Here is a 56280-nt window from a genome sequence, read left to right as displayed (position 1 = left end):
CCACCATCACCCAGCAACTCGCCAAGAACCTGCTGCTCTCCGGCGAGCGCCAGCTGCTGCGCAAGGGCCAGGAGCTGGTGCTCACGCTGATGCTCGAGGCCCTGCTCGACAAGCGCCGCATTCTGGAGATCTACCTCAATAGCGTGGAATGGGGCGAAGGCGTCTTCGGCGCCGAGGCCGCGTCTCAGCGCTACTTCAACAAGCCGGCCAGCAAACTCAGCCCGCACGAGGCGGCGCGCCTGGCGGTGATGCTGCCATCGCCCAAGTTCTTCGAGACGCGGCAGGGTTCTGCCTACCTTGCGCGCCGCACCGGCACCATCGTGGCCCGCATGGGCGCCGTGGGCATCCCATGAACGCCCGCCCCGCGGCTCTTCCAGGCATGCCGCCTCGCGCGCAGTCCCCCCGATGAAACTCTCCGCCAGCCTCATGAGCCTGTTCCTGCTCGGCCTGGTGCGCCTGCTGACCGGCGCGCAGGCGCGCTGGCATGGTTGCCCGCCCAAGGCCGAGCAGCGCATTTATTTCGCCAACCACCAGAGCCATGCCGACCTCGTGCTGATCTGGGCCGCCCTGCCAAAGGAGCTGCGCAGCATCACGCGTCCCATCGCGGCCAAGGACTACTGGACCGCATCGAACTTCAAGCGCTGGATCACCACCGAGGTGTTCAACGCCGTCTACGTCGAGCGCGAACGCAAGGGCGACGAAGACCCGCTCGCGCCGCTGATCCAGGCACTGGAGAGCGGCGACTCGCTGATCCTCTTTCCCGAGGGCACGCGCGGCCATGAAGAAGACCCGCAGCCCTTCAAGTCGGGCCTGTACAACCTGGCGCTGCGGTTTCCTGGCGTGGTGCTGGTGCCGGCCTGGATCCACAACGTGCAGCGCGTGATCCCCAAAGGCGAAGTGGTTCCGGTGCCGGTGTTGTGCTCGGTCACGTTTGGCGAGCCACTGGTGCTGGGCGCCGAGGAACCTCGCGCCGACTTCCTGAAACGGGCCCGCGAGGCCGTCATGGCCCTTCGGGACGTCTGATCGCATGACCTCCTTCCTCCGAAGCCTCACCGCAGACCAGCAGGTCAGCCTCGTGTTCGTGGTGCTGTTCGGCCTGCTGCTGATCGCCAGCGGCGTGGGCGTGCTGCTGTCGCTGCGCGAGCGCCGCTCGGGCGACGACGACGCCACCGGCGAACGCGCCCTGCGCCTGCAGGACAACCAGGCGCTGTTGCGCAGCTCCTGGATGATGATGCTGGTGTTCTGGGTCGGCTGGGTGATGGGCGAGGGCTTCGCCATCGTGCTGTTCGGCCTGGTCTCGTTCTTCATCCTGCGCGAGTTCATCAGCCTCTCGCCCACCCGCCGCGGCGACCACCGCAGCCTGGTGCTGGCCTTCTTCGTCGTGCTGCCACTGCAGTACGCGCTGGTGTGGACCGAGCGCTTCAACCTGTTCACCGTGTTCATCCCGGTCTATGTGTTCCTCGCCATCCCGGTGGCTAGCGCCCTGGGCAACGACCCGCAGCGTTTCCTGGAGCGCAACGCCAAGCTGCAGTGGGGCATCATGGTGTGCGTCTATGGCATGAGCCACGTGCCGGCCCTGCTGCTGCTCAACTTTCCCGGCTTCGCCGGCAAGACGGCGTTCCTGGTGTTCTTTCTGGTGCTGGTGGTGCAGACCTGCATGCTGGTGCAGCACCTGGCCGCCCGCGGCCTTCGCCGGCCGGTGGCGCCGGCCATCAGCGGCAGCTTCCACTGGCGCAGCTGGGCGCTCGGCCTGGCCGCAGGCGGTCTGCTGGGCGCGGCGCTCTCCGGCTTCACGCCGTTCAAACCGCTGCCGGCCCTGGCCATGGCCCTCGTGGCCTGCGTGGCCGGCAGCTTTGGCCACCTCGTGATGAAGGCCATCAAGCGCGACCGCGGCGTCACCCACTGGGGCCTCGCAGGCCGTTCGGTCACCGGGGCAAGCGGCCTGCTCGACCGCGTGGACGCTCTGTGTTTCGCCGCGCCTGTGTTCTTCCATTCCGTGCGCTGGACCTTCGATCTTTGAGACCTTCCCCCATGCGAATCCTCGGCATCGACCCCGGCCTGCAGTGCACCGGCTTCGGCGTGATCGACACCGAAGGCGCCGCCCTGCACTACGTGGCCAGCGGCACCATCCAGACCAGCCCGAAGGACGGCGCGCTGCTGCCCGAGCGGCTCAAGATCCTGTTCGACGGCATCACCGAGGTGGTGGCTCGCTACCAGCCCCAGGTGTCGGTCTGCGAAATCGTGTTCGTCAACGTCAACCCCCAGGCCACGCTCTTGCTGGGCCAGGCACGTGGCGCCTGCCTCACCGCCCTGGTGGCCAACAAGCTGGACGTGGCCGAATACACCGCGCTTCAGCTGAAAAAAGCCGTGGCCGGCAATGGCCGGGCTGGCAAACCCCAGATGCAGGAGATGGTCAAGCGCCTGCTGCGCCTGCCCGGCCTGCCCGGCAAAGACGCGGCCGATGCGCTCGGCCTGGCCATCACCCACGCCCAGGTCAGCCGCACCCTGGCGGCAATCAACAAAGTCTCGCCGCAACAGGCGCGCACCCACGCCACGTACAAAGCCGGGCGGGTGTATTGATGGGCATGGAAAGTTCGTCGCCTTTGCGCCGATTCAGCCTGGGCGCCTGGCTCGCCGTGGCCTTCACCGTGCTGTCGCTGTGGCTGACCCTAAGCCTGACGCTGTTCAGCGACCGCGTCGCGAGCCACCAGGTGCGCGAAGCCATCGGCGCCAACCTGACCGAGCTGGCGCAGCAGACCGCGAGCCGGCTGGACCGCTCCATGTTCGAACGCTACCGCGAGGTGCGCCTGATCGCCCAGCGCCTCGGTGGCGCCGCCGATGTCGGCACCATCCGCCAGGAGATCGAGGCGCTGCAGAAGAGCTACCCCTACTACGCGTGGATCGGCGTGACCGACGCCGCGGGGGTGGTGCGCACCGCCACGCGCAGCATGCTGGAAGGCACGGATGTGTCCGCACGGCCCTGGTTTCGCAACGCGATGGACGGCCACCCGATGGGCGACGTGCACGACGCCATGCTGCTCGCCCAGTTGCTGGCCACACCGGGCAGCGAGCCCCAGCGCTTCGTCGACATCGCCTTCCCGCTGACGGATGCCAGCGGACTGACCACCGGCGTGCTGGGGGTGCACCTGTCGTGGAACTGGGCCAGCGAAGTCCAGGACGCGATCTTCACCCCCGTGAACCGCCACCGCATCGTCGACCTGCTGATCGTCTCGGCCTCGGGCGTGGTGCTGCTTGGACCCAAGGACCTGCAGGGCGCCGCGCTGACGTTGCCGAGCGTGGCAGCGGCAGGGCGCGGCGAATCGGGTCATGCGACGGAAACCTGGCCCGATGGCCGCCGCTACCTCGTGGGCTACAGCCGCGACAACGGCTTCGACACCTACGGCGGCCTGGGCTGGCGCGTGCTGGTGCGGCAGACCCTGGACGACGCCTATGCCCCGGTCAACCAGTTGCACCGGCGCATGCTGCTTGGCGGCCTGGCGGCGGCGCTGGTGTTTTCCCTGCTGGGCTGGCTGGTGGCGCGCCTGATCACGCGCCCCCTGCTTGACCTGACCGACGTGGCGCGCGGCATCGAGGCGGGATACGCCGTGAAAGCCCCCACCACAGCGGCTTACCGGGAGGTCGCGACGCTGGGCAATGCCTTCAACTCCCTGGTGAAAGGCCTGCAGGCCAACGAGGCCGAGCTGCGCCAGAACCATGCCGCGCTGGAGCGGCGCGTGAGCGAGCGCACGGCCGAACTGCGCGAAACCGTCGACGACCTGCGCGCCAACGAAGAGCGGGTGCAGACCGTGATCGACAGCGCGCAGGAGGCCTTCATCGGCATCGATTTCGACGGCTGCATCACCGACTGGAACGCCGCGGCCGAAGAGCTGTTCGGCTGGAAGCGCGCCGAGGTGCGGGGTGAATCGCTGGCCGACACCATCCTTCCCGAGCGATACCACATCGCCTTCGTGAAAGCCCTGGCGCATTTCCACACCACCGGTCGAGCCCCCTTCACGGGCCGTTTGCTGCGGCGCACGGTGGTGGACCGGCAAGGTCGCGAGATGGAGGTGGAGATGAAGATCGGCCTGATCCACACCAGCGAGCTGCAGCTCTTCAGCGCCTTTGTGCGGCCCGTGTCGGAGCCGCCGTCGCGCTGAGCGAAGGTCTTGCCTAGAGCAGGCGTTCCAGCACAAGCACGCCAAAGAAACCCAGTGCCGCGATGACGGTCCACTTCAGGATCACGATGCCCCAGCTGCGATAGCGCGCCTGGCCCGTGCCGATGTAGAAAGCGAAACACACGCCGGCTGCCAGCAGCAGCAACATCACGGTCCAGCGGAACAGCAGCATGGGAGGCAGTGGCGGCGTGGCTTACCAGGCCGGGGCCAGCTGGGCGAAGCCGCGTGGGGCTTCGCGCTCGTGGTCGAAGCTCACGATCTCGTAGGCATCGGGCCGATCCAGCAGGGCACGCAGCAGCTGGTTGTTCATTGCATGGCCGCTGCGAAAGGCGCTGTAGGCGGCCAGCAGCGGCTTGCCCACGATGTACAGATCGCCCATGGCGTCGAGAATCTTGTGCTTGACGAACTCGTCCTGGTAGCGCAGGCCATCGGCGTTGAGCACCTTGACGTCGTCCATCACGATGGCGTTGTCCAGGCCACCGCCCATGGCCAGGCCGTTGGAGCGCATCATTTCCACGTCGCGCGTGAAGCCGAAGGTGCGCGCACGGGCGATCTCACGCGCGTACTGACCACTGCCAAAGTCGAACTCCACGCGCTGACCGGTGGAGTTCACGGCAGGGTGGTTGAACTCGATCTCGAAAGCGAGCTTGTAGCCGTGGAAGGGGTCGAGCCGCGCCCACTTGAGCGTGCGACCCTCGCCTTCGCGCACCTCCACCGGCTTGGTGACGCGGATGAAGCGCTTGGGCGCGTTCTGCATCACGATGCCGGCGCTTTGCAGCAGGTAGACGAAAGAGGCCGAAGAACCGTCCAGAATGGGCACTTCTTCGGCAGTGATGTCGACGAAGAGGTTGTCCAGGCCCAGGCCCGCACAGGCGCTCATGAGGTGCTCGATGGTGTGCACCTTGACGCCGCCGTTGGAGATGGTGGAGGCCAGGCGGGTGTCGGTCACCGACATGGCATTGACCGCAATGTCCACCGGCGCAGACAGGTCCACCCGACGGAACACGATGCCGGTGTCGGGCGCGGCCGGCCGCAGCGTCAGTTCCACCCGCTGACCGCTGTGCAGGCCGACACCGACGGCCTTGGTCAGGGATTTGAGCGTGCGTTGGGCGAGCATCTTCGAATTGTAGTTTTCCGGGCGCCAGAACATGGTTTAGAAAGCTGATGGCCTTGATAGGCCCGGTTTTCTCCGGCAGAGAAGGTCATCGGCGAGCGGGTCGGCCGGCTCCGGCCCATGTCGCCCGCAGCCGGGCGCCCGGGGTCCACCCGCCCGCGATGTGCAGGCCAGCGAACCCCGGCGGGAGACTCAGTCCGCCTGCTTGCGCAGGAAGGCAGGAATCTCGAAGTCGTCCATGCCACCGGAAGCCAGCGCGTCCACCTTGGCCGCGGCCTGCGTGCGGTTGGTGCGCCAGACACTGGGCACTGCCATGGAGTTGTAGTCCGGCTGCGCGGCGCCCGGGCCACCCACGGCGGCGTTCACGGTCGGCACATTGAACGGCACGTTGTCGGTGCCGGTGCGCAGCACCTGCAGCGGAGGCGCCGTGCGGCGCGCGCCCTGGCGCGACAGGCCCGTGGCCACCACCGTCACGCGCATCTCGTCGCCCAGGTTGTCGTCGTAAGCGGCGCCATAGATGACATGCGCTTCCGGCGAGGCGTAGGCGCGGATCGTGTTCATCGCCAGCTTGGACTCCGACAGCTTGAGCGAACCCTTGGCGGCCGTGACCAGCACCAGCACGCCCTTGGCGCCCGACAGGTCGATGCCTTCCAGCAGCGGGCAGGCCACGGCCTGCTCGGCGGCGATGCGCGCGCGGTCCGGGCCGGCGGCCACGGCCGTGCCCATCATGGCCTTGCCGGGCTCGCCCATCACGGTGCGCACGTCCTCGAAGTCCACGTTGACGTTGCCGTACTCGTTGATGATTTCGGCGATGCCGCCGACGGCGTTCTTGAGCACGTCGTTGGCGTGGGCAAAGGCCTCGTCCTGCGTGACGTCGTCGCCCAGCACTTCCAGCAGCTTTTCGTTCAGCACCACGATCAGCGAATCCACATTGGCCTCGAGCTCGGCCAGGCCGCTGTCGGCGTTGGTCATGCGACGGCCACCTTCCCAGTCGAAGGGCTTGGTCACGACGCCGACGGTGAGGATGCCCATTTCCTTGGCCACGCGGGCGATCACGGGGGCCGCGCCGGTGCCGGTGCCACCGCCCATGCCGGCGGTGATGAACAGCATGTGCGCCCCGGCGATCGCCTCGCGGATGTCGTCCACCGCGACTTCGGCCGCGTCACGACCCTTTTCGGGCTTGCTGCCTGCGCCCAGGCCGCTGGTGCCAAGCTGGATGGTCTTGTGCGCAGCGCTGCGCGAGAGGGACTGTGCATCGGTGTTGGCGCAGATGAACTCCACGCCCTGCACGCTGCGCGAGATCATGTGCTCGACCGCGTTGCCGCCGCCGCCGCCCACGCCGATGACCTTGATCTGGGTGCCCTGGTTGAATTCTTCAACTTCGATCATTTCGATGCTCATTGCGATGCTCCTTGTACTGTGTCTGTTGCCTTGGTGTCGGCGGTATGCGAGAAGTTCTTGGGGGTGAAGGATCGGGTCATCCGGGGGGTCCGGTGTGTTCGGCACACCGGCCTCTTCGTCGTCGACATCGGCCTGGGGGAACGCACTGGGCGTGGCGAGCGTGTCTCATCAGAACGTCCCCAGAAACCAGCTCTTGACCCGCTCGACCGCGCCCTGCATCGAGCCGGCCTTCTGCGCCACCTTGTGTCCGCGCACGCGCGCCAGGCGGGCTTCTTCGAGCAACCCCATCACGGTGGCCGCGCGCGTCTGCGCGACCATGTCGGACAGGGCGCTGGTGTAGTTCGGAATGCCCCGGCGCACGGGTTTGAGGAAGATGTCCTCGCCAAGTTCGACCATGCCCGGCATCACCGCGCTGCCACCGGTGAGCACGATGCCAGAGGACAGCATTTCCTCGTGGCCGGAATCGCGCAGCACCTGCTGCACCAGCGAGAAGATCTCCTCCACGCGCGGCTCGATCACGCCGGCGAGCGCCTGGCGGCTGAGCATGCGCGGGCCGCGATCACCCAGGCCGGGCACTTCCACCTGGGTGTCCGGATCGGCCAGCAGCTGCTTCGCGCAGCCGCTCTCGACCTTGATGTCCTCGGCGTCCTTGGTCGGCGTGCGCAGGGCCATGGCGATATCGCTGGTGATCAGGTCGCCCGCGATGGGAATCACCGCCGTGTGGCGGATCGCACCACCGGAGAAGATCGCCACGTCGGTCGTGCCCGCCCCGATGTCGACCAGCGCCACGCCAAGTTCCTTCTCGTCATCGGTCAGGATCGCCTGGCTGGACGCCAGCGGGTTGAGCATGAGCTGGTCCACTTCCAGTCCGCAGCGCCGCACGCATTTGATGATGTTTTCCGCCGCGCTCTGCGCTCCGGTGACGATGTGCACCTTGGCCTCCAGGCGGATGCCACTCATGCCGATCGGCTCCTTCACCTCCTGGCCGTCGATCACGAACTCCTGGGGCTCCACCAGCAACAGGCGCTGGTCGGTCGAGATGTTGATGGCCTTGGCGGTCTCGATCACGCGCGCCACGTCGGTGGCGCTGACCTCGCGGTCCTTGATGGCCACCATGCCGCTGGAGTTGATGCCGCGAATGTGGCTGCCGGTGATGCCGGTGTAGACGCGCGCGATGCGGCAGTCGGCCATCAGCTCGGCCTCCTTCAGCGCCTGCTGGATGCTCTGCACCGTGGCGTCGATGTTCACGACCACGCCGCGTTTCAAGCCGTGGCTGGCCGACACGCCCAGGCCCGCGAGCTTGAGTTCGCCGTTGGGCTGGACCTCGGCGACCACCACCATGATCTTGGCGGTGCCGATGTCGAGTCCGACCACCAAATCCTTGTATTCCTTGGCCATGATTGCTTCTTGATTACCTTCGGTTTTGAGATCCGCCAGCAGGCGTGTCGGTCACGGTGGTCACGCCGCGCAGGCGCAACGCGTAGCCGTTGGGGTAGCGCAGGTCCACGGACTGAACCGCGCCCGCATAGCGTTCGGTGAGTTGCGCCAGCGTGCCGGTGAAGCGGCGGGTGCGCGCCAGCAGTTCGTCGGGCGTGCCTCGGCCCAGCTCCACCTGGGCACCGCTGTCGAGCTTGGCGCGCCAGGTGCCCCGCTCGGTGAGCTCAAGCCGCTCCAGCCCCAGGTCGAGGCGGCCCAGCTCGGCCTGCAGCAGCTGATAGAGGGACCACACCTGACCCGACTTCTCGACCGGGCCGGCCAGCTCCGGCAGGCCATCGCCGTCGTCCGGGCTCGCATCGAACACCTCGCCCAGCCGGTTGACCAGCTGGCCCGAGCCCGCCTCACCCCACCAGGCCACGGCCTGGTGTTCTTCCAGCGTCACGCGCAAGCGGTTGGGGAACTCGCGCTGCACCACCGCCTTGCGCACCCAGGGCACCGACTCGAAGAGCTGGCGCACTTGCTGCAGGTCCACGGTGAGGAAGCTGGCGTTCAGGCGGGTCTTCATCTGCGACGAAAGCTGGGCGCGGAAGGTCACGGCGTTCTGGTGCGCCACGTCACCGTGCACGGCGATCGCCTTGACCGTCCAGATCGGGTGGCGCACCAGCCAGGTGGTGAACAGCCCCAGGCTCAGCACGGCGAACACCGCGATCAGGACGTGCGTGACCACGGTCATGAGCTTGACATCCAGGGGCAGTTCGGTGCTGGGCATGGCGGTGTTCAGCGGCTCAGGCCGCGTGATCCAGCGAGGCGGTGGCCAGCAGCCGCACGCACAGGTCTTCGTAGGACAGGCCGGCCGCCTTGGCCGACATCGGCACCAGGGAGTGGCCGGTCATGCCGGGCGAGGTGTTGATCTCCAGCAGCCAGGGCTTGCGCGTCTTGGCGTCGATCATCACGTCGGCGCGCGACCAGCCGCGGCAGTCCAGCGTGAGGTAGGCCTTGAGCACCAGCGCCTGGATGGCGGCCTCTTCGCCTTCGGGCAGGCCGCATGGCACGAGGTACTTCGTGTCGTCGGTGAAATACTTGTTCTGGTAGTCGTAGTTGCCTTCGGGCGCGACGATGCGGATCACCGGCAGGGCCCTCGCCTGGGCGCCGGTGCCCAGCACCGGACAGGTCACTTCGTCGCCCGCGATGAACTGCTCGCACATCACCTGCGGATCGAGCCGGGCGGCGAGTTCGTAGGCGGCGGCGCACTGCGCCTCGCTGGTCACCTTGGTCAGGCCGATGGTGGAGCCTTCGCGCACGGGTTTGACGATCATGGGCGAGCCCAGCGCCTTGAACGCGGCCAGGGTTTCCTCGGCGCTGCGCACCTGGCGCCAGGCCGGCGTGGCCAGGCCTTCGGCGATCCAGATGCGCTTGGTCATGAGCTTGTCCATGGCGACGCTGGAAGCCATCACGCCGGGGCCGGTGTAGGGGATGCCCAGCAGCTCCAGGGCGCCCTGCACCGTGCCGTCTTCACCGAAGCGACCGTGCAGCGCAATGAAGCAGCGCTGGAATCCCTCGCGCTTGAGCTCGCCCATCTCGCGCTCGGCCGGGTCGAAGGCATGGGCATCGACGCCTTTCGACTTCAGCGCGGCCAGCACGCCGTTGCCCGACATGAGCGACACCTCGCGTTCGGCCGAACGTCCGCCCATCAGCACGGCCACCTTGCCGAGTGACCTGGCATCCACCGTCATTGCATTCTCCTGTTTCATGCGCTTGCTTCCTGCGCCAGCTCGATCACGCGACCGGCCACCGCGCCCACGGTGCCCGCGCCCATGCAGAGCACCACATCGCCATCGCGCGCGTTGTCGAGCACGGCCTGGGGCATGGCGGCGATGTCGTCCACGAAAACGGGCTCGAGCTTGCCGGCCACGCGCAGGGCGCGCGCCAGCGAGCGGCCATCGGCCGCGACGATGGGGGCTTCGCCGGCTGCGTACACCTCGGCGAGCAGCACGGCATCGGCCTGGCCGATGACCTTCACGAAGTCCTCGAAGCAGTCGCGCGTGCGGGTGTAGCGGTGCGGCTGGAAGGCCAGCACCAGACGGCGGCCCGGGTAGGCACCGCGCGCCGCCGACAGCGTGGCGGCCATTTCCACCGGGTGATGCCCGTAGTCATCCACCACCGTGCAGGTGCCGCCCGAGGGCAGCGCGGCCTCGCCATAGCGCTGAAAACGCCGGCCCACGCCCTTGAACTCGGCCAGCGCCTGTTGCACGGCCTCGTCAGGCACGCCCAGCTCCACCGCGATGCCGATGGCGGCCAGGGCGTTGAGCACGTTGTGATGGCCGGGCAGGTTGAGCACCACCTCCAGATCGGGCAGCTCCACGCCGTTGCGGCGCTGCACGGTGAAGTGCATCTGCGTGTCCACCGCGCGCACGTTGACGGCGCGCACCTGCGCGTCTTCCGAGAAGCCATAGCTGGTGATGGGCCGCGCGATCTGCGGCAGGATCTCCCGGATCGCCGCGTCGTCCACACACACCACGGCCGCGCCATAGAACGGCATCTTGTGCAGGAAGTCCACGAAGGCGGACTTGAGCTTGCCGAAATCGTGGCCGTAGGTGTCCATGTGGTCGGCGTCGATGTTGGTCACGACCGAGAGCACCGGCAGCAGGTTGAGGAACGACGCATCGGACTCGTCGGCCTCGACCACGATGTACTCGCCCGACCCCAGCTGGGCGTTGGCCCCCGCACTGTTGAGGCGCCCTCCGATGACGAAGGTCGGGTCCAGCTGGGCGGCGGCCAGCACGCTGGCCACCAGGCTGGTGGTGGTGGTCTTGCCGTGCGTGCCGGCAATGGCCACGCCCTTCTTCATGCGCATGAGCTCGGCCAGCATCACCGCGCGCGGCACCACCGGCACGAGTTTCGCGTGCGCTGCCACCACTTCGGGGTTGTCTTCCTTCACCGCGGTCGAGGTGACGATGGCGTCGGCGCCTTCGATGTGTGCGGCGTCGTGGCCCACGAACACCTGGGCCCCCAGCGCCACCAGCCGGCGCGTGACGGTGCTCTCGCCCAGGTCGCTGCCGGAAATGCGGTAGCCCTGGTTGAGCAGCACCTCGGCGATGCCGCTCATGCCGGCGCCACCGATGCCGACGAAATGGATGTGACGGATGGCGTGCTTCATGGATTCGGAACTTTCGCGAGTTGCTCGCAGGCGGACACCACCGCCGCCACGGCTTCGGTCTTTTGCATTTGCTTGGCCTGGGTGGCCATGGCCAGCAGTTGCTCGCGCTGCACCGTCTGCAGGGTCTGCGCGAGCCGCTGGGGCGTGAGTTCGGCCTGGGGCACCAGCCAGGCGGCACCGGCATCCACCAGGAACCGCGCGTTGGTGGTCTGGTGGTCGTCCACCGCCGAGGGAAAAGGCACGAACAGCGCAGCCGCGCCAACGGCGGCGATCTCGGTCACGGTGCTGGCGCCGCTTCGGCAGACGATGAGGTCGGCGTCGGCGAAAGCTTGCGCGGTGTCGTCGATGAAAGGCGTGAGTTCGGCCTGGATGCCTGCGGCGATGTAGTTGGCCCGCAGCGCATCGATCTGTTTCTCGCCGCTCTGGTGCGTGACTTGCGGCTGCTGCACTTTGGGCAGCAGTGCCAGCGCCTGCGGCACCACGTCATTGAGCGCCTTCGCGCCCAGGCTGCCCCCCACCACCAGCAGGCGCAGCGGGCCGCTTCGGCCAGCGAATCGCTCGGCCGGGGCGGCCTGGCGCAGGAAAGGCACGCGCAGGGGGTTGCCCACCCATTCGGCTTTCTTGAACACGTTGGGGAAGGCGGTGAACACGCGGTCGGCCACACCAGCCAGCACGCGGTTGGCCATGCCAGCCACCGAGTTCTGCTCGTGCAGCACCAGCGGCTTGCCGGCGAGCACACCCATCATGCCGCCGGGGAAGCTGATGTAGCCGCCCAGGCCCACGACCACGTCGGGCTTGACGCGGCGCACCACTTGCAGCGATTGCCAGAAGGCGCGCAGCAGGCGCAGCGGCAGCAGCGCAACCGTGACCAGCCCTTTGCCGCGCACGCCGCCGAAGTCGATGGTCTCCAGCGCGAACCCGCGCGGCGGCACGAGCCGGCTCTCCATGCTGCCGGGCGCACCCAGCCAGTGCACGCGCCAGCCACGCTCGCGCAGGGCCTCGGCCACGGCCAGGCCGGGGAAGATGTGGCCGCCGGTGCCACCGGCCATGATGAGCGCGCAGGGAGCCGTCACGAACGACCTCCCTTCATCATCTGGCGGTTTTCGTAGTCCACCCGCAGCACGAGCGCGATGGCCACCAGGTTCAGCAGGATGGCCGAACCGCCGTAACTCATCAGCGGCAGCGTCAGCCCCTTGGTGGGCAGCGCGCCCAGGTTCACGCCAATGTTGATGAAGGCCTGGAAACCCATCCACAGGCCCACGCCCTGCGCCACGAGGCCGGCGAAGACCTGGTCCAGGGCGATGGCCTGGCGGCCGATGTGCATGATGCGGCGCGTGAGCCAGAGGAACAGGGCGATCAGCACCACCACGCCGAGCAGACCGAACTCCTCGCCAATCACGGCGAGCAGGAAGTCGGTATGCGCCTCGGGCAGCCAGTGCAGCTTCTCCACGCTGCCGCCCAGCCCGACGCCGAAGATCTCGCCACGGCCGAAGGCAATCAGCGAGTGCGAGAGCTGGTAGCCCTTGCCCAGCGCGTGTTCCACGCTCCAGGGGTCGAGATAAGCGAAGACGCGCTGGCGGCGGAACTCGCTGGTCATGACCATGAGCGCGAACGCGCCCACCACCACCAGTGCCATCAGGAAGAACATGCGCGCGTTCACGCCGCCCAGAAACAGGATGCCCATGGCGATCACCACGATCACCATGAAGGCGCCCATGTCGGGCTCGGCCAGCAGCAGCATGCCGACCACGCCCACGGCCACCGCCATCGGCGCCACGGCCTGGAAGAAGCGCTCCTTGACCTCCATCTTGCGCACCATGTAGCTGGCGGCGTAGAGCAGCACGGCGAGCTTGGCCAGCTCGGAGGGCTGGAAGTTCATGATGCCCAGCGAGATCCAGCGCCGCGCGCCGTTCACGCCCCGGCCGATGAAAGGAAGCAGCACCAGCGCGAGCAGCACCAGCGCCACCGCGAACAGCCACGGCGCCATCTTCTCCCAGGATCGCAGCGGGAACTGGAAAGCCACCATGGCCGCGATCACGCCGATGACCATCGAGATGCCGTGCCGCAGCACGAAGTGCGTGTGGGCGTAGTTCTGGAAGCGCGGGTTGTCGGGCAGTGCGATGGAGGCGGAATACACCATCACCAGGCCCCAGGCGAGCAGCGCCACCACCACCCACAGCAGGGGTTGGTCAAAGCCGAGCTCGCGCACCGCCACGTTGCGCGTGCCGGCGTAGGTGCGGTTGGACAGGCGCACCGGCAGGTCGTCGCGCGAGGAGCCCCCGGCAAGCGCGCCCGCGAGGTCGCGCCCCGCAAATCGCGGCATCAGGCCGGCCAGGGCCGCGCGCACGCGCACGCCCCATGGCGCACGGTTGGCTTGGGCGGCGGCGGTTTTCTTCTTCTTCTTCACAGCCCACCCTCCAGGCTCAGGCCCTGCTCGGCGGCCAGGGCGTTCACGGCGTCCACGAACACGCGGGCGCGGTGCATGTAGTTGTCGAACATGTCCAGACTGGCGCAGGCCGGCGACATCAGCACGGCGTCGCCCGCACGGGCTTGCTGCGCGCAAAGCGCGACGGCGTCGGGCAGCGTGGTGGCATCGAGTTGCGCCACGCCGGCTTCCTGCAAAGCAGCGCCCACGGCCTCGCGGATGCGGCCGGCATCGCGGCCGATGTAGACCACGGCGCGGGCGAAGCGGGCCAACGGCTCGGCCAGCGGCATGAAGTCCTGCCCCTTGCCATCGCCGCCCAGGATGACGACCAACCGGCGGTCCACGCCCAGGCCGCGCACGGCGGCCAGCGTCGCGCCCACGTTGGTGCCCTTGCTGTCGTCGAAGTACTCGACCTCGTCGAGGATGGCCACCGGCTCCACGCGGTGCGGCTCGCCGCGGTACTCGCGCAGGCCGTGCAGCATGGGGCCGAGCGCGGCGCCTGTGGAGGTGGTCAGGGCCAGCGCGGCCAGGGCGTTGGCGGCGTTGTGGCGGCCGCGGATGCGCAGCGCGTCCACCGGCATGAGGCGCTGGAAATAGATCTCTTCGTCCTCGTCGGCGCCACGGCCGCGCTTGCGCGTTTCGTCCAGCGCCAGGGCGCGCACCAGCCAGGCCATGCCATTGACCGACTCGATGCCCCAGTCGCCCGCGCGGGTGGGCGCGTCCAGGCCGAAGCTGGCCCAGGGGCGCGCGCTTTGCTGGCGGTTGCGGTTGCCCACCTTCACGGTCACCAGGCCGGGCTGCATGCCCATCACCAGCGGGTCATCGCGGTTGAGCAGCATCAGGGCCTGCGCGCCGAACACCGCCTGCTTGGCCTGGGCATAGGCGGCCATGCTGCCGTGCCAGTCCAGGTGGTCCTCGGTGAGGTTGAGCACCGTGGCGGCCGTGGGAACGCTGTCCCAGTCGCCGCCAGCGGTGCCGTCGAGCTGGAAGCTGGAGAGTTCGAGCACCCAGGCCTGCGGCAGGTGGGCCGGTTGCGGTGGTTCCACCGGAGGCGGTACGAGCTGCGTCGGCCCTTCGTCCTCGCCTTCATCGCTGGCGGACACTTCGACCTCCTCGGTCTCTGGAGCTTCCTCAGCCATCGAGACGGCCTCACCGTCGCCCTCGTTCCCGGGTGTCTCGTCGGCCACGGCAGCGGGAACCTGGGCTGCGCTGGCCGCCTGGGCCTCGGCCTGGGCCTGGGCGGCTTCGGCCGCCGCGCGTTCATCGTCGGCAGCCTGCGCCACCGCCTCGGCGTCGAGCGCGGCGGACAGCACGTCCAGCAGCGCCGGGCCGATGTTGCCAGCCACGGCCACGTTCAGGCCGGCGCGCTGCAACAGCAAGCCGGTGAGCGAGGTCACGGTGGTCTTGCCGTTGGTGCCGGTGATGGCCAGCACCTTGGGTTTGTAGGGCAGGCGCGCGCGCTGCGACAGCTCGCGCAGGGCGCGGGCAAACAGGTCGAGTTCGCCGACCACGGCCACGTTGCGCTCTCTCGCCCAGCCGAACACGCCTTGCAGCAGCTCGGGCGCCAGGCCCGGGCTGCGCGCGATCAGGCTCCACTCGGCGCGCGCCAACAGCGCGTCGTCGAACGGCCCGGCCACGAAGCCGGCTTCAGGGCACTCGGCGCGCAGCACCGCCAGCTGAGGCGGCGTCTCGCGCGTGTCGGCCACGGTCACGCGAGCGCCCTGGCGGGCGCACCAGCGCGCCATGGCCAGGCCGGAGGCGCCCAGACCGAGGATGAGGACGGACGTGCCGTTCATGCCAGTGCTCATCTCAGCTTGAGCGTGGACAGCCCCACGAGGCACAACAGCATGGTGATGATCCAGAAGCGCACGACGACCTGCGTCTCCTTCCAGCCCTTTTTCTCGAAGTGGTGGTGCAGCGGCGCCATCTGGAACAGGCGACGGCCCGTGCCGTAGCGCCGCTTGGTGTACTTGAACCAGCTCACCTGCAGCATCACCGACAGCGCCTCGACCACGAAGATGCCGCCCATGATGGCAAGCACGATCTCCTGGCGCACGATGACGGCGATGGTGCCCAGCGCGCCGCCCAGCGCGAGCGCGCCCACATCGCCCATGAACACCTGCGCGGGGTGGGTGTTGAACCACAGGAAAGCCAGGCCCGCACCGGCCACCGCGGCGCAGAAGATCAGCAACTCGCCCGCGCCGGGAATGTGCGGCAGCAGCAGGTAGCGAGCGAACACCGAGTTGCCCGTGACGTAGGCGAACACGCCCAGCGCAGACCCGACCATCACCACCGGCATGATGGCCAGGCCGTCGAGACCGTCGGTGAGGTTGACGGCGTTGCTCGAACCGACGATGACCAGGTAGGTCATGATCACGAAACCGAACACCCCCAGCGGGTAGCTGATTTCTTTGAAGAAGGGCACCAGCAGGCCAGCCTGCGGCGGCAGGTCCACGGTGAAGCCCGAACGCACCCAGGCGATGAACAGCTCGAGCACGCGCAGGTTGCTGGACTCGGACACGCTGAACACCAGGTAGAAAGCGGCCACCAGACCGATCACCGATTGCCAGAAGTACTTCTCGCGCGAGCGCATGCCTTCGGGGTCCTTGTGGACCACCTTGCGCCAGTCGTCCACCCAGCCGATGGCACCAAAACCCAGGGTGACCAGCAGCACGATCCACACGAAGCGGTTGGTGAGGTCGAACCACAGCAACGTGGACAACGCGATGGAGAACAGGATGAGCACGCCACCCATGGTGGGCGTGCCGCCCTTGCTCAGGTGGGTCTGCATGGCGTACTCGCGGATCGGCTGGCCGATCTTGAGCGCGGCCAGGCGCCGGATGAAGTAAGGGCCTGCGACCAGGCCGACAAGGAGTGCCGTCATGGCCGCCATCACGGCACGGAACGTGAGGTACTGGAACACCCGCAGGGATCCGAATTCAGGCGAGAGGCCTTGCAGCCAGAGGGCCAGGCTAGGCAGCATGGGCGTTGTCCTTCTTATCTCTTGTTTGTGCGGGGTCCAGGCCCAGCAGCGCCTGCACCACGCGCTCCATGCGCATGAAGCGCGAACCCTTGACGAGCACGCTGCGGAACACAGGCCGGTCATCGGTCACGGCGGCACAGACGGCGCCGGCCATGGCGGGCACTTCCACCCAGTGAGTGACTTGGGGCAAGGTGGCGCTGGCCTGGCGCATCCAGTCGCCCGCGACGTGCACGGCCTCAATGCCGCGCTCCAGGGCGTGGCGCAGCACCTCGTCGTGGAACGCCAGGCCCTGCTCGCCGACTTCTCCCATGTCGCCCAGCACCAGCAGGCGCGGCGCGGGCAGCTCGGCCAGCACGTCGATGGCAGCGCGCACCGAATCGGGGTTGGCGTTGTAGGTGTCGTCGATCAGGGTGACGTGGCGGTCGTTCACGCGCAGCGCAAGGGCGCGCGAACGACCGCCCACCGGCTCGAACGCGTCCAGGCCACGCACCACTGCGTCCAGCGGCACACCGGCGGCCAGGGCGCAGGCGGTGGCTGCCAGCGCATTTCGCACGTTGTGGCGGCCGGCGATGCGCAGGCGCACCGAGGCTTCACCCAGTGGCGACAGGAAACTCAGCGCCCACGCGCCTTCGGACCACTCGGTCCCGAGCGCCCGCACATCGGCGGCCTCGTCGCGATCGCTGAAGGTGATGACGCGCCGCGCCCCGGCAAACTCGCGCCACAGCGGGGTGTACGTGTCGTCGGAAGGAAACACCGCCACGCCGTCGGCACCCAGCGCCTGGATGACCTGCCCGTTCTCGCGCGCCACGGCTTCCACGGTGGCCATGAATTCAAGGTGCTCGCGCTGCGCGTTGTTGACCAGCGCGACCGTGGGCTGCGTCAGCGCGGCGAGTTCGGCGATCTCGCCCGGGTGGTTCATGCCCAGTTCCACCACCGAGAGGCGGTGCGCGGCGCTCAGGCGCAGCAGGGTGAGCGGCACGCCGATGTCGTTGTTGAAGTTGCCCTGCGTGGCGTGCGCCGCCTCGCCTGCGGCGGCGCGCAGGATGGAGGCGATCATTTGCGTGACCGTGGTCTTGCCGTTGCTGCCCGTCACGGCGATCAGCGGCAGGTCGAACTGAGCGCGCCAGCGGCGCGAGAGCTCGCCCAGCGCACGCCGCGTGTCGGGCACTTCCACGCCCGGCAGACCGGCCTCGGCCAGCCCCCGGTGGGCGATGGCGGCCAGTGCACCCTGCCCTTGCGCCTGTGGCAGGAAGTCGTGCGCGTCGAAGCGCTCGCCCTTCAAGGCCACGAAGAGGTCGCCGGGCTGCAGGCTGCGGGTGTCGGTGTGCACGCGGGTGAACGGCAGCTCGGGCTGGCCCACCACGCGGGCGCCTTCGAGCTGCGGCAGGAGCTGGCCCAGGGTCTTCATGCGTGGACCCCCTGGCCGTGGCGGCGCGCAAGCGCTGCGCGCGCGTGCTGCAGATCGGAAAACGGCTTCTTCACGCCCAACACGTCCTGGTAGTCCTCGTGGCCCTTGCCAGCGATCAGCACCACGTCGCGCGCTTGGGCGCGCACCACCGCCAGCGCAATGGCCTGGGCGCGGTCAGGCTCGACGGTCGCGGCATCGGGCGACGAAAGGCCGGCCACCATCTGGCGCAGGATCGCCAGCGGGTCTTCGCCGCGCGGGTTGTCGCTGGTGAGCACAGCGTGTTGCGCCTCGCGCTCGGCGGCCGCAGCCATCAGCGGGCGCTTGCCGGCATCGCGGTCGCCGCCGCAGCCCACCACCACCCAGAGGGCGCCGCCGCGCTGGCGCACCAGCGGTTGCAAGGCCTGCAGGGCTTTTTCAAGCGCATCGGGCGTGTGCGCGTAGTCCACCAGCACCAGTGGCTGGCCCGACTGGCCGGGCGCGGCCTGCTCCATGCGGCCGGGCACGGGCGTGAGCGCGGCACAGGCCTGCACCGCGTCGGCCAGGGGCACGCCGAGCGCCCGCGCACTGGCCAGCACGCACAGCAGGTTGGACACGTTGTAACGCCCCACCAGCGGCAGGCTCAGCGCGTGCTGGGCCAGGGTTCGGCCCCGCGCGTCGCGCTCGCCGACCTGCAGGGCCATGCCGCTGTCGGTGAACGCCAGGTCCTGCGCGAACAAGCGGGCGCTCCCGTGGTGACCGGCTTCGATGGCCACCGTCCAGAGGTCCAGTCCCCGGCGGGCGAGTGTGGCGGCCAGGTCCGCGCCACGGGCGTCGTCGACGTTGACCACTGCGCTGGCCAGATCGGGCCAGTCGAACAGCCCGGCCTTGGCGGTCCAGTAGGCCTCCATGCTGCCGTGGAAGTCGAGGTGGTCTTGCGTGAAATTGGTGAACACGGCCACGCGCAACTGCGTGGCGTTGAGCCGGCCTTCGACAATGCCGATGGACGAGGCCTCGATGGCGCAGGCCTTCAGGCCCGTGTCGACGAAGCGGCGCAGCTCCGCTTGCAGCATGACGGGGTCGGGCGTGGTCAGACCGGTCGGCACCAGCGGGGGGCAGCCCGTCTGGCCGGGCTGGGGCGCAAGCCCCATGCCCAGCGTGCCGACAACGGCGCAGGGTTTGGCGCAGAAGGACAGCAGTTGCGCCGTCCACCAGGCCGTGGAGGTTTTTCCGTTGGTACCCGTGATGGCCACCATGTCGAGGGCTGCGCTCGGCGTGCCGTAGAAGGCGCTGGCAATCGCGCCGGCTGAGGCCTTGAGGCCCGGCACGGCCGCCACGCGATCGTCATCAAAGCCATAGGGTTGCGCACCCTCGCTCTCCACCAGCGCCGCGACGGCGCCCGCCTGCAGCGCGCCCGGCACGAAGCGGCGCCCATCGGTGGCCGCGCCCGGCCAGGCCACGAAGCCATCACCCATGCCCACACGGCGGCTGTCGCAATGCAGCGCACGCACGCCACGCTCGCGCAGCCAGTCGGCCACGGCCTGGGGATCCTGGATGGTGCGCAGCATCAGAACGACTCCTCCACCACGTGGGTGACGATCTGCGGCTTGACGTTCATGTCGGGCTGCACGCCGAGGATGCGCAAGGTCTGCTGCACGGTCTCGCTGAACACCGGCGCGGCCACCAGGCCGCCAAAGTACTGGCCGTTGCTGGGCTCGTCGATCATCACCGCCACCACGATGCGCGGCGCCTCCACCGGCGCCAGGCCCACGAACCAGCTGCGGTACTTCTTGTCGGCGTAGCCCTTGCCTTCCTGCTTGTGCGCGGTGCCACTCTTGCCACCCACCGAGTAGCCCATGGTCTGGGCACGCGAGCCGGTGCCACCCGGGCCGGCTGCGAGGCCGAGCATCTGGCGCACGGCGATGGAGTTCTTGGCGCTGAACACCCGCACACCGGCGGTCTGGGTATCGGACTTCTGCAGGGTCAGGGGAATCAGCTCGCCGTCGCGCGCGAAGATGGTGTAGGCCTGCGCGAGCTGGAACAGCGAAGCCGAGAGGCCGTACCCATAGCTCATGGTGGCCTGCTCGATCGGGCGCCAGGTCTTGTAGGGCCGCAGACGGCCGGTGACCGCACCGGGAAACGGCACCTGCGGCTTCTGGCCGAAGCCGGCCTGCGCATAGGTTTCCCACATTTCGCGCGGGCTCATCTGCATGGCCATCTTGACCGTGCCCACGTTGCTCGACTTCTGGATCACCTGCGACACGGTCAACACGTCGTTCGGGTGCGAGTCGCTGATCGTCGAGCCGCCAATGGTGATGCGACCCGGCGCGGTATGGATGGGGGTGTTGGGCGTGACCAGGCCTTTCTCCAGCGCCAGCGCGGCGATGAAGGGCTTCATGGTCGAACCAGGCTCGAAGCTGTCGGTGAGCACGCGGTTGCGCAGTTGCTCGCCCGTGAGGTTCTGGCGCCGGTTGGGGTTGTAGCTGGGGTAGTTGGCCAGAGCCAGCACCTCGCCCGAGATTGTGTCGAGCACGATCACGCTGCCGGCATGCGCCTTGTGCGCCAGCACGGCGTCCTTGAGCTTCTGGTACGCGAAGTACTGCACCTTGCTGTCGATGGACAGTTGCAGGTCGGGGCCATCCACCGGCGGCACCACATCGCGCACGTCTTCCACAACGCGGCCCAGGCGGTCCTTGATCACGCGGCGCGAGCCACTCTTGCCAGCCAGCTGCCGGTTGAACGCGAGCTCCACGCCTTCCTGGCCGATGTCTTCCACGTTGGTAAAGCCCACCACGTGCGCGGCGGCCTCGCCCTCGGGGTACTGCCGCTTGTACTCGCGTCGCTGGTAGATGCCCTTGATGCCGAGGGCGGCGATCTCCTTGGCCACCGGATCGTCCACCTGGCGCTTGATCCAGACGAAGGTCTTGTCGTCGTCGGCCAGGCGCTTGCGCAGGTCGGCCAGCGGCATCTCGAGCAGCTTGGCGAGCTGGCGCAGCTTGGGGTCGGCGCGGTCGACGTCTTCGGGGATCGCCCAGATGCTTTGTGCGACCACGCTGGACGCGAGGATCAGGCCATTGCGGTCGAGCACGCGGCCACGGTTGGCCGGCAATTCCAGCGTGCGCGCGAATCGGACCTCGCCCTGGCGCTGGAAGAAGTCGTTGCCAAACACCTGCACGTAGGCGGCGCGCCCGGCGAGCCCGGCGAAGGCCACGGCCAGCGCAGCCACGATGAACTTGCTGCGCCACACCGGGGTGCGGCTGGCCAGCAAGGGGCTTGCGGAGTAGTTGATGCTGCGACCCATGGTCAGCGCTCCGGCGTGGGGTTGGCTGCCGCCGGCTGCGACGGATCGAACACGGTGACGTACTGCGTGATGCCCGGCGTGACCGGGCGCATCTGCAGCTGGCGCGAAGCCAGCAGCTGCACGCGCGCCGGCGTGGCCTGGGCGCGTTTTTGCACCTGCAGCTGCTCGTGCTCGGACTCGAGCTTGCGCGCCTGGGCCTGCGAGCGGTCGAGCGCGGTGTAGAGCCGGCGCGACTCGTACTGGGTGTGCACCAGGTAGAAGGCGCTTGCGATCACCACCGCCAGCAGCACGAGGTTCAGCCGGATCATGCCGAGGCCTCCGTGCGCTCGGCCACGCGCATGACGGCGCTGCGCGAGCGAGGATTGGCCTTGACCTCCTCGTCGGACGGCATCACGCGCTTGAGACCACACAGCGCCATGGGCGCGGGCTCGGCAAAAGGCACGCGGCGATCCACCACGGCGCGCGAATGGCGCGCCATGAACTGCTTGACCATGCGGTCTTCCAAGGAATGGAAGCTGATCACCACCAGTTTTCCTCCGGGACGCAACACCTGCAGGCTGGCCTCTAGCGCTTGTTGCAACTCTTCAAGCTCGGCGTTGATGAAAATCCGAAAAGCCTGAAATGTGCGCGTTGCAGGGTCCTTGCCCGGCTCGCGGGTTTTGACCGCGCCAGCCACGACTTCGGCCAGCTCGCCGGTGGTTCGAAAAGGGCCCCGTTCCTGTCTGCGACGATCAATCGCCTTTGCAATCGATTGAGCAAACCGTTCTTCGCCATAGTCACGAATGACCTCCGACAGGGTTGAGACCTCGGCCGTCTCCAGCCATTGAGCCACGCTCTGGCCGCGCGTGGTGTCCATGCGCATGTCCAGAGGTCCGTCGTGGCGAAAAGAAAAACCCCGTTCGGGGTCGTCGATCTGGGGAGAGCTCACGCCGAGGTCCATCAGCAGACCGTCCGCGCTCGCCGCCCCCAGTTCGCCCAGGTGGCTGAACCCCTCGTGCCGGATGGAAAAACGGCCATCGCTGGCCGCCAGTTCCTCTGCCGCCGCCACGGCCTGCGGATCTTTGTCGAAGGCGGTCAGCCGCCCCTTGCGGGACAACTGCTCGAGGATCAGCCGCGAGTGGCCGCCGCGCCCGAAGGTGGCGTCGACATAGTGCCCGTCCGGGTTGATGCCGAGGGCTTGCACAGCCTCGTTCAACAGGACGGTCTGATGGTTCCATGCGCTTTGCACCATGGCCCTTAGAAAGAGAAGTCCTTGAAGACATCGGGCATTTCGGCCTTCATGGCTTCGGCTTCCTGCGCCGCATAGACCTGCGCGTCCCACAGCTCAAAGTAGGCGCCCATGCCCAGCAGGACCACGTCCTTGCTGATGCCGGCGCCCGCACGCAGCTCGGGCGAAACCAGCACGCGGCCGGAGGTGTCCATGTCCACGTCCATGGCGTTGCCCAGGAAGATGCGCTTCCACCACTGGGCCTGCATCGGCAAGGCGGCGATGCGGTCACGGAACTGTTCCCAGGCACTGCGGGGGAATACCATGAGGCAGCCGTGGGGATGCTTGGTGATCGTGAGTGCCGCGCCCAGGGCGTCACGGTGCCGGGTCGGCATGGACAGCCGGCCCTTCACATCGAGACTGAGAGAAGACGCACCCTGGAACACCGCGTTTAGCCCTTAGAAGACACTTTTCACCACTTAATTGCACTTTTTTCCACTTTATCAGGAAATACCCTGCGTGCAACCCGCCGGCTACACATTTTTTCAATGAAATCAACCACTTAGGAAGCATTTAGAAGCTTTGTTGCGGCCAAAAACACATTAAAAGCAAGCACTTACAACAAGCACTGCATGTGAAGCTTCAAAACCCTGTTACATGCAGGGCTGTATGAATGATCAGGAGGGGAGGAAAAGGCCGGCGCGGCGCTCGCGACACCGGGTGCGAGCGGGCCGAAAGGGGGCTCGGCGAGAAGCCGAGGCCCTTGCAGTCTTCAAAGGATGTAGCGCGAGAGGTCTTCGTTGCGGCTGAGTTCGCCCAGACGGGCATCCACATAGGCCGCGTCGATGGTGATGGTCTGGCCCTGCAGGCGCGTGGCGTCGAAGCTCACCTCGTCCAGCAGGTGCTCCATCACCGTGGACAGGCGCCGGGCGCCGATGTTCTCGGTGCGCTCGTTGACGTCGTAGGCGATCTGCGCGAGGCGGCGGATGCCATCGGGCGCGAACGCCAGCGTCACGCCCTCGGTGGCCAGCAGCTCCTGGTACTGCTTCACCAGCGAGGCATGGGTCTGCGTGAGGATGGCTTCGAAATCGTCCACGGAAAGCGACTGCAGTTCGACTCGGATCGGAAAGCGCCCCTGCAGTTCGGGAATCAGGTCGCTCGGCCGCGCGAGGTGAAACGCGCCGCTGGCGATGAAGAGGATGTGATCGGTCTTGACCATGCCGTACTTGGTGGAGACCGTGGTGCCCTCCACCAGTGGCAGGAGGTCGCGTTGCACGCCCTGGCGCGACACCTCGGCCCCACCCGCATCGCTGCGCGAAGTGACCTTGTCGATCTCATCGATGAACACGATGCCGTTCTGCTCGGCGTTGTGCAGTGCGCGGGTCTTGATCTCTTCCTCGTTGACCAGCTTGCCCGCCTCCTCCTCGATCAGCAGCTTCATGGCCTCGGCAATCCTGAGCTTGCGCGTCTGGCGCTTGCCGGCCCCCATCTGGCTGAACATCCCACGCAGTTGCTCGGCCATCTCTTCCATGCCGGCCGGGCCCATGATCTCCATCGATGGCCGGGCTTCGGCCAGGTCGATCTCGATCTCGCGCTCGTCGAGCTGCCCTTCGCGCAGCTTCTTGCGGAAGTTCTGGCGCGCGGTGCCCTCCGAGGTGGCCACGGCAGAAGGCTCTGCGCCCACGCCGCGCGGCGGCGGGATGAGCACGTCCAGGATGCGGTCCTCGGCGGCGTCTTCAGCCCGTGCGCGCTGCTTGCGCATCTCGACCTCGCGCGTCTGCTTGATCGCGATGTCGGCCAGGTCGCGGATGATGCTGTCCACGTCCTTGCCCACGTAACCCACCTCGGTGAACTTGGTGGCCTCGACCTTGATGAACGGTGCGTCGGCCAGACGGGCCAGGCGGCGCGCGATCTCGGTTTTGCCCACGCCGGTGGGGCCGATCATCAGAATGTTCTTGGGCGTGATCTCGGGCCGCAACTTTTCGTCGACCTGCTGGCGCCGCCAGCGGTTGCGCAGGGCGATGGCCACGGCGCGCTTGGCGCCCTTCTGGCCGATGATGAAGCGGTCGAGTTCGGAAACGATCTCCTGTGGCGTCATCGAGGACATGGGGCCCCCTCGCTGTACCGCTGACGCGGGCCGTGCTTGACGCCGTTCTGAGCTGCGCTCATCAAAGCACCTCCACCGTGTGGTTCATGTTGGTGTAGATGCACAACTCGCCCGCGATCGCGAGGGACTTGCGCACCACGTCTTCCGCGCTGAGATCGGTGTGGTCGATCAAGGCCTTGGCCGCGGCCTGCGCGTACGCGCCGCCAGAACCGATGGCCACAATGCCGTGCTCCGGCTCGAGCACGTCGCCGTTGCCGGTGATGATCAGCGACGCGCTGCGGTCGGCCACGGCGAGCATGGCCTCCAGGCGGCGCAGCACACGGTCGGTGCGCCAGTCGCGCGTGAGTTCGATGGCCGCGCGCACCAGGTGGCCCTGGTGCTTCTCGAGCTTGGCCTCAAAGCGCTCGAAGAGGGTGAAGGCGTCGGCGGTGGCGCCGGCAAAGCCCGCGAGCACCTGCTCGCGATAGAGCTTGCGCACCTTGCGTGCCGTGCCCTTGACAACGATGTTGCCCAGCGTGACCTGGCCGTCACCGCCAATGGCGACCTGCACGCCCTGGGGTGTCTCGCGCCGCACGCAGACGATGGTGGTTCCGTGAAATGATTCCATGGCGCTTCAGTTGAGGGCGGTCTGTGCAATTGCAACGGCGGCGCGCGCGCGTTGGCGCGACATCAATGCAAGCGACCTGGCAGTGGCCTCGGTCAGTCGATGCGGACGACCACCTTGGCGTATTCGGTGATGCCGATCACGTGGAAAAACGCCGACACCAGCCGGTGCGCGTCCACGAACTGCACCACGCGGCCTTCTGCGTGGTGGTTCGACACCCAGTTGAGCAACGTGCCCGCGGCCGAGAAATCGACCCGGATCAGGTTGCGGCAGGAAATGATGAGCACGTCGGCGCCTTTGAGCTTGCGCTCCAGCGCCTCGAGCGTGGCCTGGGGATCGCCGCGGATCTCACCCGAGAGCTCCACCAGCCCGAGCTGGCTGAATTCACCGGCCTCGCTGTCCAGCACCGATTCGCTGTGCGGAAACCCTGACGCCACTTGCTCCAGCACCGACTCACCCAGCACCGATTGACCGGCCTCGCCCGGCCTGTCGGCCGACTGCGACGAGTAGTAGCAGCGCGGCTTTTCCCAGCCGGGTGGCGACACTTCGTAGGTGACGCAGAAATCAAGCGCGGTGAGCTCGAATTCGTCTGGCCGGTTCATGACGCGCAGCACCGCCATGCGCAGCTCCCACCAGAGTTGCTCGACGTCCCTGCGGCCAGAGGGCGTCTGGCTCTTGAGCAAGTCCCGGAAAGGCGAGGCGCCCTGGAAACGCAACTCCACTTCCTGGTCGCCCCACAAGGTGAAGATGCCCAGCAGTGCGCGCGCCGCCTTGAGGTCCATGCTTTCCAGCGGCGTCCAATCGAGCACCCAGGGCTGCGCTGCGCGCAGCAGGACGTTCTGCAAAGTGCCCACCGCATGCGCGTCGAGCTCCGGCTCGCTCACCCAGACCGCGCGGTTGTGGCCGGTGGAAGGCACATAGACCCTGCCAGTCAGCCCGGCCACGGTCTCGGGCATGTCGTACCACTGCGGCGCGGAACGGCTGAAGCGATTGACGAAATCCACCGCGCGACTCTCGAAGGGCGCGAGCTGGCCAGTGGCCCGGTAGAGGTCGAACAGCGCCAGCCAGTCTTCTTTCTGATCGGCCTTGGCGCCACCCTCTCCCAGCACCGCCAGCAGACCCTGCTCCGCCCCGGCGTCGTCGCCATTGGCAAAGCGGATCGCGGCCTCTTCCACCTCGGGGTCCTGCGCAATCTCCTGCACATCCAGGGCGTAGAAATGCGAGGCCGAGAACTCCTGGCCGGAGCTGCGGCGCTCGTTCGTGGCGGTGGGCGCCACCAGTCCGGTGCGCGCGGGGGGGGCTGGAGGCGGCGGCGGGGCGGCGGCCACCTCGCGCTCCTGCGCCGGACCCCAGCTCTTGCGCAAGGCGGCGGGCGCCGAAGCGGATGCCGGGATGTTCAAGGCAGGGATGTCCAGCGACTGCACCGTCGCGGGCGCTGAGGCGGTGGGGTTGGGCAAGGGGCCGGGCTCGGTCTCGTCGTACTGCGCCTTGCGCTGCCGAACGCTGGACTCGGGCACGCTGGGCGCCAGGGGCGCCTGCCTCGATTTGGCGGACAGGTTGCCAGGACCATGGGTGCCGGTGTTCAGACCAGAGCCGGTGCTGACCAGGGAATCGGGGCCCTTGGTCTTCCACCACTGCATCGACATCTGGGCTTCGATTTCGTCGATCTTCTTCAGGGTTTCGGCCCGGTCGTCCGGCTTGGACGGCAAGCTGCTCTGAAAGAACGACGGACGCATGCCGGGGCCTTCGGCGCCGGTACCCTCGCGGCTGCGGATCTTGCGCAGCATGTCGAACTCGCGCTTGCGAACGAAGTCGTTGCGCCGCTTGCGCTCAATCATCTCCTTGAGCGCGGCCTTGCTGTACTCGCTCTCGCGATCGGCCGTCCGGGTGTCCAGGTCCGACCAGCTGGTGGTCGGGTGGCGCACGAACTTCACCACCTTGGACAGGAAGCCGCCGCTGGAGTCGTCCTTGGACATGGGAAGTCGGTACCGGAAATGAAACGGGAACTGAAACGAACGGCGAGGGACTGGGGTCAGTCCCCGAACATCTTCTGCTTGAGCTCCCGGCGCTGCTGGGCTTCGAGCGAAAGGCTGGCGGTGGGCCGCGCCATGAGACGGCCGACCCCGATGGGCTCACCCGTTTCTTCGCAGTAACCGTAGTCGCCGGAATCGATGCGCGCAATCGCCTGTTCGATCTTCTTCAGCAGTTTGCGTTCCCGATCGCGCGTGCGCAATTCGAGCGCATGCTCTTCTTCGATCGTCGCGCGGTCGGCCGGGTCGGGCACGACCACGGTGTCTTCACGCAGGTGTTCGGTGGTTTCGCCAGCATTGGCCAGCATGTCGGCCTTGAGCTGGGACAGCTTGCGACGGAAGTAAGCCAGCTGCAGGTCGCTCATGTACTCGCTGTCGGGCATGGCTTGCACGTCCAGATCGGTGAGTTGCTCGACCGGCAGGGTCTTCCAGTTGTTGGCCCGCTTGGGGTCTTTCTGGATGGAGGATGGCACGGGAGGGGTCATGACGGCACGTTGATTCATATGGGAGAAGGTCGCTTTGACAGCGTCTGGGGCATGGGTAGGGACCACGGCCGCCTGCGTCATCTGCTCCATCATGACCTTCTTGGCCGCCCGCTTGCCCAGAGGGCGAGGGGTGGGTTCCACCACGACCGGCGGTGGAGCCGCCGGGCGCTTGGCGCTGGTAGGTTTGGAAGCAGGGGCTGCGGCAGGCGCGGCCTTGGAAACCGGAGGGGTCACGGAGGGTACAGCCGCTTTGGCAGCGGGCTGGGTCGTTGCTTTGGGGGCGGCCTTGGCCGCCGATTTGACCGCTGGGGTGGCCGTCTTCACCGGCGCGCGTGCGGCGGTGCTGACGGGCGTGGCCTTGGGGGCGGCTGGCTTCTTGGCCGCCGCCGCCTTGCCCTTGGCAACCGCCTTGACCGCCACCTTCACCACCGGCTTGGCCGGGGTCTTGGCTTGGATGGCAGGCTTGGCGGTGGTCTTGGCTGGGGTTTTCAGAGGGGTCTTGGCAACGGTTTTGACCGCGGCCTTGGCCGCGGGCTTGGAAGGTTTGGATACCGGCTTGACGGCCGTTTTCTGGGTTTTGGCCACCGTTGTGGTCTTTTTCGCCGCCGACGCGCGTGCATTGGCTCCCGACGCGGCGGGTTTGCCTGATTTCGCTGTCCTGGTTGCCGGGGCTTTCACAACGGGTCTCCTCTCAGTGACTGACGAAGCGGGATCTCGGGCGGTGCGCTGCGGCGGGCTGGGCCCGAGATGCATCACTGTGGGCCGCCGGATGCGACGTTATACCCTCATTGCCGAACGGCTTTCGGCATTGGTCGATCGGCGCCCTCAAAGGCGGCCGGCCGGCCAACTTGGGCCGCGATTGTAACGAGCCCCGCCGCTCCCTCCCGCAATCCCGCACCATCGGCCGGGCCCGTCGTTGGAGAAGCGAGACAAACGGCACGCTCAGCTCCGATGGGAAGGAGGGGCGGGGAAGCCAAGACCCATCGCCATCATCCAGCGAGACTCTGGTCCAGGCCCTGCACCAGGATGTCCTTGGGCAGGTCGATGCCGATGAAGACCATCTTGCTGGTGCGCGGCTCCCCCTCGGCCCACACGGGCCCCAGGTCGCTGCCCATGAGCTGGTGCACCCCCTGGAAGATGACCTTGCGGTCGGTGCCCTCCATGTGCAGCACACCCTTGTAGCGCAGCATGCGCGGCCCATACACCTGCACGATCGCGCCCAGGAAATCTTCGAGCTTCTCGGGGCTGAACGGGCGGGTGGCGCGGTAGACGAAGCTTTTCACATCGTCGTCGTGATGGTGGTGGTGCCCATGGCCACCATGGTCGTGCTGGTGCGAGGGGTGGTTGCAGTGCTCGCCGTGCTCGTGGTCGTGCGAATGGTCGTCGTGGCCGTGGTCATGCGCGTGATCGTGGTCATCGACCTTGAGGAAGTCGGGGTCGATGTCGAGCTTGGCGTTGAGGTTGAAGCCCCGCAGGTCAAACACTTCCTTGAGCGCCACCTCGCCGAAGTGCACCGGCCGCATGGGCGCACGCGGGTTCATGTGCTTGAGGCGGTGCGTGAGGGCGCCAAGGTCTTCTTCGCTCACCAGGTCGGCCTTGCTGATGAAGATCTGGTCGGCAAAGCCCACCTGGCGGCGGGCTTCCTGGCGTTCGTTGAGTTGCTCGGCGGCGTGCTTGGCGTCGACCAGGGTGAGGATGGAGTCCAGCAGGTACTGCTCGGCAATCTCGTCGTCCATGAAGAAAGTCTGCGCCACAGGGCCAGGATCGGCCAGGCCGGTGGTTTCGATGACCACGCGCTCGAAGTCGAGTTCGCCCTTGCGCTTCTTCTGTGCAAGGTCCTGCAGCGTGGCGCGCAGGTCGTCCCGAATGGTGCAGCAGATGCAGCCGTTGCTCATCTGGATGATGTTTTCGGTGGTGTCGGCCACCAGGATTTCGTTGTCAATGTTTTCTTCACCGAACTCGTTTTCGACCACGGCGATCTTCTGGCCGTGTGCCTCGCTGAGCACGCGCTTGAGCAGCGTGGTTTTCCCAGAGCCGAGAAAACCGGTGAGGATGGTCGCGGGTATCAGTGACATGGCAGGCAACGAACAGGTGAAGGGTGGCGAAATGGGCAACCGGCAAGTGTATGCCACCCCCGCGTTTTGTGCCTCTTCCAGGGCATGCAAAAAGCGGGCCCGCGGGCGACTGCCCGGGCGCCCGGAGACCGCCTCGTGAACAACGAGGGGATGTGGGTGGCTCCGGGAAGACGCCCGCGCGCAGGGTCGGAACCGTCGGGCACCACCATCGGCCCGACGCGAGATCTCGAAAAATCAGGGCCGCAGATAGACGAAACCTTCACGCGCCTGCAGCCGGGCGACTTCCGCCACGCCGGAGGGCACGATCTTGGCTTCCATCGCCACCTTGCCCGGGTCAATGTTGCGCGACACCAGCGTGTTGTTGCAGACAAAGAAGCCAACACCCTTGGCTGACAGATCGCCGATCGCCCCAGAGAACGGCTGGCCGGCTGTGTTGTTGGCGCCATCGAGCAGGAAATCGATGCCTGCACCGTGCGTCACCACCACGATCTTGGCCGTCGGGTCGGCCGCGAGGTGGTTGCGGATGTTCTGGATCGCGCGCGTGGCCTGGGGAATGCCGTCGCTCAGGTGGTAGACCACCTTGACGGCAGGCTGGGCCTGGGCATTCGCCTGCAGGGAGGTGGCCAGCACGGCGCCCAGCATCAGGGTCTTGAGCACGGCGAGGAACTTGAACATGGGAGTCTCCGGATGAAGTGACAAAGAACGGTCGCGCAAGGCGGTGCAGCATCCTACAAGCAATGCCCGCGGGCCGCGGGCATCAGGGACATGCCTCAGCGGGCGCGCGGTGGGCGCGGCGTCGCCTCGACGGGCCGCACATCCAGGGATTCCGGCGACTGGCCCACACGGCTGCCCGCACGCGGGTGCGCTGCGTCGTACACCTGTGCCAGGTGCTGGAAATCGAGCCGGGTGTACACCTGCGTGGTGCTGATGCTGGCATGGCCCAGCAACTCCTGCACCGCCCGCAGGTCACCACTGGATTGCAAGACATGGCTGGCGAACGAGTGCCGCAGCATGTGCGGATGCACCGGCGTGGAGAGGCCAGCGCGCAGGGATCGGCGCTTGAGCCGCACACGGATGTGCTGCGGTGTGAGCCGCTGGCCGCGCGATCCGATGAAGAGCGCAGGGTCTTCGCCGGCCCAGGCCGTGCGCTGCGCCAGCCAGGCCGCAAGCGCTGCGAGCGCCTGTCGCCCCACCGGCACACTGCGCCGCTTGGAACCCTTGCCCAACACATGGGCCTCCGCATCCTGCGCATCGATCCAGCCGCGCGCGCTGCCGCTCGCTGCCACGTCCAGCCCCACCAGCTCGCCGATGCGCAGGCCGCAACCGTAGAGCAATTCGGTGATGCAGGCATCGCGCGCCTCCAATGCCGGATCGTCCGACGCCTCATGGTGCGAAGCCAGCTGCACGGCGTCGTCAACCCCCAGGGCCTTGGGCAGCGGCTTGCCCGCCTTGGGCGCGCGCACGTCCTGCACCGGGTTGTGGTCGATCAACCCCTGGCGACCTAACCACACATAGAAGCCGCGCCAACCCGAGAGGATCAGCGCAATGCCGCGCGCACTGCGCCCGGCGCCATGCATCTGTGCGATCCAGCGGCGGATGTGGGCGTTCTGGACCGCCTTGAGGGCGATGCCGGCCTCGCGGGCGCGGGCGCTCAGGCGCTCCAGATCCAGGGTGTACAGGGTGACGGTGCGATCCGCCAGCCGCTTTTCCACCCGGACATGGGTCAGGTAGGCCTGCACCAGCGCGCCATCGTCGCCCGCACCTGCCGCAGCGGCCAGGGTGTGCTCGGGCGGTCTCATCGGCACACGCTCTCAGAGTGGGCGCAGGCGCGACAGGGCCGCGCTCGTCAGCTCGCCGATGCGCTCTAGGAAATCGGTGCCCATGTCGGGTGCGAAGCGCTGGGTGTCGGGCGACGCCAGCACCAGCAGGCCAAAGGCCTGCGGTGCAATGCCTGCGCGAAGGGGGATCAGGGCCAGCGAGGCAGCCGAGGCCGAGTCGGCCAGCCACTGGGCCGCTTCCAGCCCCGGGTTGGCGCCGCAATAAGGTCGCATGAGCGAGGAGGCAAAGGCCTTGACATCGTCGCTGGCGCCCTGGGCGAAGGCTTCTCCTGCGTAGGCGGGCTCGACGTCCCAGACTTTGATGGCCACCTGCGGCACCAGGAAATGGTCCGCGATCGCCTTCGTGGTGACTTCGGGCAGCTCGCGCGCGTCGCGGGTCAGGAGCAGCTCGCGCGTCCAGCGTTGCAGCTTGTCGGCAATCACCGTGTTCTCGTTGCCATGGCGAATCATCTCCGCGCCTTTGAGCTCCAGGCCCCGGATTTTCTCGCGCAGCATCTCGGCCTGGCGCTCCTGCAGGCTCACCGCGCGCTGGCCGTGCGGGCTGGTCAGCTGCACCGCCGCCAGCAGGCTGGCATGGCGCTCGAAGAAGTCGGGCGTGTTCGCCAGGTAGTTGGCAATGTCGTCTTCGGTGATGGGCGGAATGTGGTTGGCGTTCATGGCGTGTGCGGTTCGGTGGCGGGACTCAGGCGAGGTCGGGAATGTCGATCTCGCCGTCGAAAACGGTGGTGGCGGGACCGGTCATGAAGACCGGCTGGTCGTGGGCGGGGGTGTCCTTCCACTCGATGGTGAGCACGCCTCCCCGGGTGTGCACATCCACCCGCTCGTCGAGCAGGCCCAGGCGGATGCCGGCCACCACGGCGGCGCAGGCGCCCGTGCCGCAGGCCAGGGTCTCGCCCGCGCCGCGCTCGTGCACGCGCAAGCGCACTTCGCGGCGGTTGACCACCTGCAGGAATCCGGCATTGACGCGCCGGGGAAAGCGCTCGTGCGTTTCGATCCAGGGCCCCCACGACGGCACCGGAGCGGCCTGCACATCGTCCACCAGCAGCACCGCGTGCGGATTGCCCATGGAAAGCACGGCCACCGGCACGTCCCCCGCGTAGGGCAGCGCCAGCGGCCAGCGTTCGAAGCCGCCCATCGGCTCGGGCGTGAGGCCTTCGGCGCTGAACGGCACGCGATCGAGGGCGAACACCGGTGGACTCATGTCCACGGTCACGCGGCCGTCGGTGTGCATCTTCAGCTCCAGCTCGGCATTCATCACCTTCACGCGCAGCGGGTTCTTCGTGCTCAGGCCCTTGTCGTGCACATAGCGCACAAAGCAGCGCGCGCCGTTGCCGCATTGCTCCACCTGTCCGCCGTCGGCGTTGTGAATCACGTACTCGAAGTCCAGCCCGCGCCCGGGCGAGGCGCGCACGCTGAGGATCTGGTCGGCACCGACGCCGAAATGGCGGTCGGCCAGGAAGCGGTATTGCGCGGCGCTCAGGCCCAGGCGGCCCTGCGTCTCGTCAAGCACGACAAAGTCGTTGCCGGCGCCCTGCATCTTGGTGAATCGGATGTGCATGGCCATCGATTATCCGCCCTGCGCCGCGCGGGCGTGAGCGCGCGGCGGCGCCTTGCCGCAAAATGCCCGCATGGTCCGCCCCACCCAACTCCTGCACCCGCCCCGCCCGCTTGCCGCCGTGCGGCCCGCCGCCACCGTGCTGCTGCTGCGCGACAGCACCGACCCGGCCCGCCCGGGCATCGAGGTGCTGATGACCCGCCGCTCCATGACGGCCAGCTTCGCGCCGGGGGCCTACGTCTTCCCTGGCGGCGGCATCGATGCCGCCGACGCCCTGGCCCACGGCATTGCCACGCGCCGCCCGACGCAGAGCGACCTGCACCTCACTCAGGCGATCGCCGCCATCCGCGAGAGCTTCGAAGAACTCGGCGTGCTGCTTGCACACCGGGCCGACGGCTCGCCGGTGGACGACAGCGACATCGCAACCCTGGACCGCAAGGCCCCGTTCGCCGCGCAGTGCCAGGCGCGGGCCCTCACGCTGGACGGCGCGGGCGTGTTCGTGCTTGCGCACTGGATCACCGATCGCGACCTGCCCAGGCGCTTCGACGTGCCGTTTCTCGTCGCTCGCATGCCCCCCGGGCAACAGCCGGTGGCCGACGAGGCCGAGCAGTTCGAGCCGTGCTGGGTGCGCCCGGCCGACGCGCTGGAGCGGCACAAGGCGGGCGGGTTTTTCATCATCTTTCCGACCATCCGCACCCTCGAGCGCCTGCAGAGCTACGCCACTGTGCAGGCAGTGCTCGACGCTTGCGGCAGCAACGACGAGCCGCTGTGGACCAGCTGCCCGCGCGCCGGCCTGGTGCACGGTGCCGAGTCCCGCCACATGGAACACGAGCCGCCCTTCGGCGAACTCGCCATGGTCTGTCCCGACGGCCAGATCGCCCACAACCTGGACTGGCAACACGAACAGCCCGTGCAGCTGCTCAAGAACGTGCAGCGCCTGACCGCGCCCAACCCCGGTTTCATGACCGGCCCGGGCACCAACAGTTACATCGTGGGCGACCCGGCCAGCGGCCACATCGTGATCGACCCAGGCCCGGACGAGCCCAGCCACATCGAGCGCCTGTGGCGCGCCGCGGGCGGGCGCATCCAGGCCATCGTCTGCACCCATTCGCACCCCGACCACTCGCCCGGGGCGCCGCGCCTGCAGGCGCTTTGCACAGCCGCCGGGCTGGAGAAGCCGCCCATCCTTGGCCTGCCCAGCGCCCCCACCTCGCGCGAGAACAGCCGCTTCACGCCCGAACGCGTGCTGGCCGATGGCGAACAGCTCGTGCTGCTGGGCCAGGCCGGCGACGCCACGGTGTCGCACACACTGGAAGTGGTGCACACACCGGGCCATGCGGCCAACCACCTGTGCCTGGCACTGGTGGAAGACGGCCTGCTGTTCACCGGCGACCACATCCTCAACGGCAGCACCACCGTGATCGATCCGCCCGACGGCAACATGGGCGCCTACCTCGACTCGCTGGACAAGCTGGATGCGCTGTGCGAGCGCCATGGCATCGAGTTCCTGCTGCCCGCGCACGGCTACGTGCTGGGAGACCTGAAACGCACGGCCGAGAACCCCAGCGCTCCCGAGCACGGCGGCGCGCGCGCGGCCATCGCCCACCTCAAGGCGCACCGTCTCGCACGCGAGGCCAAAGTGGCGCGAGCCATGCAGGCCGCCCCCGAGGGCACCATGGACGACTGGGTGAAGCTGGCCTACGACGACGTGCCCGATCGCCTGTGGCCAGTGGCCAAGCGCTCGCTGATGGCCCACGTGGAACGCTTGCAGAGCCTGGGCGGCTTTAACCTCTGAACCCGCCGGAGCCTCCCATGCCGAAGTCCACCAACCGGTACTCCCAGTTTGCCAAGGCCGCGGCGCGCTTGAGCGGCCGCCCTCGTGTTTTCACGCTGGCGGTCGTGCTCATCCTGGTCTGGCTGGTCACCGGGCCGTTGTTCGGCTTCAGCGACACCTGGCAGCTCGTGATCAATACCAGCACCACCATCGTCACCTTCCTGATGGTGTTCCTGATCCAGAACACGCAGAACCGCGACACCGAGGCCATCCAGGTGAAGCTCGACGAACTGATCCGAGCGACCCAGGGCGCACACACCGCCCTGCTGGATCTCGAAGAACTGGAAGAGGAAGAGCTCGACGCCTTCCGCGTGAAGTACGAGGCTCTGGCAAGCCAGGCGCGCGAGCGGCTCAAACGCGGCGGCACGGACACCGACATCCAGGACGCCTGAGCGTCTCTTCGCCGTCAGTCTGCAGCGACCCAGACGCCGTTGCGGGCCCTGAGCACAAAGCGGGCACGGTGGTCGTAGCCATAGTGATCGCTGGCGCTGTACTTGAGCACCCCCTGCGGCACCACGACCTCACCGGTGTTCTCGATGGCTTTCTTCAAGGCCTGGCGGAACTCCACCGTACCCGGCCTGGCCTGCTTCAACGCCACCGGAATCGCTTTGTCGAGCAACAGCTTGGCGCCCCAGATGTTCGCCGCGAACTGGTTGTAGCTGCCAGCGCCGAACTTCGCTTCGTACAACCGGACGAAATCGAGCGCGACCGGTTTGGACGGGTGGCTGTCGGGCAACTGGTCGGCGCCCACGGCGGGGCCGGACAGCCCCAGCGTGCCCTCCACGTCCTTGCCGCCCATGCGCAACAGGTCGGGCGCGACGGCGCTGAAGGTCTGGTAGATCCGGCCCTTGTAGTTGCGATCCACCAGCGCCTTCTGCGGCATCACCGCACCGCTGCCCGAGGCCACCACCAGCATGGCGTCGGGGTTGGGCGCGAGCACCTTGAGCGCCTGCGCGGTCACCGATGCGTCGGCGCGGCCGAAGCGCTCCACGCTCACCAGCTTGAGCCCGGCCTCGTTGCCATAGCGCGTCATCTCGCGCAGCCACGATTCGCCATAGGCATCCGAGTAGCCCAGGAAGCCGAAGGTCTTCGCCCCGCTCTTCTTCATGTGCTCGATCGTGCCCTGCGCCATCAGCGAAATGCTCTGCGGCAGGCGGTAAGTCCACTGGCCGCGCTCCTCAGGCAGGTCGATCGGCGCCGCGGCAAGCTGCACGGTCTGCGACTCGCTGGCGACCTGGGCGATGGCAATGGCCGGGGGACTCGCGGTGGAGCCGATGATCAGGTCCACTTTTTCCTCGGTGACCAGCCGGTGCGCGTTGCGCGCGGCAGCGGTCGGGTCGGTGGCGTCGTCGAGCACCACATAGCGGACTTTCTCGCCAGCGATCTCGGTCGGGAAAAGCTGGATGGTGTTGCGCGGCGCAATGCCCAGGGCCGCCGCCGGCCCGGTGATCGAGAAGCTCGCACCGATCACGATCTCGGCCTGGGCACCGACGCCACTCAGCGCCAGGGTGGTCAGCGCGGCCAGGCGCAGGAATGGCTTCATCTTGTGTCTCCTTCTTGGGTGGAATGGGGCTGCGCGGCGTTCAAGCCACCTGCTGCAGCGCGGTGACGCCCGGGGTGCTCGCAGCCTCTTCGTCGTGCAGGCGCTTGAGCAACCATCGGAACTGGTTGAGCGCCGCGTCGGCGGCGATCGGCTGCATGGCGCTGGGCGGCGTGCGGCTGATCAGGCGCTGCTGCGCCTCGATGATGCGGCGATCCTCTTCAAAGGCCGTGCACAAACTCTGGTAAATCGACTCGGTGATGGTCGCGTCGTCGAGCTTGAACTTGTGCGCCTGCATGAAGAAGTAGTGCGTGGTGGTGTCGGTCTCCGGTGTGAGCGCCTGGCAGCTGTGAAACTGCAGGGCGCCGGTCATGTCGTCCTCCGGCGTGTCGGCAGGCTTGACGCTGGCGGCCATGAGCAGGACGCCGGGCACCAGGTAGTCGTAGCTGAAGCGCCGGTTGACCTTGCCAGTGAAACCGCCCAGGCGCGCGTGGTAGGGCGCCGGCACGGTGTTGTGCACGTCGCGCGTCACGCGCACGCCGCGCTCCAGCCGTTCGATCACCGGCTTCACCTCGGCGATGTTGGGCGAGCCCCCCAGCGTCTTCTCGTGCACGTAAGACAAGTGAGAGAAGTCCAGCAGGTTGTCGGAAATCAGCTGGTGGTCCGCCTTGTAGTGCAAGTAGCCCGGCTTCATGCGCCACTCGGGGTGGTTGAGCGAGTACGCGTCAGGAATCAGCGCCTCGTCGGCCCGCGCCGGATCGCCCATCCAGATCCACAGCCAGCGCCCGCGCTGCACCATGGGGTAGCTTTTCACGCACAGCTTGGGCGGGATGCGGTCCTGCCCGGGGATCTCGGTGCACTGGCCTGCGGCGTCGAACTTCAGGCCGTGGTACATGCAGCGCACGCTGTCGCCCTCGCGCCGCCCCATGTGCAGCGGGGCGTGCCGGTGCGGGCACTTGTTGTCCAGGGCCACCGGCGTGCCGTCGGCCAGGCGGTAGATCAGGATGGACTGGTTGAGGATGCCGCGTTCGAGCAGCGTGTCGGCCAGCACCTCGTGGTCCCAGGCCGCGACGTACCAACAATTCTTGACGAACATGTCCTTGTCTCCTTTTGCCGGCGGCATCGTGGGCTGCCGGTCTGGAGACGGAATCTAGGGTGACAGGTCCACTCCATCAATACACAATGCCGATACACACTATCTGTCGGAGCGATGATGGATTTCGACCTCAACCTGCTGCGCGTGCTGGTGAGCCTGGACGACACGCGCAGCGTCACGCGAGCCGCGCAGCAAATCGGCATGAGCCAGTCCGGGTTCAGCACCGCGCTCAACCGGCTGCGCCTGCAGTTCGAGGACACGTTGTTCGTGCGCACCTCCGGCGGCATGGAGCCCACGCCGCGGGCACGCGAGATGGTGGGCACCGCGCGCGCCGTGCTCGGACAGGTGCGCACCGGCATCCTGGCCGATCCGCAGTTCGACCCGGCCACCACGCAGACCGAGTTCCGACTGGTCATGGCCGACGTGGCCGAGATCGTTTTCCTGCCACGCCTGATCCGGCACCTGGCGGTGCACGCGCCGCACGCCTCGGTCCGCTGCTTCCCCTTGCCCACGTCGCAGCTGGAGGCCGCAATGGAAGCCGGCGAGGCCGACCTGGCCATGGGCTACTTCCCCGACCTGAACAAGCAGGTGTTCTTCCACCAGCGGCTCTACATGCACACCTTCGCCTGCGTGATGCGCGCCGACCACCCCCATGCACAGACGCGCCTGAGCCTGAAGGACTTCGAGTCGCTGCACCATGCGCTGGTGAGCTCGCCCGCGCGCAGCACGGATCTGGTGGACCGCTTCATCGAGCGCAGGGGCATCCACCGCCATGTGGTGCTGCGCACGCCGCACTACATGAGCCTGGCGGCGGTGATCGCCGAATCGGAACTGGTGGCCACAGTGCCGCTGGCCGCCGGCATGAGCGTGGCCCGCAGCGGTGCCATCCGGCTGGTGCGCCCGCCGTTCGATCCGCCGCGCTTTGCCGTGCAACAGCATTGGCACCGGCTCTACCGCCACGACACGCGCAACCAGTGGCTGCGCGCGCAGGTGTCGCAGTTGTTCAACGAACAGTCGGACGAATGGCGTGCGGTGGAGCAGTCGATGTACGGCGCCCCCACGCCGATCCGGCGCCGGATCAGTAAGCCCGGGGGGCAGCGACCTGCCCAGCGGCGGGGTGCGGGGACATAAAAGTGTGAAGCGCACCGATAAGCCGGATTCTGTGCGCCCAAGTTGCCCTGGACGTGACCGCCATTCATCTGGGCCGAGGATCACTCCCCGGCTCGGTGCCACCTACCCGCCAGCTCCGCGGAACCACGTCAACGCTGGCCTATTTGGTGTTGCTGCGCGTAGAGATTGCCCGTTTCACCCGAACTGAATCGGCTCGTCTCTGTTGCTCTGATCCTCACCTTAGGGCCCATCGAGCGAGCTCGATGGGCTTGTCGGCGGAGAGGTGTTACCTCCTACGCTGTCCTGTGCAGTCCGGACGTTCCTCCAGCACACCCTTTCGGGATGTCGTGCCAGCGGCGGTCTGGTGCGCTTCACGCGCCGATTATCGCCTGCTCAAACCAGTCGCTCGATCTTGCGGTGCCGCCACACCAGCCGGTAGTAGGCGGTCTGCATGGCCAGCATGGCGACATAGGCCACCGGGAAAGCCACCCAGACGCCCGGCAGGCCCATCTTTGCGTCGAGCACATAGGCCGCCGGCAGCTGGATGGCCAGGATGCAGAAGACCGAGATGGCCATGGGCACCAGCACCACGCCGCTGGCGCGCATGAGGCCCCCCACGACGGCCTGGAAGCCGAACACCAGGATGCTCCAGAGCATGATGTGCAACAGGTGCTCGGCCTGCGCACGCACCTCGGGCTGCGTGAGGAACAGCCCCATCAGCTTGTGCGAGAGCGCGTAGCCCAGCAGCACCAGGGCGCCGGTGAGCACGGCGTTGAGCCACAGGCCGGTGCGCAGGATGGCGCCCAGGCGGTCCACCCGGCCCGCACCGATGGATTGGGCGGCCAGGATGGACGCGGTGATCGCGATGGACAGCGCGGGAAACTGCACGTAGTTCACCACCTGCGTGACCGCACCATAGGCGGCCGTGGCCTGTGAGCCGTGGCCGTTCACCAGCGCGAGGATCACGAGCTCGGAGACTGAAATCACCACCATCTGCAGCCCGGTCGGGATGCCGATGCGCATCACCTTGGCCAGAATGTCGCGGTCCAGCCGCAGCGCGCCGATCAATTCGCGGTCGACGGCCAGCACATGGTGCTTGCGGCCCAACCTCCACGCCAGGAACCCCAGCGCTGCCGCATAGGACACCAGTCCCGCGTAAGCCGCGCTCTGGATGCCCAGGCGCGGCAGGCCCAGCCAGCCCTGGATCAGCGCTGGCGTGAGCAGCAGGCCCAGCGCGGTTGACAACAGCAGCGCGATCAGGGGCGAGACCGTGTCGCTCACGCCACGCAGCAGCTGCGTGAACAGGATGAAGACCAGCAGCAGCGGCATGATCAGCAGCATCACCCGAGCGTAGGCCACCGCGTCGTCGAGCACATCCACCGGTGTGCCCAGGGCCTGCAGCGCCGGCCGCGCGAACACCACGCCGAGCACCGCGGCGACCAGGCCGATCAAGGCGCCCAGCACCAGCGCGGTACCTGCAATGGCTTTGACCTTGTGCGGCTCACGCGCGCCCCAGGCCTGGCCGATGAGGACCGAGGCGCCCGCGCCGATGCCGATCACCAGCGAGATGAAGAAGAACACGATCGGGAACATGCCCGAGACCGCCGCCAGCGCGTGCGTGCCCAGCATCTGGCCGATGAAGATGCCGTTGAGCGTGCCCGACAACCCCTGCAGGATGTTGGACAGCACCATGGGCACAAGAAAAACGAGGTAGACGCGCCAGAGCGGGCCTTGAGGAGCATGGGGCATGGAGGGCTTCTTGTCGTTGGTATTGAAGAGCAATCAGGCGGATGGTGCCGCCGTTTCGGGCGCGAACGCGTCGCGCGCGAGCCAGGCCAGGTGGGCCTGCACGTCGGGCGGCCAGTCGGCGATGCAGCGTGCAAAGGCCGGGGCGTCCTGGGCGAACAGTGCGCGCGAGGCCTCCTCGAAGCCGGCAAAGCCGCCCGCGATGGCGCTCATGAAGCGGTACGCGCGCTCCTTGGCCTGGCGCCAGCCGTCGCGCCCGGCGTGGGTGCGGCGGGCTTCCTCGACCAGGCGTCGCAGGGCCGCCGAGGCGCCGCCCGGCTGCTGTGCAAGCCACTCCCAATGGCGCGGCAACAGCGTCACCTCGCGCGCCACCACCCCCATGCGCGGGCGACCCACCTGCGGGGCGGCGGCGGGTGCCGCGCGGCTTGCGCCATCGGCGGGCGCGGCCGGGTGGCCGGGCGGCCAGGGGTGATCGACCTGCGCCCCGGTGGCGTCGTCGAACACCAGCAGGCCGCCGGCCGTGAGGTCCAACGTGGCGAGCGCCTTCGCCACCTCGTCGTAGGGGCCGAACGCCACGCGCTTCGCGCCCAGGAAGGCGGTGCAGGTGGGGCAGAGAGCATCTTTCATGCGGCCGCATTATACCCGGGTTTAATAATTTAACCCGGGTTATTTAGAGCAGGGCCGCACCGAGCTTGCCGCGCATTGACGACAATACGCGGGCTCTGTCTTCTGCTTGATCAACACAAGCCCCCACGACTTCATGATCCGACTCTCCGAACTCAAGCTGCCGCTGGACGCCGTGCCAGCCGAACACCGCCGCGCCGCCGACGCCCCGACCGAGACCGAATTCGACCGGCTGCCGCCCCCGCATCCCATCGAGGCCCTGACGGGGCTGGCCGCCGCCGCGATGGGCATCGAGGCCACCGAGATCGCCCACCTGGAGGTCTTCAAGCGCAGCTTCGATGCGCGCAAGGCCGACTTGCTCGCGGTGTACATCGTCGATGTGGCCCTGGCCGACCCGGGGCGGGAATCGGCCCTGCTGGCTGCGCACGCGGGCAAGCCCCACATCCAGCCCACGCCCGACATGGGCTGGCATCCCCCCGGCCACGCACCGGCACCGTGGCCCGGCGACCAGTGCGAGCGGCCGGTGGTGGTGGGGTTGGGGCCCTGCGGCCTGTTCACAGCGCTGGCGCTGGCGCAAATGGGGTTTCGGCCCATCGTGCTCGAACGCGGCAAGCCGGTGCGCGAGCGCACCAAAGACACCTGGGGCCTGTGGCGCAAGCACGCGCTCAACCCCGAGAGCAATGTGCAGTACGGCGAGGGCGGTGCCGGGCTGTTCTCCGACGGCAAGCTCTACAGCCAGATCAAGGACCCGCGCTTCCTCGGCCGCAAGGTGATGCACGAGTTCGTGGAGGCGGGTGCGCCACCCGAGATCCTCTATACCGCGCATCCGCACATCGGCACCTTCAAGCTGGTGCGGGTGGTCGAAGCCATGCGCGAGAAGATCGTGGCCCTGGGCGGCGAAATCCGCTTCCAACACCAGGTCTGCGGCTTCGGCCTGGCGGGCGAAGGCGAGGAAGGCCGGCGCATCGACCGCCTGCGGGTGCGGCGCCTGGACAGCGGCGAGACCATCGACATGCCGGTGCGGCGCGTGGTGCTGGCCCTGGGCCACAGTTCGCGTGACACCTTCGCCCTGCTGTGGGACGCGGGCGTGTTCATGGAGGCCAAGCCGTTTTCCATCGGCTTTCGCATCGAACACCCGCAAGGTGTGATCGACCGCGCGCGCTGGGGCCGCCATGCCGGCCACCCTCTTCTGGGTGCGGCCGACTACAAGCTGGTGCACCACGCAAAGAACGGCCGCGCGGTCTACAGCTTTTGCATGTGCCCGGGCGGCACGGTGGTGGCCGCCACCTCCGAGCCCGGGCGCGTGGTCACCAACGGCATGAGCCAGTACTCGCGCAACGAACGCAACGCCAACGCGGGCCTGGTGGTGGGCATCGAGCCCAGCGACTTCCCACAGGCGCTGGCGCAAGATCTGCCGCGGTGGACCGCCGCGTTCGGCGAGACCGATGGCGCGCGCTACGCCGAACAGGCCCGCGCGCTCGCGCCGCAAGGCCGCACGCATCCGCTGGCCGGCATCGTGCTGCAGCGCGAACTCGAAGCCCGCGCTTTCCAGTTGGGGGGCGCCAATTACGAGGCGCCTGGCCAGCTGGTGGGCGACTTCCTGAAATCCACGCCGTCGAGCACGCTGGGCGAAGTGGAGCCTTCGTACCGGCCGGGCGTGAAACTCGGTGACCTCGCTCCCGCCCTGCCCGCCTACGCCATCGAAGCCATGCGTGAAGCCTTGCCGGTGTTCGGCCGCAAGGTGCGGGGTTACGACATGCCCGACGCGGTGTTGACCGGTGTCGAGACCCGCACCTCGTCGCCGCTGCGTCTCACGCGTGGCGACGACTGCCAGAGCCTGAACACGCGCGGCCTGTACCCGGCCGGCGAAGGCGCTGGCTATGCGGGTGGCATTCTCTCGGCCGGTGTGGACGGCTTGCGGGTGGCCGAGGCGCTCGCCAAAGACCTGCTTGGCGAGATCACCCCGGCAGACCTCAAGGCCGCCTGAGGAAGTCCACCGCCAGCGCGGCCAGCGAGCGGGCACCCACCGGCAGCTGGGCCTCGTCAATGTCAAACAGCGGCGAGTGGTTGGAAGGCGCCTTGTTGAAGTCCATGCCCTTCTGCGGCGCACCGAGGAAGTAGAAGAAGCCGGGCACCACCTTCTGGAACTCCGAGAAGTCCTCCGAACCGCTCACCTTGGGAATCAGCATGACCTTGCCACCCAGCGCCTCGCGCAGTGCCGGCAGGGAGGCCTCGGTCAGCTTGGCGGGATTGGTGGTGACCGGGTAGGCCACCGGGCCGAAGCTCACACGCGCCTTCGCGCCGCTGGAGGCCGCGATCGACTCGGCGGTGGTCACGATGCGCTTCTTGGCTTCCTCGCGCATCTCCTCGTCGAAAGTGCGCAGCGTGCCCATCATTTCCACGCTGTCGGGAATGATGTTGTAACGCGTGCCTCCCTGAATCGAGCCGATGGTGATGACCGCCGGCTCCTTGCTGATGTTGAGCTGGCGGCTCACGATGGTCTGCAGACCCAGCACCACCTGGCTCGACGCCACGACCGGGTCGACCGCGGCCCAAGGCGACGACCCATGGCCGCCGCGCCCGTCCACATGGATGGTCAGCGCGTCCGACCCCGCCATCAAGGGGCCGCTGCGGTAGCCCACCACGCCCGAAGGCAGGTTGGACGTGATGTGCAGGCCGTAGATGGCCTGCACGTCCTTCAATGCGCCGGCCTCGATCATCGCCTTGGCGCCGAAGCTGGGCACCTTGCCGCTGGCATCCGCCACGACGGGCGCGCCCTCCTCGGCTGGCTGGAAGATGAACTTCACCGTGCCCGGCAGCTGCGCACGCAGCCCCGCCAACGCCTCGGCCGCGCCCATCAGCATCGCCACGTGGGCGTCGTGGCCGCAGGCGTGCATCACCGGCACCTCTTTGCCGAGGTAGTTGGCCTTCTGCTTCGAGGCGAACGCCAGGCCGGTCTTCTCTTCCACCGGCAGCGCGTCCATGTCGGCGCGCAGCGCCACCACCTTGCCTGGCAGACCACCACGCAGGGTGCCCACCACCCCAGTGCCGCCCACCCCGGTCTGCACCTCCATGCCCAGCTTGCGCAAGTGCGTGGCCACCAGTTGGGCGGTGCGCACTTCCTGCCCCGAGAGCTCGGGATGCTCATGGATGTCACGGCGCCAGGCCACCATCTTGGGTGCGAGCGCGTCCACGGCCGTTTCGATCTGCTTGAAACCGGCCGCATCGAGCGCCTGGGCCGCCGCGGGCGTGGTGAGCCAGAAACCACCGCTGGCCGCGAGCGCGGCCACGAGAGCGGACTTTGATAGGGACAAGCGCATCAGAAATAACCCTGGGGGAAGTGAATGAGGTCTTCATGCTAAGAGGCGAGCTTGTTCAGCCGAAAGCTAATATCGCCATTCCGAAAGCCGATACCGCCATGCCGCCCTCACGCCCGTTTGTCGTCGAGATAGCCGTCCTGCCAGAGAGTGCCGTGGGCCATGCCCTGGCGCTGGTGGAGCTGCTGCGCACCGCCAACCTCATGGCCGGTCTGCGCCTGGGCGCGCGGGCGCCGCGCATCGCCTGGCGTTTTGTGGATGCCCTGGGACAGCCGCTGCGCGCCGAGGAAGGCCTGCTGCAGGCGCTCACCCTCGAAGGCCAAAGCGGCGACACCCCAGCTGCCGCGCTGTTCGTCGCGCCGCTGCACCTGGCCGACATCCCGGCCCTTCGCCTGGCGGTGCAGCGCCACGCAGCACTTGCGCGCCGGGCCGCGCTGATGGTGGACATGGGCGGCCTGGTGTGCACGGTGGGCAACGGCGCCTGGTTCGCAGCCCACAGCGGGCGGCTGGATGGACGACGCCTCGCGCTGGCCTGGTACTACGTCGCCGGGCTGCGCCGCGACTTCCCCGATCTGAAACCCGAGGCCGGGCCCGGTTTCTGCGAAGACGGCCCCTGGCTCAGCACCGCTTACCCTGCCGACCTGGGCCCACTCGCCATTGCGCTGGCGCGGCACGCCCTGGGCGCCGAGCCAGCCGCGGCCCTGTCGGCGGTCCTGCGGCCCGACCGCCACCGCGAACTCGCCGCCATGCAGGCGTCGCACACGATTCCCAACACCCGCGACAGCACACTGGCGCGCGCCATCGCCTGGATGGAGCAGCGCGTGGAGCAGCCCTACGACCTGGCGGCGCTGGCGACCGCCGCAGCCGTGAGCACCCGCACCCTGCTGCGCCACTTTCAACAGGAGCTGGGTCACTCGCCGCTGGACCACCTGCACAGCCTGCGCTGTGCCCGGGCGCGCGTGCTGCTCGAGATCACGCTGGAGAGCGTGCCCTCGGTGGCGCTGGCTTGCGGTTACGCCGACCCGGCGGCGTTTCGCCGCATCTTCGCGCGCCACACGGGACTCACCCCCACCGCCTATCGGCAACGGCATGCCCTGCGCGCACCCCGCCGTCGCTGGCGCGTGGACACCAGCGACAGCGTGGGCACCGCGCTGGCGGCCCTGCGATCGGCGGCAAAAAAGCCGGGAACCCCGTAGAACGACACGAATCTTTACAGCATGGGCATCCGGGCTTGACACAAGCGGTGCATGCTTCAGGCTACCCCCATAAGGAGTTCTCCATGAAAACCCCCGTTCTGATTCCCGTGATGACCGGCTTGCTCGCCCTGGCCGGCAGCGGCGTGGCGCACGCGCAGGATGAACAAGGCCGCGTGATCAGCAGCACACCCGTCATCCAGCAGGTGGCCGTGCCGCGCGAGGTCTGCAGCGACCAGCAGGTGACTTACCAGGGCCAGAAGTCCGGCGCCGGTGCCCTGATCGGCGGCATCGCCGGCGGCGCGGTGGGCAATGCGATCGGCGACGGCGGTGGCCGTGCCGCCGCCACCGTGATCGGTCTGATCGGTGGCGCCATGCTCGGCAACCGCATCGAGGGCCCGAGCCAGCCCTACACCGAAACCTATCGCCAGTGCGGCACGCAGACGTTCTATGAAAACCGCACCGTGGCCTACGACGTGGTCTACGAGTACGCCGGTCGCCAGTACCGCACGCAGATGCCGCAGGACCCGGGCCGCTTCGTGCGCCTGAACGTCACCCCGGCCGACGCCCTGCCGCCACTCCCGCCGCCTGTGGTCTACCCGTCCTACCAGCCGCAGACGCAGTACGTGGAGCCGTCCACCCGCATCACGATCGGCACCACCTACTACCCCAGCTACCCGGGCAACCGCTGGGGCCCGGGCTACCCGTACCCGCGCCACGACGGCTACCACGACCGGCGCGGCAACGACCGCTGGGAACGCAACCGCTGAGCCGGCCTCCACAAAAAAAAGCGACCCGAGGGTCGCTTTTTTCATGCCCGGAGAAGGAGGACTTTCAACCAGGGCACCCTTATCACCGGTGTGACCGGACCGCCTGGCGCGCCCCCCTGAGGGTGACGCCGCAGGCGGTGCGGGGGATCACTTCTGCAAAGCGGCAATGCGCTCCTCGATCGGCGGGTGGGTGGAAAACAGCTTGCCCAGGCCACCGGTGATGCCCAGCGCCTGCATGGTCTTGGGCAACTCGCCCGGCGTGAGGCCGCCCAGGCGGGCCAGCGCATTGATCATCGGCTGCTTGCGGCCCATCAGGCTGGCGGCACCCGCGTCGGCGCGGAACTCGCGCTGACGGCTGAACCAGGCCACGATGATGGCGGCCAGGAAGCCCAGCACGATGTCCATCACGATGGTGGTGACCATGTAGCCGATGCCGGGGCCCGAGTTGTTGTCGCTGCCCCTGCGCAGGAAGGCGTCGACTGCGTAACCGATGACCCGGCTGAGGAACACCACGAAGGTGTTCATCACGCCCTGGATCAATGTCATGGTGACCATGTCGCCGTTGGCCACGTGCGCCACCTCGTGGCCGATCACGGCCTCGACCTCTTCCTTGGTCATGTTCTGAAGCAGGCCCGTGGACACTGCCACCAGGGCCGAGTTCTTGAACGCGCCGGTGGCGAAGGCATTGGGTGCGCCCTCGAAGATACCCACCTCGGGCATGCCGATGTTGGCCTTGTCGGCGAAACGGCGCACGGTCTCCACGATCCAGGCTTCGTCGGCGTTCTGCGGCTGGTTGATCACGCGCACCCCCGCGCTGAACTTGGCCATGGGCTTGCTGATCAGCAGCGAGATGATGGCGCCACCGAAGCCGATCACGAGCGAGAACCCGGCCAGCGCCGTCATGTTCAGCCCGTTGGCCGTGAGGAAGCGATCCACGCCCAGGATGCGGGTGGTGATCAACAGCACCGCCATCACGGCGAAGTTGGTCAGGACGAACAGCAGGATGCGTTTCATGGGGACTCCGGTTTCTAGGTATCGACGACTGCGGGATGATAAGTGGGGCCGCCCACGCGGTTCTTCAAGCGGCGCCAGCCTTTGAGCGCACACCCCGACTCACACCTGGGGCAGCAGGAAACGCCGTTCCCAGGCGCTGATCTCATGGAGGAAGCTCTCGTGTTCCAGCGCCTTGACCGCGAGGTAGGCGCGCACGAAACGCTCGCCCAGCAGGCGTGGCGCGTGCGCGCTCTGGGCCATTTGTTCGTGGGCGGTGAAAAAAGTTCGCGGCAGGCCGCGAGGCAGGTCGTAGCCATTGTCCTGCACGGGTTCGCCTGGCAGGCAGCGCGTCTGCAGCCCCTCCAGACCGGCTGCGAGGGTGGCAGCCATGGCCAGGTAGGGGTTGGCGTCGGCGCCGGCCAGGCGGTTCTCCACCCGGCGCGCGACCGGCGGGCTCACGGGCACGCGCAGCCCGGCGGTGCGGTTGTCGCGGCCCCATTCCACGTTGATCGGTGCCTGGCTGCCCGCGACATAGCGGCGGTAGGAATTGACGGTGGGTGCATAGATCAACGTGAGATCGGGCGTGAAGGCCTGCAAGCCCCCGATGTAGTGCAGGAAGGCCTCGCTCTCGGACCCATCGGCCTGGCTGAAGATGTTGCGGCCTTGGGCATCCACCACGCTCTGGTGCAGGTGCATGGAACTGCCCGCCTCGCCCGCCAGGGGCTTGGCCATGAACACCGCATTGAGACCGTGTTGCAGCGCGATCTCGCGCGCCGCCGTCTTGAACAGGAAGGCCTGGTCGGCCACGGCGACCGGGTCGCCGTGCAGCAGGTTGATCTCGTACTGGCAGGGTCCGACTTCGTGAAGCCAGGTATCGGCCCGGATGCCGAGCGCGTCGATGGCGGCGTAAAACGCATCCCAGAACGGCGCGAGCTCGTTGAGCGCATTGAGGCTGAAAGCCGACTGTCCGACCTCAGGCCGCCCGCCCCGCCCCAGCGGTGCCGTCAGCGGCTGGGCCGGGTCGGTCATGGCCGCGGTCAGGTAGAACTCGATCTCCGGCGCGACCACGGGCGCCAGCCCCAGGGCCTGATAGCGCGCCACCACGTTCTTGAGCACCGACCGCGGGGCGAACTCGCACAGGCTGCCGTCGAGTTCCACGCAGTCGTGCACCGCGAGGTAGCGCGGCACGCTGGCCCAGGGGGCGAGCTTGAGCGTGGAGAGATCGGGCACCAGGCGCACGTCGGGATCGCTGTCGGGGAAGACCTTGTCGTAGGAATACTCGCCCGTCACGCACTGCATGGGAATCGCCTGGCAGATGCGCAGCTCGCCACCCGCGGCGAAACTGGCCGCAGGCATGAGCTTGCCGCGCGGGTAGCCGGTGACGTCGGCGAACAGGCATTCCACGTCGCGCACGCCGGTGGCGCGGAAATGCGCGGCGAGTTCGGCGCGATCGGCGTCGTGCGCCAGGTTCAGGTGGGACCAGGAGGGCGTGGCGGGCTGGGTCATGGGTTGTCCATCGGGGCATCGGTGCGCCTGGGGCGAAACACCCTGGCGTCGGCATAGTAAGCGGGATCTTCGTTCGCCGGCCACCAGCCCGGCACGCCCAGCACCGGCAGGGGTGTGAACGGTTTGGTCGCCAGCACCGTCGAGCTCAGACCCTGCGCCAGCCATGCATCCCATGCGGCCAGGTCGTCGCCCAGCGACGGCGGCACCGGCGCACGGTACACGTGGGCGGTGATCGACTTGTAGGGCGCCACCAGTTTTTCCAGCAGGGCGTGGCCGAACAGCACCAGCCGCGCCTGCGACCAGAAGGGGCGCAGCGTCACGAACAGGCGGAGCCAGTCGCGGGCCGCCAAGGCCTCCCAGAGCGGCTCGGGGGCCTGCAGCAGCGCGGCGTTTTCGTCGAACAGGGTGAGCGCGTCGCGCACCGGGCCCCGCACGGCGCGCACGCCGTCGGCGGCGATCTGCGCGGCCTGCAGCCGGTTCAGGCGCTGCTTGGTCAACGGGAAACGGCGCCAGCACAGGCCATTGAAGAAGTCGTGCAGGTTTTCGCGCGTGGGCACGCGGCCGGTCTCGAAGATGAACTGCTCGTAAGCGGTGCCAACGGGCAATTCGCCCTGCGGCACGAAGCGCACCGGTGCGGCGCCACCCAGCGCCTGCGGCCAGGGCTGCCCCCCCGCCAGAGATGCGGCCACCGCCCGCCCGTCATGGGCCACGGGTGCGAACCAGGGCGCGTTCCAGTCGAGCGCCAGTTCCAAGGGAGTCAGGCTTGCAGGCGCCAGGGCAAGGCCTCGCCACCGCGCAGCGGCTTGAGATCGGCCTCACCAAACCGGAAGCTCTCGGGCGTGGTCCAGCTCTCGCGCTTGAGGGTGACGGTGCCGCTGTTGCGCGCAAGGCCGTAGAACGCCGGGCCGTGGAAGCTGGCAAAAGCCTCGAGCTTGTCCAGCGCGCCCACCGAGTCGAAGGCCTCGGCATACATTTCGATCGCGGCGTGCGCGGTGTAGCAGCCGGCGCAGCCGGTGGCGTGCTCCTTCAGATGGGCCGGGTGCGGCGCGCTGTCGGTGCCCAGGAAGAAGCGGTCGCTGCCGCTGGTGGCGGCAGCCACGAGCGCCTGGCGGTGGGTCTCGCGCTTGAGCACCGGCAGGCAGTAGTAATGCGGGCGGATGCCACCGGTGAAGATGGCATTGCGGTTGTAGAGCAGGTGGTGGGCCGTGAGCGTGGCGGCCGTGAATGCGCCAGCCTCGCCCACGTACTGCGCGGCCTCGCGGGTGGTGATGTGCTCCATCACGATCTTGAGTTCGGGAAAGTCGCGCCGCAGAGGAATCAATTGTTCATCGATGAACACCGCCTCGCGGTCGAACAGATCGATGTCGGGCGACGTGACTTCACCGTGCACCAGCAGCAACAAGCCGGCGCGCTGCATCGCTTCCAGCGTCTTGTACGTCTTGCGAATGTCCGTCACACCGGCATCGCTGTTGGTGGTGGCGCCCGCCGGATAAAGCTTGAGGGCGACCACGCCCGCATCCTTGGCGCGCGCAATTTCCTCGGGCGGCAGGTTGTCGGTGAGGTAGAGCGTCATCAGCGGTTCGAAGCTCATGCCCTCGGGCACGGCGGCGCGGATGCGGTCGCGGTAGGCCGTGGCCTGCGCCGCCGTGGTCACCGGCGGCTTCAGGTTGGGCATGATGATCGCGCGGCCAAATTGGGCGGCGGTGTGCGGCACCACGGTGTGCAAGGCTTCGCCATCGCGCACGTGGAGGTGCCAGTCGTCGGGTCGGGTGATCGTGAGGGTGTCGGTGGCGCGGTTCATGACCGTATTCTCCCATCCGTCCACATGCAGCCGGCAAGACACGCCCGAATCGAGGGCACCCGAAAATCTGGTTTTCCCGGTCCCAGGGTGCGCCCCCCTTGAGGGGGACGCGCAGAACGCGCCAGGGGTTGCCTTTTAGTGCGCCAGGATCTTGTTGAGGAAGTCCTTGGTGCGCGGCTGGCGTTCCTCGGGCTTGCCGAAGAAATCGTCCTTGGAGCAATCCTCCAGGATCTTGCCGCCGACGTCCATGAAGATCACGCGGTTGCTGACCTTGCGCGCAAAGCCCATCTCGTGCGTCACGCACATCATGGTCATGCCCTCGTGCGCCAGGCCGACCATCACGTCCAGCACCTCGCCGACCATCTCGGGGTCGAGCGCCGAGGTGGGTTCGTCGAACAGCATCACGATGGGGTCCATGGACAGCGCGCGTGCAATGGCCACGCGCTGCTGCTGCCCACCCGACAGCTGGCCCGGGAACTTGTCCTTGTGCGCCGACAGGCCCACGCGGTCGAGCATCTTCAGCCCACGCTTCTTGGCTTCGTCCGGGCTGCGCCCCAGCACCTTGATCTGTGCGATCGTGAGGTTCTCCGTCACCGACAGGTGCGGGAACAGCTCGAAGTGCTGGAACACCATGCCCACGCGGCTGCGCAGCTTGGGCAGGTCGGTCTTGGGGTCGTGCACCGCAATGCCATCGACCGTGATCTCACCCTTCTGGAAAGGCTCGAGCGCGTTGATGGTCTTGATGAGGGTCGACTTGCCCGAGCCCGACGGGCCGCACACCACGACGACCTCGCCCTTCTGGATGTTGGTGGAGCAATCGGTCAGCACCTGGACGCTGCCATACCACTTGGAGACGTTCTTGAGTTCAATCATTGCAATTCCTGGGTTTCGATGGCATCAACGAATGATGGCAATTTTCTTGTGCAGCCGCTTGACGAGCCACGACAGCGCGTAACACATGACGAAATAGACCACGGCGGCGGCCAGGTAGGCCTCGATCGGTCGGCCGAAGTTCTTGCCTGCGACCTCGAAGCCTTTGAGCATGTCGTAGGCACCGATGGCGTAGACGAGCGAAGTGTCCTGGAACAGGATGATGGTCTGCGTGAGCAGCACCGGCAGCATGTTGCGGAACGCCTGCGGCAGCACGACCAGTTTCATGTTCTGCCCATAGCTCATGCCCAGCGCCTGGCCGGCGAACACCTGGCCGCGCGGGATCGACTGGATGCCCGCGCGCATGATCTCGCTGAAATAGGCCGCCTCGAAGGCGATGAAGGTGACCACGGCCGACACCTCCGCGCCGATGGGGCGCCCGATCAGCAGCGGCACCAGCAGGAAGAACCAGAGGATCACCATCACCAGCGGAATGCTGCGCATGCCGTTGACGTAGATCGTGGCCGGCGTGTCCAGCCACTTCTTGCCCGACAGGCGCATCAGCGCCAGGATGGTGCCAAAGAAGATGCCGCCCAGCGTGGCCACGACAGTCAGCATCACGCTGAAGTACAGGCCCTTCAGCACGAAGTTGCTGATGAGGTCCCAGTTGTAGAAGGAAAAGTCGAGGTTGAGGTTCATGTCAGTGGCCTCCCGCTCCGCCTGCCACGACGAAGCCCGGTATGCGCACGCGCTTCTCGATGAAGGCCATGATGCGGTTGATTGCGAAGGCCGAGATGATGTACAGGCCCGTCACGGCAAGGTACACCTCGATGCCGCGCGAGGTCTCTTCCTGCGCCTGCATCGCGAACATGGTCAGCTCCGACACCGACACCGCGAACGCCACCGAGGAGTTCTTGAAGATGTTCATGGTCTCGCTGGTCAGCGGCGGAATGATGATGCGAAACGCCATGGGCAGCAGCACATAGCGGTAGTACTGGAAGGTGGTAAAGCCCATGGCCATGCCCGCGTAGCGCTGACCGCGCGGCAGGGCCTGGATGCCCGAGCGCACCTGTTCGGCGATGCGCGCCGAGGTGAAGAAGCCCAGGGCAAAGACCACCAGCACGAAGCCGGGCACGCCCCGCATGACAGGGAACATCGTGGGCACCACGTGGTACCACAGGAAAATCTGCACCAGCAACGGGATGTTGCGGAACAACTCCACCCAGGCATTGCCCAGCCGCACCACCATGGGTCGGTCGGGAAGCGTGCGCAGCGTGCCAATCAGGATGCCGAGCACCAGCGCCAGCAGCAGCGCCAGCAGCGACACGGACACTGTCCAGCCCCAGGCCGAGAGCATCCAGTCCAGATAGGTGATGTCTCCCCCCTTGCCAAAGCAGCTCTCCACCGGCTGCCGCTCAATGGTGTCCTCGCAGAACACCTGCCAATCCCAGCTCATAGGAGCCCCTTTTCTCTCTGTTGCTTGTCCGGATCACGCCGCGCTTTTGCGCGGGCGCCACGAAAACGCCCCTTCAAATGGGTCCATTTGAAGGGGCGTCTGCTCGGTGCGTGGCTTACTTCTTGGCGTAGTCTTCCATCGGTTTGTCGTTCGGGTTGGCCCAGGCCGCCTTGGTGGCATCGGACAGGGGCAGGCCGATCTTCACGTTGGCTGGCGGAATGGGCTGCATGAACCACTTGTCGTACAGCTTGGCCAGCGAACCGTCGGCGATCTGGCGCTTGATGCTGTCGTCCACGGCCTTCTTGAAGGCCGGATCATCCTTGCGCAGCATGCAGGCGATCGGCTCGACCGACAGCACTTCACCCACGATCTTGTAGTCGGCAGGGTTCTTGGACTTGGAGATGTTGGCCGCCAGGATGGAGCCGTCCATCACGAAAGCGTCGGCACGGCCGCTTTCCAGCGCCAGGAAGCTGTCGGCGTGGTCCTTGCCATAGACTTCCTTGAAGTCAATGCCGCCGGCGCGCTCGTTCTTGCGCAGGGTCTGCACCGAGGTGGTGCCGGTGGTGGTGGCCACGGTCTTGCCGTTGAGGTCCTTGATGCTGGTGATGCCGGAGTTGGCCTTGACGGCGATGCGCACCTCTTCCACGTAGGTGGTCACGGCGAAGGCCACGTCTTTCTGGCGCGTGGCGTTGTTCGTGGTCGAGCCGCACTCCAGATCGACGGTGCCGTTCTGCACCAGGGGGATGCGGTTCTGCGAGGTCACCGGCTGGTAGTTGATATTGAGCTTGGCCAGGCCGAGCTGCTTCTGGATGTCGGCCAGAACGATTTCGCCCATTTCGGTGTGGAAACCGACGTACTTGCCGTTGCCCAGCGTGTAGCCCAGTCCGGAGGACTCGCGCACGCCCAGGGACACGCTGCCAGACGCCTTGATCTTGGCCAGTGTGTCGCCGGCCTGTGCAAAGGCGCTGCCGACGGCCAGTGTGGTCACGGCCAGAGCGAGCAGGTGTTTCTTCATAGGGATCTCCTTGCTTGTAGAAAAGATGATGGAACCAGCGATCAGGACCGGATGCTCAACGACGTCGTCGCGTTGGGGGGCTTTTGCATGATGCTCCCTACGCAAGCTCCGTTCCACCCGGGAATTCCCACCCTGTCAAAGGCGGAACTCGCGACTGTAGCCAGCGGCATCCTTCGCATCCAATGCTGATTGCAGCGGCCATTATGCAAACCATTCATGTACGGATTTTCCCCAATGGCCTTGGCGGTGCATCGCCTGTATCGCCTATGAGACAAGATGGATCAGGGACTTTCGAGCTTCTTGCGCAGGTCATTCCAGAACTGTTCCACCGGCCCTTTGGCCCTGCGCGTGGAAGACCGCTCGCGGTAGATGCGGATGTCCAGTGCGGTCTCCAGCGACCCGCCGGCGGACACGAGCTTGCGGGCCCGCACCTCCTTGCGAACCGCGCTGGCTGGCAGGAAGGCGATGCCATGGCCTTCCAGGGCCATCGCTTTCAGGCCTTCGGCCATGTCGGTTTCGTAGATGCGGTCCAGGTGCACCGGTGTGCTGCTCTGCTTGAGCATCTGGTCCACCGCCCTCCCAAGGTAGGCGCCCGGCGCATAGGCCAGGTAGGGCAGCGGCTGCTGGGGCGACCCCGGCAACGCGTACTGCGGCAGGCCCTGCGCGTCAGGACGCACATAGGGTGAAAGCACCTCCGAGCCCAGGTGCAGCATCTCGTAGCGGGCCGCATCGAGCTGGATGGGCTGGGCCGCGTGCTGGTAGGCGATCAGGAGGTCACAACTGCCTTCCACCAGACGAAGCACGGCGTCGTGCACGTTCATGGCGATCAAACGGCTCTTGATCGGCCCGCAGGTCTCGCGCAAACCCGAGAGCCAGGACGGGAAGAAGGTGAAGGCCAGGGTGTGCGGGACGGCGAATTCGATCACGTCCTGTGCGGCGGCGGTGTGGGCGCGCAGCGTGGCGCGCGTGCTTTGCAGCGCCTGCAGCATCTCCAGTGCCTGGTCATACAGCGTCTGGCCCGCGGGCGTGAGGCGCGTGGGGTACGAAGAGCGATCCACCAGATCGGTGCCCGCCCAGGCTTCCAGCGACTGGATGCGCCGGGAAAAAGCGGGCTGGGTCACGTGGCGCAGCTGCGCCGAACGGCTGAAGCTGCGGGTTTCGGCGAGGCTGACAAAATCCTCGAGCCATTTGGTTTCCATGGACGGCGATTATGGAACGGCCGGACGCAGAGCCGCCGGGAATGGTACGACCTGAGGGGAAATCGCAATCAGTCGCTGCCGCTTTGCTGCAGTGCCCACATGCCCGCGTACACCCCGGACCGGGTCACCAATTCGGCGTGGGTACCCCGCTCCACGATGTCGCCGTTGACCAAGACCAGGATTTCGTGCGCATCCACCACGGTGGAGAGGCGGTGCGCGATCACCAGCGTGGTCTTGTTGCGAGCCGCGCTTCTCAGTTCGGCCTGGATCGCGCGTTCATTGGCCGAATCCAGGGCCGAAGTGGCCTCGTCGAAAATCAGGATCGGCGGATTCTTCAGCAGCGTGCGGGCGATCGCCACGCGCTGCTTCTCGCCACCCGAGAGCTTGAGACCGCGCTCGCCCACCATGGTCGCGTAGCCCAGGGGCAGGTGCTGGATGAACGGGTGGATGTGCGCCGCCTGGGCGGCCTGCACCGCCGCTTCGTGCCCCGCATCGGGGCGGCCATAGAGGATGTTGTATTCGATGGTGTCGTTGAACAGCACCGTGTCCTGCGGCACGATGCCGATGGCCTGGCGCACACTGGCCTGGGTGACGGCCTTGATGTCCTGCCCATCGATGGTGATGCGCCCGCCCTCGTCGGCATTGCTCACGTCGTAGAAGCGGTAAAGCAGGCGGGCCAGCGTGCTCTTGCCCGAACCTGACGGGCCGACGACGGCCACCGTCTTGCCCGGCGGAATCTCGAAGCTGATGCCGTGCAGGATCTCGCGCGCCGGCTCGTAGGAAAAGCGCACGTTCTCGAACGCCACGGCCGGCGGACCCGAAAGCTGAAGCGGCCGCGCGCCCGGCACGTCGGCGATCTCCCGCTCTTTTTCCATCAGCGCGAACATCTTTTCCAGGTCGGTCAGGCTCTGCTTGATTTCCCTGTAGAGCAC

The 56280-nt window shown here is 67.4% G+C and carries 52 protein-coding genes and 1 other RNA gene (1 of these 53 only partly in view); 11 read left to right on the top strand and 42 right to left on the bottom strand.

Annotated elements, in window-relative coordinates; translation table 11 throughout:
- The 5 genes in view from mtgA to KIT86_RS08690 are tightly spaced (at most 52 nt apart) and all read left to right on the top strand, a layout consistent with a single transcriptional unit that may run on beyond the window.
- Nucleotides 1-353, top strand: partial view of a monofunctional biosynthetic peptidoglycan transglycosylase gene (gene mtgA / locus KIT86_RS08710; protein WP_297397309.1) — the final stretch only. The gene continues 394 nt to the left of window position 1, outside the view; 353 of the gene's 747 nt are visible here — the last part of the coding sequence; its start codon lies beyond the left edge, outside the window; the stop codon is at nt 351-353.
- Between the two features lie 52 nt (nt 354-405).
- Nucleotides 406-1023 (top strand): lysophospholipid acyltransferase family protein, encoded by a 618-nt coding sequence (locus KIT86_RS08705; protein WP_297397307.1) that lies wholly within the window; start codon nt 406-408, stop codon nt 1021-1023.
- A gap of 4 nt (nt 1024-1027) precedes the next feature.
- Entirely contained in the window at nt 1028-2020 is a 993-nt protein-coding gene (locus KIT86_RS08700) for a phosphatidate cytidylyltransferase (RefSeq protein WP_297397305.1), read from the top strand.
- Nucleotides 2021-2031: 11 nt separating this feature from the next.
- The gene (gene ruvC, locus KIT86_RS08695) at nt 2032-2580 is read left to right on the top strand and encodes a crossover junction endodeoxyribonuclease RuvC (protein ID WP_297397303.1); all 549 of its coding nucleotides are present in this window, start codon (nt 2032-2034) and stop codon (nt 2578-2580) included.
- A gap of 5 nt (nt 2581-2585) precedes the next feature.
- The gene (locus tag KIT86_RS08690; protein WP_297397301.1) at nt 2586-4157 is read left to right on the top strand and encodes a PAS domain-containing protein; all 1572 of its coding nucleotides are present in this window, start codon (nt 2586-2588) and stop codon (nt 4155-4157) included.
- 13 nt (nt 4158-4170) lie between these two features.
- On the opposite strand, the gene KIT86_RS08685 is transcribed toward KIT86_RS08690, so the two are convergent.
- The 26 genes from KIT86_RS08685 to dapF all read right to left on the bottom strand — a co-directional run bounded on the left by KIT86_RS08685 (nt 4171) and on the right by dapF (nt 33281).
- Nucleotides 4171-4347: a hypothetical protein gene (locus KIT86_RS08685; RefSeq protein WP_297397299.1), complete on the bottom strand. Its 177-nt coding sequence runs from the start codon at nt 4345-4347 to the stop codon at nt 4171-4173.
- A gap of 21 nt (nt 4348-4368) precedes the next feature.
- On the bottom strand, nt 4369-5292 hold the full coding sequence (lpxC, locus tag KIT86_RS08680; RefSeq protein WP_297397297.1) for a UDP-3-O-acyl-N-acetylglucosamine deacetylase: 924 nt from the start codon (nt 5290-5292) through the stop codon (nt 4369-4371).
- A gap of 189 nt (nt 5293-5481) precedes the next feature.
- Nucleotides 5482-6690 (bottom strand): cell division protein FtsZ, encoded by a 1209-nt coding sequence (ftsZ, locus tag KIT86_RS08675; protein ID WP_297397295.1) that lies wholly within the window; start codon nt 6688-6690, stop codon nt 5482-5484.
- Nucleotides 6691-6858: 168 nt separating this feature from the next.
- Nucleotides 6859-8088, bottom strand: a complete 1230-nt coding sequence (gene ftsA / locus KIT86_RS08670) for a cell division protein FtsA (RefSeq protein WP_297397293.1) — start codon at nt 8086-8088, stop codon at nt 6859-6861.
- A 13-nt stretch (nt 8089-8101) separates the two neighbouring features.
- A complete protein-coding gene (locus KIT86_RS08665; protein ID WP_297397291.1) occupies nt 8102-8896 on the bottom strand; it encodes a cell division protein FtsQ/DivIB in 795 nt (264 codons plus the stop codon).
- 16 nt (nt 8897-8912) lie between these two features.
- Nucleotides 8913-9878, bottom strand: coding sequence for a D-alanine--D-alanine ligase (locus KIT86_RS08660; protein ID WP_297397289.1), 966 nt, complete (start codon nt 9876-9878; stop codon nt 8913-8915).
- Nucleotides 9875-11284, bottom strand: coding sequence for a UDP-N-acetylmuramate--L-alanine ligase (gene murC / locus KIT86_RS08655; RefSeq protein ID WP_297397287.1), 1410 nt, complete (start codon nt 11282-11284; stop codon nt 9875-9877). Before murC ends, KIT86_RS08660 begins: the two co-directional genes overlap by 4 nt.
- A complete protein-coding gene (murG, locus tag KIT86_RS08650; RefSeq protein ID WP_297397328.1) occupies nt 11281-12333 on the bottom strand; it encodes an undecaprenyldiphospho-muramoylpentapeptide beta-N-acetylglucosaminyltransferase in 1053 nt (350 codons plus the stop codon). The genes murC and murG overlap by 4 nt, the downstream gene beginning before the upstream one ends.
- Before the next feature lie 20 nt (nt 12334-12353).
- Nucleotides 12354-13607 (bottom strand): putative lipid II flippase FtsW, encoded by a 1254-nt coding sequence (ftsW, locus tag KIT86_RS08645; protein WP_297397326.1) that lies wholly within the window; start codon nt 13605-13607, stop codon nt 12354-12356.
- A gap of 80 nt (nt 13608-13687) precedes the next feature.
- Nucleotides 13688-15505, bottom strand: a complete 1818-nt coding sequence (gene murD, locus KIT86_RS08640; RefSeq protein WP_297397285.1) for a UDP-N-acetylmuramoyl-L-alanine--D-glutamate ligase — start codon at nt 15503-15505, stop codon at nt 13688-13690.
- Nucleotides 15506-15513: 8 nt separating this feature from the next.
- Complete coding sequence (gene mraY, locus KIT86_RS08635; protein ID WP_297397284.1) at nt 15514-16692, bottom strand: phospho-N-acetylmuramoyl-pentapeptide-transferase; 1179 nt, start codon at nt 16690-16692, stop codon at nt 15514-15516.
- The gene (gene murF / locus KIT86_RS08630) at nt 16682-18100 is read right to left on the bottom strand and encodes a UDP-N-acetylmuramoyl-tripeptide--D-alanyl-D-alanine ligase (RefSeq protein WP_297397281.1); all 1419 of its coding nucleotides are present in this window, start codon (nt 18098-18100) and stop codon (nt 16682-16684) included. Before murF ends, mraY begins: the two co-directional genes overlap by 11 nt.
- A complete protein-coding gene (locus KIT86_RS08625; protein WP_297397279.1) occupies nt 18097-19644 on the bottom strand; it encodes a UDP-N-acetylmuramoyl-L-alanyl-D-glutamate--2,6-diaminopimelate ligase in 1548 nt (515 codons plus the stop codon). Before KIT86_RS08625 ends, murF begins: the two co-directional genes overlap by 4 nt.
- Nucleotides 19644-21377, bottom strand: coding sequence for a penicillin-binding protein 2 (locus KIT86_RS08620; RefSeq protein WP_297397277.1), 1734 nt, complete (start codon nt 21375-21377; stop codon nt 19644-19646). The genes KIT86_RS08625 and KIT86_RS08620 overlap by 1 nt, the downstream gene beginning before the upstream one ends.
- Before the next feature lie 2 nt (nt 21378-21379).
- Nucleotides 21380-21685, bottom strand: a complete 306-nt coding sequence (ftsL, locus tag KIT86_RS08615; protein ID WP_297397275.1) for a cell division protein FtsL — start codon at nt 21683-21685, stop codon at nt 21380-21382.
- Nucleotides 21682-22608: a 16S rRNA (cytosine(1402)-N(4))-methyltransferase RsmH gene (rsmH, locus tag KIT86_RS08610; protein ID WP_297397273.1), complete on the bottom strand. Its 927-nt coding sequence runs from the start codon at nt 22606-22608 to the stop codon at nt 21682-21684. The genes ftsL and rsmH overlap by 4 nt, the downstream gene beginning before the upstream one ends.
- A gap of 5 nt (nt 22609-22613) precedes the next feature.
- Entirely contained in the window at nt 22614-23030 is a 417-nt protein-coding gene (gene mraZ / locus KIT86_RS08605) for a division/cell wall cluster transcriptional repressor MraZ (RefSeq protein ID WP_297397271.1), read from the bottom strand.
- A gap of 326 nt (nt 23031-23356) precedes the next feature.
- On the bottom strand, nt 23357-24691 hold the full coding sequence (gene hslU, locus KIT86_RS08600; protein ID WP_297397270.1) for an ATP-dependent protease ATPase subunit HslU: 1335 nt from the start codon (nt 24689-24691) through the stop codon (nt 23357-23359).
- 61 nt (nt 24692-24752) lie between these two features.
- Nucleotides 24753-25298: an ATP-dependent protease subunit HslV gene (hslV, locus tag KIT86_RS08595; protein ID WP_297397268.1), complete on the bottom strand. Its 546-nt coding sequence runs from the start codon at nt 25296-25298 to the stop codon at nt 24753-24755.
- Nucleotides 25299-25390: 92 nt separating this feature from the next.
- Nucleotides 25391-27271, bottom strand: coding sequence for an STAS domain-containing protein (locus KIT86_RS08590; RefSeq protein WP_297397266.1), 1881 nt, complete (start codon nt 27269-27271; stop codon nt 25391-25393).
- Nucleotides 27272-27327: 56 nt separating this feature from the next.
- Nucleotides 27328-28488, bottom strand: a complete 1161-nt coding sequence (gene dksA / locus KIT86_RS08585; protein ID WP_367185432.1) for an RNA polymerase-binding protein DksA — start codon at nt 28486-28488, stop codon at nt 27328-27330.
- Between the two features lie 311 nt (nt 28489-28799).
- A complete protein-coding gene (locus KIT86_RS08580; RefSeq protein ID WP_297397264.1) occupies nt 28800-29885 on the bottom strand; it encodes a GTP-binding protein in 1086 nt (361 codons plus the stop codon).
- Nucleotides 29886-30119: 234 nt separating this feature from the next.
- Complete coding sequence (locus KIT86_RS08575; protein WP_297397323.1) at nt 30120-30527, bottom strand: DsrE family protein; 408 nt, start codon at nt 30525-30527, stop codon at nt 30120-30122.
- Nucleotides 30528-30655: 128 nt separating this feature from the next.
- Complete coding sequence (locus KIT86_RS08570) at nt 30656-31684, bottom strand: tyrosine recombinase XerC (RefSeq protein ID WP_297397262.1); 1029 nt, start codon at nt 31682-31684, stop codon at nt 30656-30658.
- Nucleotides 31685-31696: 12 nt separating this feature from the next.
- Complete coding sequence (locus KIT86_RS08565; protein WP_297397260.1) at nt 31697-32380, bottom strand: DUF484 family protein; 684 nt, start codon at nt 32378-32380, stop codon at nt 31697-31699.
- A gap of 25 nt (nt 32381-32405) precedes the next feature.
- Complete coding sequence (gene dapF, locus KIT86_RS08560; protein WP_297397258.1) at nt 32406-33281, bottom strand: diaminopimelate epimerase; 876 nt, start codon at nt 33279-33281, stop codon at nt 32406-32408.
- Between the two features lie 70 nt (nt 33282-33351).
- Between dapF and KIT86_RS08555 the strand changes: the two genes are divergently transcribed.
- A complete protein-coding gene (locus KIT86_RS08555; RefSeq protein ID WP_297397256.1) occupies nt 33352-35073 on the top strand; it encodes an MBL fold metallo-hydrolase in 1722 nt (573 codons plus the stop codon).
- 17 nt (nt 35074-35090) lie between these two features.
- A complete protein-coding gene (locus KIT86_RS08550) occupies nt 35091-35504 on the top strand; it encodes a low affinity iron permease family protein (RefSeq protein ID WP_297397254.1) in 414 nt (137 codons plus the stop codon).
- A 14-nt stretch (nt 35505-35518) separates the two neighbouring features.
- Here KIT86_RS08550 and KIT86_RS08545 read toward each other — a convergent pair whose 3' ends face one another.
- Nucleotides 35519-36655, bottom strand: a complete 1137-nt coding sequence (locus KIT86_RS08545) for an ABC transporter substrate-binding protein (protein WP_297397252.1) — start codon at nt 36653-36655, stop codon at nt 35519-35521.
- Nucleotides 36656-36695: 40 nt separating this feature from the next.
- Entirely contained in the window at nt 36696-37748 is a 1053-nt protein-coding gene (locus tag KIT86_RS08540; RefSeq protein WP_297397250.1) for an aromatic ring-hydroxylating dioxygenase subunit alpha, read from the bottom strand.
- A 117-nt stretch (nt 37749-37865) separates the two neighbouring features.
- On the opposite strand from KIT86_RS08540, the gene KIT86_RS08535 reads away from it, so the two are divergent.
- Nucleotides 37866-38879, top strand: coding sequence for a LysR family transcriptional regulator (locus KIT86_RS08535; protein WP_367185431.1), 1014 nt, complete (start codon nt 37866-37868; stop codon nt 38877-38879).
- Between the two features lie 2 nt (nt 38880-38881).
- On the opposite strand, the gene rnpB is transcribed toward KIT86_RS08535, so the two are convergent.
- From rnpB to KIT86_RS08520, 3 genes are all read right to left on the bottom strand, one after another.
- An RNA gene (rnpB, locus tag KIT86_RS08530) (RNase P RNA component class A) lies at nt 38882-39231 on the bottom strand.
- Nucleotides 39232-39251: 20 nt separating this feature from the next.
- Nucleotides 39252-40607: an MATE family efflux transporter gene (locus KIT86_RS08525; protein ID WP_297397246.1), complete on the bottom strand. Its 1356-nt coding sequence runs from the start codon at nt 40605-40607 to the stop codon at nt 39252-39254.
- 33 nt (nt 40608-40640) lie between these two features.
- Nucleotides 40641-41231: a DUF2239 family protein gene (locus tag KIT86_RS08520; RefSeq protein ID WP_297397244.1), complete on the bottom strand. Its 591-nt coding sequence runs from the start codon at nt 41229-41231 to the stop codon at nt 40641-40643.
- A gap of 133 nt (nt 41232-41364) precedes the next feature.
- Between KIT86_RS08520 and KIT86_RS08515 the strand changes: the two genes are divergently transcribed.
- A complete protein-coding gene (locus tag KIT86_RS08515) occupies nt 41365-43215 on the top strand; it encodes an NAD(P)/FAD-dependent oxidoreductase (protein WP_297397242.1) in 1851 nt (616 codons plus the stop codon).
- Here KIT86_RS08515 and KIT86_RS08510 read toward each other — a convergent pair.
- On the bottom strand, nt 43202-44518 hold the full coding sequence (locus KIT86_RS08510; protein WP_297397240.1) for an amidohydrolase: 1317 nt from the start codon (nt 44516-44518) through the stop codon (nt 43202-43204). The two genes, KIT86_RS08515 and KIT86_RS08510, sit on opposite strands and share 14 nt — an antisense overlap.
- Before the next feature lie 128 nt (nt 44519-44646).
- Between KIT86_RS08510 and KIT86_RS08505 the strand changes: the two genes are divergently transcribed.
- Both KIT86_RS08505 and KIT86_RS08500 read left to right on the top strand, forming a co-directional pair.
- Entirely contained in the window at nt 44647-45741 is a 1095-nt protein-coding gene (locus tag KIT86_RS08505; protein WP_297397238.1) for a GlxA family transcriptional regulator, read from the top strand.
- An 83-nt stretch (nt 45742-45824) separates the two neighbouring features.
- Nucleotides 45825-46508, top strand: coding sequence for a glycine zipper 2TM domain-containing protein (locus KIT86_RS08500; protein ID WP_297397236.1), 684 nt, complete (start codon nt 45825-45827; stop codon nt 46506-46508).
- A gap of 147 nt (nt 46509-46655) precedes the next feature.
- Here the strand turns inward: KIT86_RS08500 and htpX are convergent, their stop codons facing one another.
- The 10 genes from htpX to KIT86_RS08450 all read right to left on the bottom strand — a co-directional run.
- Entirely contained in the window at nt 46656-47522 is an 867-nt protein-coding gene (gene htpX / locus KIT86_RS08495) for a protease HtpX (protein WP_297397235.1), read from the bottom strand.
- A 99-nt stretch (nt 47523-47621) separates the two neighbouring features.
- The gene (locus KIT86_RS08490) at nt 47622-49007 is read right to left on the bottom strand and encodes a glutamine synthetase family protein (RefSeq protein WP_297397233.1); all 1386 of its coding nucleotides are present in this window, start codon (nt 49005-49007) and stop codon (nt 47622-47624) included.
- On the bottom strand, nt 49004-49759 hold the full coding sequence (locus tag KIT86_RS08485) for a DUF3025 domain-containing protein (RefSeq protein WP_297397231.1): 756 nt from the start codon (nt 49757-49759) through the stop codon (nt 49004-49006). The genes KIT86_RS08490 and KIT86_RS08485 overlap by 4 nt, the downstream gene beginning before the upstream one ends.
- Nucleotides 49760-49764: 5 nt before the next feature.
- Entirely contained in the window at nt 49765-50808 is a 1044-nt protein-coding gene (pyrC, locus tag KIT86_RS08480) for a dihydroorotase (protein ID WP_297397230.1), read from the bottom strand.
- Nucleotides 50809-50943: 135 nt separating this feature from the next.
- Nucleotides 50944-51681, bottom strand: coding sequence for an amino acid ABC transporter ATP-binding protein (locus KIT86_RS08475; protein WP_297397228.1), 738 nt, complete (start codon nt 51679-51681; stop codon nt 50944-50946).
- A gap of 24 nt (nt 51682-51705) precedes the next feature.
- The gene (locus tag KIT86_RS08470; RefSeq protein ID WP_291117916.1) at nt 51706-52377 is read right to left on the bottom strand and encodes an amino acid ABC transporter permease; all 672 of its coding nucleotides are present in this window, start codon (nt 52375-52377) and stop codon (nt 51706-51708) included.
- A gap of 1 nt (nt 52378) precedes the next feature.
- Nucleotides 52379-53134 carry an amino acid ABC transporter permease gene (locus KIT86_RS08465; protein ID WP_297397226.1) on the bottom strand — a complete coding sequence of 252 codons (756 nt, stop codon included), beginning with the start codon at nt 53132-53134 and terminating at the stop codon, nt 52379-52381.
- Nucleotides 53135-53249: 115 nt separating this feature from the next.
- The gene (locus KIT86_RS08460; RefSeq protein WP_297397224.1) at nt 53250-54149 is read right to left on the bottom strand and encodes a transporter substrate-binding domain-containing protein; all 900 of its coding nucleotides are present in this window, start codon (nt 54147-54149) and stop codon (nt 53250-53252) included.
- A 281-nt stretch (nt 54150-54430) separates the two neighbouring features.
- Nucleotides 54431-55348, bottom strand: coding sequence for a LysR substrate-binding domain-containing protein (locus KIT86_RS08455; RefSeq protein ID WP_297397222.1), 918 nt, complete (start codon nt 55346-55348; stop codon nt 54431-54433).
- Between the two features lie 68 nt (nt 55349-55416).
- On the bottom strand, nt 55417-56280 hold an 864-nt coding region (locus tag KIT86_RS08450; RefSeq protein ID WP_297397220.1), incomplete at its 5' end, for an ATP-binding cassette domain-containing protein.

It is taken from the genome of Hydrogenophaga sp. (assembly GCF_026125825.1).
Taxonomy (GTDB): Bacteria; Pseudomonadota; Gammaproteobacteria; order Burkholderiales; family Burkholderiaceae_C; genus Hydrogenophaga.
This window is presented reverse-complemented; position numbering and strand designations above follow the sequence as displayed.

Coding starts and splice junctions, on each gene's coding strand:
- KIT86_RS08705 (WP_297397307.1), top strand. CDS start 406: ATGAAACTCTCCGCCAGCCTCATGAGCCTGTTCCTGCTCGGCCTGGTG.
- KIT86_RS08700 (WP_297397305.1), top strand. CDS start 1,028: ATGACCTCCTTCCTCCGAAGCCTCACCGCAGACCAGCAGGTCAGCCTC.
- ruvC (WP_297397303.1), top strand. CDS start 2,032: ATGCGAATCCTCGGCATCGACCCCGGCCTGCAGTGCACCGGCTTCGGC.
- KIT86_RS08690 (WP_297397301.1), top strand. CDS start 2,586: ATGGAAAGTTCGTCGCCTTTGCGCCGATTCAGCCTGGGCGCCTGGCTC.
- KIT86_RS08685 (WP_297397299.1), bottom strand. CDS start 4,347: ATGCTGCTGTTCCGCTGGACCGTGATGTTGCTGCTGCTGGCAGCCGGC.
- lpxC (WP_297397297.1), bottom strand. CDS start 5,292: ATGCTCGCCCAACGCACGCTCAAATCCCTGACCAAGGCCGTCGGTGTC.
- ftsZ (WP_297397295.1), bottom strand. CDS start 6,690: ATGAGCATCGAAATGATCGAAGTTGAAGAATTCAACCAGGGCACCCAG.
- ftsA (WP_297397293.1), bottom strand. CDS start 8,088: ATGGCCAAGGAATACAAGGATTTGGTGGTCGGACTCGACATCGGCACC.
- KIT86_RS08665 (WP_297397291.1), bottom strand. CDS start 8,896: ATGCCCAGCACCGAACTGCCCCTGGATGTCAAGCTCATGACCGTGGTC.
- KIT86_RS08660 (WP_297397289.1), bottom strand. CDS start 9,878: ATGAAACAGGAGAATGCAATGACGGTGGATGCCAGGTCACTCGGCAAG.
- murC (WP_297397287.1), bottom strand. CDS start 11,284: ATGAAGCACGCCATCCGTCACATCCATTTCGTCGGCATCGGTGGCGCC.
- murG (WP_297397328.1), bottom strand. CDS start 12,333: ATGGCCGGTGGCACCGGCGGCCACATCTTCCCCGGCCTGGCCGTGGCC.
- ftsW (WP_297397326.1), bottom strand. CDS start 13,607: ATGCCGCGATTTGCGGGGCGCGACCTCGCGGGCGCGCTTGCCGGGGGC.
- murD (WP_297397285.1), bottom strand. CDS start 15,505: ATGAACGGCACGTCCGTCCTCATCCTCGGTCTGGGCGCCTCCGGCCTG.
- mraY (WP_297397284.1), bottom strand. CDS start 16,692: ATGCTGCCTAGCCTGGCCCTCTGGCTGCAAGGCCTCTCGCCTGAATTC.
- murF (WP_297397281.1), bottom strand. CDS start 18,100: ATGAAGACCCTGGGCCAGCTCCTGCCGCAGCTCGAAGGCGCCCGCGTG.
- KIT86_RS08625 (WP_297397279.1), bottom strand. CDS start 19,644: ATGCTGCGCACCATCCAGGATCCCCAGGCCGTGGCCGACTGGCTGCGC.
- KIT86_RS08620 (WP_297397277.1), bottom strand. CDS start 21,377: ATGGGTCGCAGCATCAACTACTCCGCAAGCCCCTTGCTGGCCAGCCGC.
- ftsL (WP_297397275.1), bottom strand. CDS start 21,685: ATGATCCGGCTGAACCTCGTGCTGCTGGCGGTGGTGATCGCAAGCGCC.
- rsmH (WP_297397273.1), bottom strand. CDS start 22,608: ATGGTGCAAAGCGCATGGAACCATCAGACCGTCCTGTTGAACGAGGCT.
- hslU (WP_297397270.1), bottom strand. CDS start 24,691: ATGTCCTCGATGACGCCACAGGAGATCGTTTCCGAACTCGACCGCTTC.
- hslV (WP_297397268.1), bottom strand. CDS start 25,298: ATGGAATCATTTCACGGAACCACCATCGTCTGCGTGCGGCGCGAGACA.
- KIT86_RS08590 (WP_297397266.1), bottom strand. CDS start 27,271: ATGTCCAAGGACGACTCCAGCGGCGGCTTCCTGTCCAAGGTGGTGAAG.
- KIT86_RS08580 (WP_297397264.1), bottom strand. CDS start 29,885: ATGTCACTGATACCCGCGACCATCCTCACCGGTTTTCTCGGCTCTGGG.
- KIT86_RS08575 (WP_297397323.1), bottom strand. CDS start 30,527: ATGCTGGGCGCCGTGCTGGCCACCTCCCTGCAGGCGAATGCCCAGGCC.
- KIT86_RS08570 (WP_297397262.1), bottom strand. CDS start 31,684: ATGAGACCGCCCGAGCACACCCTGGCCGCTGCGGCAGGTGCGGGCGAC.
- KIT86_RS08565 (WP_297397260.1), bottom strand. CDS start 32,380: ATGAACGCCAACCACATTCCGCCCATCACCGAAGACGACATTGCCAAC.
- dapF (WP_297397258.1), bottom strand. CDS start 33,281: ATGCACATCCGATTCACCAAGATGCAGGGCGCCGGCAACGACTTTGTC.
- KIT86_RS08555 (WP_297397256.1), top strand. CDS start 33,352: ATGGTCCGCCCCACCCAACTCCTGCACCCGCCCCGCCCGCTTGCCGCC.
- KIT86_RS08550 (WP_297397254.1), top strand. CDS start 35,091: ATGCCGAAGTCCACCAACCGGTACTCCCAGTTTGCCAAGGCCGCGGCG.
- KIT86_RS08545 (WP_297397252.1), bottom strand. CDS start 36,655: ATGAAGCCATTCCTGCGCCTGGCCGCGCTGACCACCCTGGCGCTGAGT.
- KIT86_RS08540 (WP_297397250.1), bottom strand. CDS start 37,748: ATGTTCGTCAAGAATTGTTGGTACGTCGCGGCCTGGGACCACGAGGTG.
- KIT86_RS08535 (WP_367185431.1), top strand. CDS start 37,866: ATGGATTTCGACCTCAACCTGCTGCGCGTGCTGGTGAGCCTGGACGAC.
- KIT86_RS08525 (WP_297397246.1), bottom strand. CDS start 40,607: ATGCCCCATGCTCCTCAAGGCCCGCTCTGGCGCGTCTACCTCGTTTTT.
- KIT86_RS08520 (WP_297397244.1), bottom strand. CDS start 41,231: ATGAAAGATGCTCTCTGCCCCACCTGCACCGCCTTCCTGGGCGCGAAG.
- KIT86_RS08515 (WP_297397242.1), top strand. CDS start 41,365: ATGATCCGACTCTCCGAACTCAAGCTGCCGCTGGACGCCGTGCCAGCC.
- KIT86_RS08505 (WP_297397238.1), top strand. CDS start 44,647: ATGCCGCCCTCACGCCCGTTTGTCGTCGAGATAGCCGTCCTGCCAGAG.
- KIT86_RS08500 (WP_297397236.1), top strand. CDS start 45,825: ATGAAAACCCCCGTTCTGATTCCCGTGATGACCGGCTTGCTCGCCCTG.
- htpX (WP_297397235.1), bottom strand. CDS start 47,522: ATGAAACGCATCCTGCTGTTCGTCCTGACCAACTTCGCCGTGATGGCG.
- KIT86_RS08490 (WP_297397233.1), bottom strand. CDS start 49,007: ATGACCCAGCCCGCCACGCCCTCCTGGTCCCACCTGAACCTGGCGCAC.
- pyrC (WP_297397230.1), bottom strand. CDS start 50,808: ATGAACCGCGCCACCGACACCCTCACGATCACCCGACCCGACGACTGG.
- KIT86_RS08475 (WP_297397228.1), bottom strand. CDS start 51,681: ATGATTGAACTCAAGAACGTCTCCAAGTGGTATGGCAGCGTCCAGGTG.
- KIT86_RS08470 (WP_291117916.1), bottom strand. CDS start 52,377: ATGAACCTCAACCTCGACTTTTCCTTCTACAACTGGGACCTCATCAGC.
- KIT86_RS08465 (WP_297397226.1), bottom strand. CDS start 53,134: ATGAGCTGGGATTGGCAGGTGTTCTGCGAGGACACCATTGAGCGGCAG.
- KIT86_RS08460 (WP_297397224.1), bottom strand. CDS start 54,149: ATGAAGAAACACCTGCTCGCTCTGGCCGTGACCACACTGGCCGTCGGC.
- KIT86_RS08455 (WP_297397222.1), bottom strand. CDS start 55,348: ATGGAAACCAAATGGCTCGAGGATTTTGTCAGCCTCGCCGAAACCCGC.